At 55.1% G+C, this 57,671-nt stretch carries 52 protein-coding genes and 1 pseudogene (2 of these 53 cut by a window edge); 35 read left to right on the top strand and 18 right to left on the bottom strand.

Translation table 11 applies throughout. The features are described 5' to 3' along the window. The 3 genes in view from glcF to glcD are tightly spaced (at most 51 nt apart) and all read right to left on the bottom strand, a layout consistent with a single transcriptional unit that may run on beyond the window. Positions 1–736, bottom strand: the 5' portion of a protein-coding gene (gene glcF / locus CXF87_RS17230) for a glycolate oxidase subunit GlcF (protein ID WP_101147522.1). Its footprint begins 497 nt before the window's first position; the window shows 736 of its 1,233 coding nt (coding positions 1–736); its start codon is at positions 734–736; the stop codon falls past the left edge of the window. A gap of 14 nt (positions 737–750) precedes the next feature. Further along, the gene (gene glcE / locus CXF87_RS17225) at positions 751–1,851 is read right to left on the bottom strand and encodes a glycolate oxidase subunit GlcE (RefSeq protein ID WP_101147521.1); all 1,101 of its coding nucleotides are present in this window, start codon (positions 1,849–1,851) and stop codon (positions 751–753) included. A 51-nt stretch (positions 1,852–1,902) separates the two neighbouring features. Continuing rightward, on the bottom strand, positions 1,903–3,402 hold the full coding sequence (gene glcD, locus CXF87_RS17220) for a glycolate oxidase subunit GlcD (RefSeq protein ID WP_101147520.1): 1,500 nt from the start codon (positions 3,400–3,402) through the stop codon (positions 1,903–1,905). A 215-nt stretch (positions 3,403–3,617) separates the two neighbouring features. On the opposite strand from glcD, the gene glcC reads away from it, so the two are divergent. Beyond that, positions 3,618–4,397 carry a transcriptional regulator GlcC gene (gene glcC, locus CXF87_RS17215; protein WP_101147519.1) on the top strand — a complete coding sequence of 260 codons (780 nt, stop codon included), beginning with the start codon at positions 3,618–3,620 and terminating at the stop codon, positions 4,395–4,397. 59 nt (positions 4,398–4,456) lie between these two features. Then, entirely contained in the window at positions 4,457–4,981 is a 525-nt protein-coding gene (locus tag CXF87_RS17210; protein ID WP_101147518.1) for a gamma carbonic anhydrase family protein, read from the top strand. A gap of 96 nt (positions 4,982–5,077) precedes the next feature. Here CXF87_RS17210 and CXF87_RS17205 read toward each other — a convergent pair whose 3' ends face one another. After that, positions 5,078–6,769 (bottom strand): L-lactate permease, encoded by a 1,692-nt coding sequence (locus CXF87_RS17205; RefSeq protein ID WP_101147517.1) that lies wholly within the window; start codon positions 6,767–6,769, stop codon positions 5,078–5,080. Between the two features lie 389 nt (positions 6,770–7,158). Here CXF87_RS17205 and CXF87_RS17200 point away from each other — a divergent pair, with 389 nt between their 5' ends. The 3 genes from CXF87_RS17200 (at position 7,159) to CXF87_RS17190 (ending at position 9,193) form a co-directional block, all read left to right on the top strand. Next, complete coding sequence (locus CXF87_RS17200) at positions 7,159–7,851, top strand: glutathione S-transferase family protein (protein WP_101147538.1); 693 nt, start codon at positions 7,159–7,161, stop codon at positions 7,849–7,851. A gap of 114 nt (positions 7,852–7,965) precedes the next feature. Further along, positions 7,966–8,655: a glutathione binding-like protein gene (locus tag CXF87_RS17195; RefSeq protein ID WP_008955992.1), complete on the top strand. Its 690-nt coding sequence runs from the start codon at positions 7,966–7,968 to the stop codon at positions 8,653–8,655. A gap of 181 nt (positions 8,656–8,836) precedes the next feature. Continuing rightward, the gene (locus CXF87_RS17190; protein WP_101147516.1) at positions 8,837–9,193 is read left to right on the top strand and encodes a phasin family protein; all 357 of its coding nucleotides are present in this window, start codon (positions 8,837–8,839) and stop codon (positions 9,191–9,193) included. 88 nt (positions 9,194–9,281) lie between these two features. Here CXF87_RS17190 and CXF87_RS17185 read toward each other — a convergent pair whose 3' ends face one another. Both CXF87_RS17185 and uraD read right to left on the bottom strand, forming a co-directional pair. Next, on the bottom strand, positions 9,282–10,658 hold the full coding sequence (locus CXF87_RS17185) for a uracil-xanthine permease family protein (protein ID WP_101147515.1): 1,377 nt from the start codon (positions 10,656–10,658) through the stop codon (positions 9,282–9,284). Positions 10,659–10,777: 119 nt separating this feature from the next. Further along, a complete protein-coding gene (uraD, locus tag CXF87_RS17180) occupies positions 10,778–11,314 on the bottom strand; it encodes a 2-oxo-4-hydroxy-4-carboxy-5-ureidoimidazoline decarboxylase (protein WP_101147514.1) in 537 nt (178 codons plus the stop codon). Between the two features lie 145 nt (positions 11,315–11,459). Between uraD and uraH the strand changes: the two genes are divergently transcribed. The 3 genes from uraH to CXF87_RS17165 are packed head-to-tail and all read left to right on the top strand — an operon-like array spanning position 11,460 to position 13,826. Continuing rightward, positions 11,460–11,813 carry a hydroxyisourate hydrolase gene (gene uraH / locus CXF87_RS17175; RefSeq protein ID WP_101147513.1) on the top strand — a complete coding sequence of 118 codons (354 nt, stop codon included), beginning with the start codon at positions 11,460–11,462 and terminating at the stop codon, positions 11,811–11,813. Between the two features lie 60 nt (positions 11,814–11,873). Beyond that, positions 11,874–13,076, top strand: coding sequence for a urate hydroxylase PuuD (locus CXF87_RS17170; protein ID WP_101147512.1), 1,203 nt, complete (start codon positions 11,874–11,876; stop codon positions 13,074–13,076). 15 nt (positions 13,077–13,091) lie between these two features. Continuing rightward, on the top strand, positions 13,092–13,826 hold the full coding sequence (locus tag CXF87_RS17165; protein WP_101147511.1) for a GntR family transcriptional regulator: 735 nt from the start codon (positions 13,092–13,094) through the stop codon (positions 13,824–13,826). A gap of 458 nt (positions 13,827–14,284) precedes the next feature. Here CXF87_RS17165 and CXF87_RS22450 read toward each other — a convergent pair. The 5 genes and pseudogenes from CXF87_RS22450 to CXF87_RS17135 form a co-directional block, all read right to left on the bottom strand. Further along, positions 14,285–14,371 (bottom strand): annotated as a pseudogene (locus CXF87_RS22450) (addiction module protein); the annotation flags it as partial. A 223-nt stretch (positions 14,372–14,594) separates the two neighbouring features. After that, on the bottom strand, positions 14,595–15,209 hold the full coding sequence (locus CXF87_RS17150) for a hypothetical protein (protein ID WP_198556127.1): 615 nt from the start codon (positions 15,207–15,209) through the stop codon (positions 14,595–14,597). 445 nt (positions 15,210–15,654) lie between these two features. Next, positions 15,655–17,124 (bottom strand): NCS1 family nucleobase:cation symporter-1, encoded by a 1,470-nt coding sequence (locus CXF87_RS17145; protein WP_101147510.1) that lies wholly within the window; start codon positions 17,122–17,124, stop codon positions 15,655–15,657. 29 nt (positions 17,125–17,153) lie between these two features. After that, positions 17,154–18,512, bottom strand: coding sequence for an NCS1 family transporter (locus CXF87_RS17140; protein WP_101147509.1), 1,359 nt, complete (start codon positions 18,510–18,512; stop codon positions 17,154–17,156). A 179-nt stretch (positions 18,513–18,691) separates the two neighbouring features. After that, entirely contained in the window at positions 18,692–19,447 is a 756-nt protein-coding gene (locus tag CXF87_RS17135) for an aspartate/glutamate racemase family protein (protein WP_101147508.1), read from the bottom strand. A gap of 319 nt (positions 19,448–19,766) precedes the next feature. Between CXF87_RS17135 and puuE the strand changes: the two genes are divergently transcribed. The 6 genes from puuE (at position 19,767) to CXF87_RS17105 (ending at position 24,841) form a co-directional block, all read left to right on the top strand. After that, positions 19,767–20,702 carry an allantoinase PuuE gene (gene puuE / locus CXF87_RS17130; protein ID WP_101147507.1) on the top strand — a complete coding sequence of 312 codons (936 nt, stop codon included), beginning with the start codon at positions 19,767–19,769 and terminating at the stop codon, positions 20,700–20,702. Between the two features lie 22 nt (positions 20,703–20,724). Next, on the top strand, positions 20,725–21,600 hold the full coding sequence (locus tag CXF87_RS17125; protein WP_101147506.1) for a MurR/RpiR family transcriptional regulator: 876 nt from the start codon (positions 20,725–20,727) through the stop codon (positions 21,598–21,600). Positions 21,601–21,938: 338 nt separating this feature from the next. Next, positions 21,939–22,793 (top strand): transporter substrate-binding domain-containing protein, encoded by an 855-nt coding sequence (locus tag CXF87_RS17120; RefSeq protein ID WP_198556126.1) that lies wholly within the window; start codon positions 21,939–21,941, stop codon positions 22,791–22,793. 8 nt (positions 22,794–22,801) lie between these two features. Beyond that, complete coding sequence (locus CXF87_RS17115; RefSeq protein WP_101147505.1) at positions 22,802–23,479, top strand: amino acid ABC transporter permease; 678 nt, start codon at positions 22,802–22,804, stop codon at positions 23,477–23,479. Next, entirely contained in the window at positions 23,476–24,132 is a 657-nt protein-coding gene (locus CXF87_RS17110) for an amino acid ABC transporter permease (protein WP_101147504.1), read from the top strand. Before CXF87_RS17115 ends, CXF87_RS17110 begins: the two co-directional genes overlap by 4 nt. Next, a complete protein-coding gene (locus CXF87_RS17105; protein ID WP_101147503.1) occupies positions 24,113–24,841 on the top strand; it encodes an amino acid ABC transporter ATP-binding protein in 729 nt (242 codons plus the stop codon). The genes CXF87_RS17110 and CXF87_RS17105 overlap by 20 nt, the downstream gene beginning before the upstream one ends. Before the next feature lie 11 nt (positions 24,842–24,852). Here CXF87_RS17105 and CXF87_RS17100 read toward each other — a convergent pair whose 3' ends face one another. Then, entirely contained in the window at positions 24,853–26,295 is a 1,443-nt protein-coding gene (locus CXF87_RS17100) for a YfcC family protein (protein ID WP_101147502.1), read from the bottom strand. A gap of 246 nt (positions 26,296–26,541) precedes the next feature. On the opposite strand from CXF87_RS17100, the gene CXF87_RS17095 reads away from it, so the two are divergent. The 7 genes from CXF87_RS17095 to CXF87_RS17065 all read left to right on the top strand — a co-directional run bounded on the left by CXF87_RS17095 (position 26,542) and on the right by CXF87_RS17065 (position 32,714). Then, positions 26,542–27,372: a bifunctional allantoicase/(S)-ureidoglycine aminohydrolase gene (locus CXF87_RS17095; protein WP_101147501.1), complete on the top strand. Its 831-nt coding sequence runs from the start codon at positions 26,542–26,544 to the stop codon at positions 27,370–27,372. 138 nt (positions 27,373–27,510) lie between these two features. Next, entirely contained in the window at positions 27,511–27,999 is a 489-nt protein-coding gene (locus CXF87_RS17090) for an ureidoglycolate lyase (RefSeq protein WP_101147500.1), read from the top strand. 105 nt (positions 28,000–28,104) lie between these two features. Continuing rightward, positions 28,105–29,589, top strand: coding sequence for a pyruvate kinase (gene pyk / locus CXF87_RS17085; protein ID WP_101147499.1), 1,485 nt, complete (start codon positions 28,105–28,107; stop codon positions 29,587–29,589). Beyond that, complete coding sequence (gene modA / locus CXF87_RS17080; protein ID WP_101147498.1) at positions 29,567–30,358, top strand: molybdate ABC transporter substrate-binding protein; 792 nt, start codon at positions 29,567–29,569, stop codon at positions 30,356–30,358. Before pyk ends, modA begins: the two co-directional genes overlap by 23 nt. A 13-nt stretch (positions 30,359–30,371) precedes the next feature. Then, on the top strand, positions 30,372–31,040 hold the full coding sequence (modB, locus tag CXF87_RS17075) for a molybdate ABC transporter permease subunit (RefSeq protein ID WP_008956011.1): 669 nt from the start codon (positions 30,372–30,374) through the stop codon (positions 31,038–31,040). After that, positions 31,003–32,181 (top strand): ABC transporter ATP-binding protein, encoded by a 1,179-nt coding sequence (locus CXF87_RS17070; RefSeq protein ID WP_101147497.1) that lies wholly within the window; start codon positions 31,003–31,005, stop codon positions 32,179–32,181. Before modB ends, CXF87_RS17070 begins: the two co-directional genes overlap by 38 nt. A gap of 2 nt (positions 32,182–32,183) precedes the next feature. Further along, positions 32,184–32,714, top strand: a complete 531-nt coding sequence (locus CXF87_RS17065; protein ID WP_101147496.1) for a DUF192 domain-containing protein — start codon at positions 32,184–32,186, stop codon at positions 32,712–32,714. Here CXF87_RS17065 and CXF87_RS17060 read toward each other — a convergent pair. Together CXF87_RS17060 and CXF87_RS17055 are read right to left on the bottom strand one after the other, a co-directional pair. Next, positions 32,711–33,571 (bottom strand): DMT family transporter, encoded by an 861-nt coding sequence (locus CXF87_RS17060; RefSeq protein WP_101147495.1) that lies wholly within the window; start codon positions 33,569–33,571, stop codon positions 32,711–32,713. The genes CXF87_RS17065 and CXF87_RS17060 overlap by 4 nt on opposite strands. A gap of 45 nt (positions 33,572–33,616) precedes the next feature. After that, positions 33,617–34,351: a ParA family protein gene (locus CXF87_RS17055; RefSeq protein ID WP_101147494.1), complete on the bottom strand. Its 735-nt coding sequence runs from the start codon at positions 34,349–34,351 to the stop codon at positions 33,617–33,619. 279 nt (positions 34,352–34,630) lie between these two features. On the opposite strand from CXF87_RS17055, the gene CXF87_RS17050 reads away from it, so the two are divergent. The 11 genes from CXF87_RS17050 (at position 34,631) to CXF87_RS17000 (ending at position 48,661) form a co-directional block, all read left to right on the top strand. Beyond that, positions 34,631–35,641 carry a DctP family TRAP transporter solute-binding subunit gene (locus tag CXF87_RS17050; RefSeq protein WP_101147493.1) on the top strand — a complete coding sequence of 337 codons (1,011 nt, stop codon included), beginning with the start codon at positions 34,631–34,633 and terminating at the stop codon, positions 35,639–35,641. A 61-nt stretch (positions 35,642–35,702) separates the two neighbouring features. Further along, a complete protein-coding gene (locus CXF87_RS17045) occupies positions 35,703–36,182 on the top strand; it encodes a TRAP transporter small permease (protein WP_101147492.1) in 480 nt (159 codons plus the stop codon). Then, positions 36,172–37,476 (top strand): TRAP transporter large permease, encoded by a 1,305-nt coding sequence (locus CXF87_RS17040; protein ID WP_101147491.1) that lies wholly within the window; start codon positions 36,172–36,174, stop codon positions 37,474–37,476. The genes CXF87_RS17045 and CXF87_RS17040 overlap by 11 nt, the downstream gene beginning before the upstream one ends. Positions 37,477–37,870: 394 nt before the next feature. Continuing rightward, on the top strand, positions 37,871–38,851 hold the full coding sequence (locus tag CXF87_RS17035) for a TAXI family TRAP transporter solute-binding subunit (RefSeq protein WP_008956019.1): 981 nt from the start codon (positions 37,871–37,873) through the stop codon (positions 38,849–38,851). Positions 38,852–39,028: 177 nt separating this feature from the next. After that, positions 39,029–41,623 (top strand): TRAP transporter permease, encoded by a 2,595-nt coding sequence (locus tag CXF87_RS17030; protein ID WP_101147490.1) that lies wholly within the window; start codon positions 39,029–39,031, stop codon positions 41,621–41,623. Positions 41,624–41,634: 11 nt separating this feature from the next. After that, complete coding sequence (locus tag CXF87_RS17025; RefSeq protein ID WP_101147489.1) at positions 41,635–42,063, top strand: universal stress protein; 429 nt, start codon at positions 41,635–41,637, stop codon at positions 42,061–42,063. Between the two features lie 348 nt (positions 42,064–42,411). After that, on the top strand, positions 42,412–43,230 hold the full coding sequence (locus CXF87_RS17020; RefSeq protein WP_101147488.1) for a DUF2189 domain-containing protein: 819 nt from the start codon (positions 42,412–42,414) through the stop codon (positions 43,228–43,230). Positions 43,231–43,324: 94 nt separating this feature from the next. Continuing rightward, positions 43,325–43,900, top strand: a complete 576-nt coding sequence (locus CXF87_RS17015) for a molybdopterin-dependent oxidoreductase (protein WP_101147487.1) — start codon at positions 43,325–43,327, stop codon at positions 43,898–43,900. After that, the gene (locus CXF87_RS17010; RefSeq protein WP_101147486.1) at positions 43,890–46,154 is read left to right on the top strand and encodes a hybrid sensor histidine kinase/response regulator; all 2,265 of its coding nucleotides are present in this window, start codon (positions 43,890–43,892) and stop codon (positions 46,152–46,154) included. Before CXF87_RS17015 ends, CXF87_RS17010 begins: the two co-directional genes overlap by 11 nt. Next, the gene (gene nosP, locus CXF87_RS17005) at positions 46,135–47,301 is read left to right on the top strand and encodes a nitric oxide-sensing protein NosP (RefSeq protein ID WP_101147485.1); all 1,167 of its coding nucleotides are present in this window, start codon (positions 46,135–46,137) and stop codon (positions 47,299–47,301) included. The genes CXF87_RS17010 and nosP overlap by 20 nt, the downstream gene beginning before the upstream one ends. Then, positions 47,270–48,661, top strand: coding sequence for a hybrid sensor histidine kinase/response regulator (locus CXF87_RS17000; RefSeq protein WP_101147484.1), 1,392 nt, complete (start codon positions 47,270–47,272; stop codon positions 48,659–48,661). The genes nosP and CXF87_RS17000 overlap by 32 nt, the downstream gene beginning before the upstream one ends. On the opposite strand, the gene CXF87_RS16995 is transcribed toward CXF87_RS17000, so the two are convergent. Further along, positions 48,658–49,335 (bottom strand): response regulator, encoded by a 678-nt coding sequence (locus CXF87_RS16995; protein WP_101147483.1) that lies wholly within the window; start codon positions 49,333–49,335, stop codon positions 48,658–48,660. The genes CXF87_RS17000 and CXF87_RS16995 overlap by 4 nt on opposite strands. Before the next feature lie 129 nt (positions 49,336–49,464). Between CXF87_RS16995 and exaC the strand changes: the two genes are divergently transcribed. Together exaC and adhP are read left to right on the top strand one after the other, a co-directional pair. Further along, positions 49,465–50,985, top strand: a complete 1,521-nt coding sequence (exaC, locus tag CXF87_RS16990; protein WP_101147482.1) for an acetaldehyde dehydrogenase ExaC — start codon at positions 49,465–49,467, stop codon at positions 50,983–50,985. 138 nt (positions 50,986–51,123) lie between these two features. Continuing rightward, positions 51,124–52,152, top strand: a complete 1,029-nt coding sequence (adhP, locus tag CXF87_RS16985) for an alcohol dehydrogenase AdhP (protein WP_101147481.1) — start codon at positions 51,124–51,126, stop codon at positions 52,150–52,152. 76 nt (positions 52,153–52,228) lie between these two features. On the opposite strand, the gene dauA is transcribed toward adhP, so the two are convergent. The 3 genes from dauA to CXF87_RS16970 form a co-directional block, all read right to left on the bottom strand. Beyond that, complete coding sequence (gene dauA / locus CXF87_RS16980) at positions 52,229–53,977, bottom strand: C4-dicarboxylic acid transporter DauA (protein WP_101147480.1); 1,749 nt, start codon at positions 53,975–53,977, stop codon at positions 52,229–52,231. Between the two features lie 151 nt (positions 53,978–54,128). Further along, positions 54,129–56,177, bottom strand: coding sequence for a choline BCCT transporter BetT (gene betT, locus CXF87_RS16975; RefSeq protein WP_101147479.1), 2,049 nt, complete (start codon positions 56,175–56,177; stop codon positions 54,129–54,131). Positions 56,178–56,390: 213 nt separating this feature from the next. Continuing rightward, complete coding sequence (locus CXF87_RS16970; RefSeq protein WP_101147478.1) at positions 56,391–56,828, bottom strand: hypothetical protein; 438 nt, start codon at positions 56,826–56,828, stop codon at positions 56,391–56,393. A 149-nt stretch (positions 56,829–56,977) separates the two neighbouring features. On the opposite strand from CXF87_RS16970, the gene CXF87_RS16965 reads away from it, so the two are divergent. Beyond that, positions 56,978–57,671 carry the 5' portion of an alpha/beta hydrolase gene (locus CXF87_RS16965; protein ID WP_101147477.1) on the top strand. The gene runs 257 nt beyond the window's last position, so the window shows 694 of its 951 coding nt (coding positions 1–694); its start codon is at positions 56,978–56,980; the stop codon falls past the right edge of the window.

The following is a 57,671-nucleotide window of genomic DNA, read 5'->3' as shown; positions in this document are numbered from 1 at the left end:
CGCCTTGTTCAATGTAGGGCCACCAAGCGTCGATATTGGCGCGCATACGAGCCCGCCCATCGTCCTGGGCGTTGAGGTGAAAATCAACCGCGCCACAGCAGCCTGCTTCAGCCACCGGCGTTACACTAATGCCGAGCCGATCTAGGATCCGCGCGGTAGCCGCATTGGTATTGGGTGACAGCCCCGGCTGCACGCAGCCTTCCAGAATCAGCACTTGCCGGGTATGACGGTGCGCATCAGGGCGTACGCCTGCATCTATCGGTTCAGCGGGCATTTTATTGCGTAGCTTGCTAGGCACCAGCGGCTTAAAGGTTTGACCCAGCTTTAGCAGCGCCTGAAAGCGTTTAGGTTCGACCATCATCTTACGCAGCGCATAGCGCTGAGCCCGCTCGCCAGCAGGGCGGGGCACCCGGCGCTCAATTTCGGCACGGCCAATGTTGAGCAGCTTGTGGTACTCCACGCCTGAAGGGCAGGTGGTTTCACAGTTAAGGCAGGTCAGGCAGCGGTCAAGGTGCAGGCGAGTCTCTTCGGTGACCTGGTCGTCATCGTCGCGGCTCTCAAGCAGCTCCTTCATTAGATAGATGCGTCCGCGGGGGCCGTCACGCTCATCGCCCAACAGCTGGTAGGTGGGGCAGGTGGCGTTACAGAAACCGCAGTGAACGCAGGTGCGCAAAATGCTATCTGCTTCCTGAATGTGCGGCTTCTGACGGTCGGCATCGGTAAATTGCGTCTGCATGTCAGCTCTCCTGATTAAAACGCCGCATAAAGACGACCGGGATTGAATATGCCATGGGCATCCAGCTCCGCCTTTAAGTTACGATGATATTTTTCCACCACCGCATTCAGCGGTGTGAAAGGCTCAACGGCGCCGCCCTGGGCATGGGGTGTGTAACAGGTGGCATGGCCGCCTACTGCTTTGCAGGCGGCGCGCAGCGTATCAGCGTCCAGCGCTGTTTTTACCCAGCGCTGACTGCCTGCCCAGTCGTAAAAAATATCGGTTTCGGCAATATCCAGGTTCAGCGGCGCGGTATTGGGCGGCAGCGATAGCCGCCACAATGCTTGGCCGTCGTTGAGCTGGAAAAATGGATGGCTATGGTCGCGTAGGGATGTCCAGAAGCTTGGATCAAGCGATTCGCCGCCTAAGCGCTCCTGGGTTGCCTGTACTGAGCTTTTACCCCCCTCTAGGCGCAGAAAGAGCTCACCGTTATGCCAGGCAGCCGCCGTGATCGGTAGCGGCTGACGGCCCAGCTCGGCCAGCTTTTTCAGCGCATCGTTAAGGTTGAGCGATAAACGCAGGCTGTGCGTGGCGTTAGGGATCGGCAGCACCTTAAACGAAATATCGGTCAGTACGCCAAGCGTTCCCTGGGCGCCAGCCATCATGCGCGAAAGATCGTAACCGGCGACATTCTTCATCACTTCGCCACCAAAGCGCAGCAGCTTGCCCTCTTGAGTGATTATCCGTGTGCCGAGCACAAAATCCCGCGCCGCACCCGCCCAGGGGCGGCGTGGGCCGGAAAGGCCGGTCGCAACGGCACCACCAATGGTCGAGGCTTCGCCAAACATGGGCGGCTCAAACCCTAACATTTGGTGTTTTTCTGCCAGCGCAGCTTGAAGGGCGCTTAGCCGCGTGCCAGCGCGCACGGTGACGATCAATTCCACCGGGTCGTAGCTGACAATGCCACTATGTTCGGCCATCTGCAGCGCTTGGCCTTCCACCGGTCGGCCATAAAAAGCGCGGGTATCTCCGCCTACAATACGTAGCGGAGTGCGTGCGTCATATGCACTGCGCACCTGCTCACACAGCGTGTCAGCGATATCGCGGTCGGCGGCATGCATCGCTAGTTCGGTCATGGTCTATTCCAATATTTATTTTGCCTAGTGGTTATCTTGACTAGGTCACTATTAAAAACGGGGCAGATCCGGGTGCGGCAGTTCGTTATTGTGAACATGCATGGCGCCAAACTCTGCGCAGCGCGCCAGGGTTGGAATATTCTTGCCGGGGTTGAGCAGTCGCTTAGGGTCAAATGCCGCTTTCAGGGCATGAAAAACGCTAATCTCATCCGGCTGGAACTGGCTGCACATTTGGTTGATCTTTTCGCGCCCAACACCGTGCTCACCTGTGATCGAGCCGCCTGCCGCGACACAAAGCTCAAGAATCTTGCCGCCCACCTCTTCGGCAAGCGCCAACTGTCCCTCTTTATTGGCATCAAACAGGATCAGCGGGTGCATGTTGCCATCACCTGCGTGGAATACGTTGGCAACTGCCAGGCCGCTTTCCTCGGAAAGCGCGGCAATGCCTTTGAGTACGCGGGGGAGTTCGCGGCGTGGAATCGTGCCGTCCATGCAATAATAATCGGGTGACATACGGCCCACTGCAGGAAAGGCATTCTTACGCCCGGCCCAGAACTTGGCGCGCTCGGCTTCATCGCGGGCCTGCTGGATATTGGTGGCCCCAGCTTTTTCAAGTACCCGCCGTACGGTATCGCAATCGTCGTCCACGTCGGCTTCTACGCCATCCAGCTCGCAGAGCAAAATCGCTTCGGCGTCGAGGGGGTAGCCTGCTTTGACAAAATCTTCGGCGGCTTTGATGGCAAGTTTATCCATCATCTCCAGGCCGCCGGGGATAATGCCAGCGGCAATAATGTCGCCCACGGCGCGTCCCGCTTTTTCGACATCGTCGAAGCTGGCCATCAGTACTTTGGCGGTTTCGGGCTTGGGCAGCAGCTTAACGGTAATTTCGGTGACCACGCCAAGCATGCCTTCTGAGCCATTCATCAACGCCAGCAGATCAAAGCCGGGCGCATCGAAAGACTCGGCGCCCAAGGTCATGTGCTCTCCCTCAATGGTGAGCACGTCGACGCGCATCACGTTATGCACTGTCAGGCCGTATTTGAGGCAGTGTACGCCACCAGCATTTTCGGCCACGTTACCGCCGATCGAGCAGGCAATTTGCGAGGAGGGGTCCGGCGCGTAGTAAAGTCCGTAAGGCGCAGCAGCTTCAGAAATTGCCAGGTTACGCACGCCAGGCTGAACCCGCGCCATGCGGGCATCGGGGTCCACACTCAGTATTTTGCTAAAGCGCGACATGACCAGCAGCACGCCTTGCTCCAGTGGCAGCGCGCCGCCAGAAAGGCCAGTGCCCGCGCCGCGGGTAACGACGGGCACGCCCAGCGCATAGCAGCGCTTCAGCAGCCCTTTTACCTGCTCCAGGGTTTCAGGCAGTGCCACCAGCATCGGTAGCACGCGATAGGCCGCTAGCCCATCGCACTCAAAGGGGCGGAGGTCTTCTTCACGGTGCAGCAGCGTCATATCCGGGACCGCTTGCTGCAGGTCGCTCAAGACCTCGCTTTTATCTCGCTGAACCAATTCGCCGTCCAGACGCTCATCAAAGAGGATATTCATCACGACATCCCATGCTTATTATCATTAAAGGCAAACGTTGAAAATTTAGGCGCATACCGCCAGCTAGCATGGCCTCAATTTGAGCTTTTTTTATCCATCTGTCTAGGTGGTGGTGCATTGGTCTGACCAGTAATTGGTCGACAGTGATGCCTTCTTTGTTTAGTACTGGGTGAAGTGCTGGCAAGCTGGTCATATTGCCCATCAGGAGAGTTACCATGGCAGCAGAAAATCAAGCCTTGTCACCCGGGCAGCGAAGGCCGGATCAAGTGGCCACCCGGCTTGAGCGGCTTATTCTTGATGGCGTTTTTCGCCCCGGCCAGCTGCTTCCTTCGGAACGACGGCTGTGTGACCGGTTGGGCGTCTCCCGCGCATCGCTGCGCGAGGGATTAAGAATTCTGCGCAGCAAAGGAATTATCGATACCCGGCAGGGCCACGGCTCAACGGTAGCTACGCTACTGCCCGTCAGCAATCAAAGCCCTTTAATGCACTTGTTTAAAGACCATCCACGTACGCTGTTTGATCTGCTGGAAGTGCGTGCTTTACTGGAAGGGGAGTCGGCGTGGTTAGCGGCAAACAGAGGCACTTCCGCCGACCGAGTGTTGATCACGCGGCGTTATCGTGAAATGGCCGACTACGTGGAATCAGCCGAGACGATCGATGTCGAGCGTCTTGCCAGGCTCGATCACGCTTTTCATTTAGCGGTTTCCCAAGCCTCGCACAACCCGGTACTGGTACACACGCTGCAAAGCCTGACCGACTTACTGCTTAGCTCGGTTTTCGCTTCGGTCAAACACCTTTATCATTTGCCGGTACCGCGGGCGATGATCAATCAGCAGCATGCCCAATTGCATGATGCCGTTGTCAGCGGCGAGGCGGCGCAGGCAAAACAGGTAGCGCTGGAGCATCTCTCCAGCATTAGCCAGCTGCTGCGTGATTTAGAGGTAGAGCATGATCGGCTGGAGCGCTCCTCCATGCGCCTTGAAGAGTGGCAGTAGAAAAGCCAAGCACCAAGGGCCAAGAGTCCAAAACACCAATAACAACCCAGGAGGTTAATGTGGCACTTTATCAATACGGCGAGCATCGCCCAGAGGTTCACGACGACGTTTACATTGCGGAAACGGCAGATGTTATCGGCCAGGTCACCTTAAAGGCGCGCTCAAGCGTTTGGTATCAAGCCGTGTTGCGCGGTGATACCGACCATCTTGAAGTAGGTGAGGAGAGCAATATCCAGGATGGCGCCGTGCTGCACGCAGACCCAGGCTTTCCGCTCAAGGTAGGTAAAGGCGTAACGGTAGGGCACCAGGCGATGCTGCATGGCTGCACCATCGGTGACGGCTGCCTGATTGGTATCCAGGCGGTCGTGCTTAATGGTGCGGTGATCGGCGAGAACAGCTTGGTGGGTGCCGGTGCCTTTATTAAGGAAGGCGCAGTGTTTCCGCCCAACTCGCTAATCGTCGGCTCGCCGGCCAAGGTAGTGCGGGAGCTTTCCGAAGAAGTCGTGGCGGGACTGAAGAAGAACGCTCAAAGCTATGTTGAACGCGGCAAACTCCATAGCCAGCAGCTAAAACGCATTGATTAACGCGTAAAACTAGATGTGCTAAATAGCAACCCCCCAGGCCTTGGCCTGGGGGGTTGCGTTTCTAGCATCGTTATTACCGCCAGTTCTACTTCATGGTCACATTAACGGATCCGTTACGCCAATCACGTAGAACGCAATGAGAGCGATGATACCGGTAAAGATAAGGTAGTAGATCGTCGGCAGAATCGTCTTACGGATGGTGGCCCCTTCACGGCCGAGCAGGCCCACCGTTGCTGATGCCGCAACCACGTTGTGGATAGCGATCATATTACCCGCCGCCGCACCGACTGCTTGTAGTGCCACCATCATGGAGGTGGAAAGGCCCAGGGTTTCAGCAACACTGAACTGGAATTCTGCCAGCATCAGGTTCGAAACCGTGTTGGAGCCTGCGATGAAGGCGCCCATCGCACCGACCGCCGGGGCAAAGAAGGGGTAGATGCCGCCAACACTGTCGGCCACCGCCTGTGCCATCATCACCGGCATCGAGACCAGGTCCGCACCGTTAACGCCGGAGTTGATCAGGATACGTACCATCGGCACGGTAAAGATCAGCACGAAGCCAGCACCAAAAATGGTTTTAGTGGATTCCGACACCGCTGCGCTCATCTTTTGCGGATTCATGCGATGCAGGAAGTAGGTCACGATAACCACGGCCAGGATGATACCGCCCGGCAGGTAGAGCGGCTGAACACCGCCGCTAACACCCGCTTCACCCAGAATATTGTTCCAGCTAAGGTTAATCGAGGTCAGCGCGACGCGTAGCGGTTCGATGGTGCGCGAAGCGACCAGGAATAGCGCCAGCAATACGTAGGGTACCCAGCCTTTGAAGGTGGACATCGGGGCTCTGCCGACAACGTCATCCAGCTTGATCTGCAGGTTGCCGATCCACTCGTCTGGCCACGAAGTCGATTCAGGGAAGTCCCAGGTATCTTTAGGCATCAGGAAGCCGCGTTTGGCCGCCGGAACCACAATCGCCAAGCCTACCATCGCGCCGATCATCGACGGGAACTCAGGGCCAAGCAGCACGCCTACCAGCATGTAAGGCACCACGAAGCAGATACCGGTGAAGATGGCGAAGGGAGTAATCGACAGCCCCTCTTTCCAGGAGCGGTTAGCGCCGAAGAAACGCACCATGACGGTGACCAGAATCAGCGGCATTAAAATACCCACGATGCCGTGAGTGATCGCCACTTCGCTGGTTACCAGTTGGAAGAAGACATCCCAGCTGGAGCCTACCGAGTCAAGTTCAGTGGTAATGCCCGCCCGATCCAAGCCGCTACCAACACCCACCACAATAGGTGTACCTACTGCGCCAAAGGAGACCGGTGTTGATTGGATCATCATACCCACGACGACTGCCGCAAGAGCCGGGAAGCCGAGCGCGACCATCAGCGGTGCCGCCACGGCGGCTGGTGTACCGAAGCCAGACGCGCCTTCGATAAAGCAGCCGAACAGCCAAGCAACAATCAGCGCCTGTACGCGACGGTCAGGGCTAATACCGGAGAAGCCATTACGGATAGCCGTAATACCGCCGGAGTGCTTAAGCGTGTTAAGCAGCAGGATGGCACCAAAAATAATCCATAAAAGGCCAGCGGTTTGGATCAAGCCTTGAATGGTGGAAGCCGCGACACGGCTAAACGACATATCCCAAACGGTTAAGCCAATGATGGCGGCTGTCAGGAAGACGAGAGGCATCGCTATCTTGGCAGGTATTTTAAACCCAACGAGTAAAATACCGGCCATCAACAGCGGCAAGAAGGCCAGAAGTGCAAGTATCGTTTCATTCATGGAAGGAACTGCCCCTTGTTATTAATTTGGTATGCTCCGCAATAATCGCCCGGCGTTTGTATCGCCAGCCGGGTGTAGTAGAAAGATACGTTTAGGCTAACCAGATGACTACATTGGAAAATTGGTCTTACCAGTGTAACGGTCGTTTTGAACGTAAGCTTGCGCTACTGGTTTTTACCTAATTGGTTGTTTTTAAATTATTTTTAGGTGGATTTTCAAGGCGTGTGCCCAGCTGGCCCATTAGACTAATAGACAGTGCTAAGTAGTCTCTCTTGCACGGTTAGATGGTTGGGCTCATTGTTAACTACGCTAAATGTGTAAAAGAGCTTTCTAAGCCCTTTTTACCCATTGTTTTCACCAATGATCCTCTCAACAAAAAGGCGGTAGTGATGGCACTAAAGCTTTATGACCTGTGTGGCCGAGATGAACGGCTACGCTTTTCACCTTATTGCTGGCGCGTGCGCATGGCGCTCGCCCATAAAGGCTTGGAATTCACCACCGTGGCGTGGCGATTCCTCGACAAAAAAGCGTTGGAGTTTGCTGACTACGACAAAGTGCCGGTGCTCTGCGATGGCGATAAAGTGGTGACTGATAGCTTTGAAATCATGCGCTATCTGGATAAAGCCTATCCCGACGCTCCCATGCTGGGTGAAGGGGCCAGTTATCAGCGGGTTTTACTGTTCAAATACTTTGTTGAACGTAGCGTAACACCAGCACTGTTTCGCATTATTGCCATGGATCTGCTTGCGGCCATTCACCCAGACGATCGCGACTATTTCCGCAAAACTCGTGAAGCGCGGTTTGGTTGCACATTAGAAGAGTTCCATCAGCCAGAGCAGGGCAAACAGCAGCTCAAGCAGGTATTAGCACCTGTGCGCGACTTGCTACGGGACAGCGCCTTTTTAGACGGCGATGCACCTGCCGGTTCCGATTACCTACTGTTCGGCAGCATGATGTGGGCGCACGTCGTATCGACACAGACGCTAGTAGAGGCTGGCGACCCGGTCGATGAATGGTTTAAGCGTATGCTCAGCGTACACGGTGGGGAAGCTAGCAAGGCCCTGACCGTGCGTGATCTATAACGCCAACTGCGCGATATAGCTGACAGGGGCGGTACGCTAACGTACCGCCTGATTAATATGAAAGCTTGGTAAACTCATGGCGAGTGAATCAACGTTTTCAACAAGGAGATGGCAATGATTGACCTGTACTACTGGACAACACCTAACGGCCACAAAATCTCCATCATGCTCGAAGAAGCCAAACTGGCGTATCGAGTGAAGCCAATTAATATCGGCCGCGGTGAGCAGTTTGACCCTGAGTTTCTCACCATCGCCCCTAATAACCGCATTCCCGCCATTGTCGATCACGCGCCAAAGGATGGCGGGCAGCCGCTTTCGATGTTTGAGTCTGGCGCGATTCTGGAATACCTCGCCGATAAGAGCGGTCTTTTCCTGCCTGCTGCGGGCCGCGAACGCTACATCGTGCTGCAGTGGCTACACTGGCAAATGGGCGGTTTAGGCCCGATGGCAGGCCAAAACCACCACTTTTGCCACTACGCCCCGCAGAAAATTGAGTACGCCATCGAGCGTTACGTGCGTGAAACCAATCGCCTTTACAGCGTGTTGGATCAGCGCCTGGCGAATCACACTTATGTGGGCGGCGATGACTATTCGATTGCCGACATGGCGATCTACCCCTGGATTGTGCCCTGGGAAAAACAGCGTCAAACCATTGAAGAGTTTCCCGACCTGGAGCGCTGGTTTGAGATGGTCAAAGCACGCCCAGCCGTACGCCGGGCGTACGCATTGGTTGAAGAAGTAAATCCCCAGGCAGGTGTGGAAATGGACGAGCAAGCGCGTAAGCATTTGTTCGGTAACCGCTAGTCGTCGGGGTGCCGACAGCGTTTTGCACTAACCAGAAGTGAGCAGGCGCAGCATGAGTAAAAAACCATGTTGCGCTGCACAAAAAGCACTGCTAGCTTTAATGGCAGCAGAGGCAACAGCCTGGCTAACAACCGCCTAATGAGACGTGTTTATGTGCTAGCTCACACCTGGAGATATGAAGATGACGAAAGCTACTGATAAGACAACGCAACAGTTTGAATCCGCTTTTGTTTCACCCATGCGTTCTTACACTTTAACCGCCCTTGATTACTACGATCAGCTTTTCAGTGCGCAGATGGACGCTTTCCGTGCCTACTCTGATATGGCAATTTCACAAGCGCGCACTTGGCTTGATGTAAAAGACGCTGATAGTTTCAAGAAAGCGATGGAAAGTCAGCAGAAAACAGCCAGTGAATTCATGGAACGCGTAAAAGGTGACACTGAAAAAGTGACATCAATCGGTAAAAGTTTCGCTCAAGATAGCCAGCAACATGCGGAAGAATCCACGAAGAACGTGGTAGAAAAAGCGAAACAATAAGTTAGCTTTAGACTATCTAAAAGCGCTTTGCCCTATAGGGGCGCGGCGCTTTTTTGTATCTAGCTAACGGCAAAAGGTGTAATGACCGTTAACGCTTAGCTTTAGATTCAGCTTCAGCTTCTGCAGCAGCTAGCTTGGCTTGCCGGTCAGGCTTGCCCGGTAAGATGGCATCCAGCAATAAAGCGGCGAGGGCGGCAGGCACTAAGCCCGACTTAAGCAACAGCCCCAATTGACCAGGCATGGTTTCTGAGATTGCCTCGACGGCAGGCAGACCGATCCCCAGGCTTAGTGACACGGCGATGATCAGCATATTGCGCTGATCCAGCTCGCACTCTTTGATGATTTTAAGCCCCGCCGATGCGATCATACCGAACATCACTACGCCTGCTCCGCCAAGTACCGCAGGCGGCATGGCGGCGACCAGCCCACCCAGCTTGGGAAATAGCCCCATGGCGATTAATAGCAGCCCGCCGATAGTCACCACGTGGCGACTGACTACGCCAGTGAGGGTAATTAGGCCAACATTTTGCGCATAAGCGGTGTTGGGCAGGGTGTTGAAAACGGCGGCAAATGAAGTCGCTACCCCATCGGCCATAACGCCGCCAGAGAGCTCTCGGTCTTTTGCGGGGCGGCCAGCCCCGGTGGTGGTAATCGCGGAGATATTGCCAATCGTTTCTAGCCCCACCACAAACATAATCAGCGTCATGCCGATGATCGCGGTGCCTGAAAACGTCATGCCGTATTCCAGCGGCTTGGGCAGTGCGAACCAGGCAGCGTTACTTAGCGAGGTAAAATCGACCTTGCCAAGAGCGATGGCCACCGCGTAGCCAGCCATTAAGCCAAACAGAATGGAAGAGGCTTTAATAAAGCCCCGTCCATACTGGTGAATGGCAATCGTCACGCTGAGGACAAACAGCGCCAACAGCAAGTTACCAGGCGATGCGAAGTCATCCGCGCCAACGCCACCCGCGGCGTAATTGAGGCCTACCGGCATCAACGTAATACCGATCAGCAGCACCACGATGCCGGTCACTACCGGCGAGAACCAGTGGCGAATCTTCTTTAAAAAAGCGCCGAGAACAATTTGCAGCAGCCCAGCCACAAAGGAAGCACCGAGCACAGCGGGCAGGCCAAATGCTTTAGCCAATGGTAGTGCCACCGGCAAAAAACCAAAGCTGGTGCCCTGCACAATAGGCAGGCGGGCGCCTATTGGTCCAATACCGATGGTTTGTACCAGAGTGGATACCCCCGCCACAAACAGCGCCACCTGGATTAAAAAGATCTGCTCCGCCGGATTGGCGCCAATCACGCCGGCAATAATAATTGGCGGCGTTACGTTACCCGCGAACATGGCCATGATGTGCTGTAGGCCGAGTGGAATCGCTTTTGAGAGCGGCGGCATCGCATCAGGGTTTTGATTGATAGTACGCGAAGGCCGCGTTTGGGCATCGGGCGGAGAAGACATTAGGGAGCCTTTATTCGCAGTGGGTGGCATTGTTTATTTATTGCATCCAGTTACTAATAAAAGTGTATACAAGAAATAAATGCAAGCAGCCATTGGCGAATAGTCTTTAACGCTTCAGCTTATTGTTCGGCACGCGCCCTTAACCGAAAACGTGCAATACGGATAATTTGCTCAATGGCCGTTTGTCGTTCGGTGGCTGCGTCGTTGTGCAGGCGCTTTTCAAAGGCAGCAAGAATGTCATGCCGATCTAGCCCTTTAACGGCAATCACGAAAGGAAAACCGAACTTCTCCTTGTACGCAGCGTTAAGGTCTTCAAAGCGCGCAAACTCCTCAGGGCTGCACTGGTCGAGCCCGGCGCCTGCCTGTTCGCTGGTTGAATCTTGAGTGAGTTCACCTGCCATGGCGGCTTTGCCTGCCAAGTCTGGGTGCGCCTGAATCACTTTAATTTGCTGTTCACTGCTTGCCTGCTGCAACATAAGACCCATCAGCGCGGCCAGTGCGTCGGGCGCATCGTGGGCGTCAGTCAGGCCATGCTGCCAAGCCGCTTCGGCTACCCAGGGGGAGTGCTCATAAACATCCCCATAGTGATGGGTAAGCATTTCCAGGCTGCACTGACTCGGTGCGGGGGAAAGCAGTAACGGGTGAGTTGTAGGCATTGGCACTCTCCAAAACGAATAATATTAAAGCGACGATTGTTCAAATGTGCTGGAATGGAATTACTGTATACAATAAATAGCAGTAACGGTACTCTTTGACCAATAGGTCAAGACAACCAAACAACGTTATAAATAAGGAGTGGCCATGGGGCGTTTAACCACCCACGTACTGGATACCGCCAGAGGTCAGCCCGGTCAGGGCATTATCATTGAGGTGTTTCACCTTACCGGCAGTGATCGCCAGCATCTGAGTACCGTCATCACCAACAGTGACGGGCGTTGCGATGCACCTATTTTAGAAGGTGATGCGCTTACACCAGGGGAGTATGAGCTGGTGTTCCATGCCGGTGATTACCTGCGTGCCCAGGGCGTTGAAGCTAATGAGCCGCGCTTTTTAGACGTAATCCCGCTGCGCTTTGGCGTTGCCGATGCCAGCCAGCACTACCATGTGCCGCTACTCCTCTCGCCCTATGGCTACTCAACTTATCGCGGTAGCTGATTTGTCTGAAACCTGGCTGCTCTCGCTGAGTTTTCAGGCAAACCTAACGGGATTTATTTTATGCAAGCGTACCTAATCGAGTTTGTTAACTTACTGCTGCGCTGGCTGCATGTGATTGCTGCCATCGCCTGGATCGGTGAGTCGATCTATTTTGTCATGCTGGATAATAGCCTGCGCGCACCGAAAGCTGAGGAGGACCGCGAGAAGGGCGTCTTTGGTGAAATGTGGTCGGTGCATGGCGGTGGTTTTTACCACAACCAGAAGTACGCCACCGCGCCCGCCAAGCTACCCAACGATCTGCACTGGTCATTCTGGAAAGCCTATACCACCTGGCTTTCCGGCTTTGCGCTGTTTGTGATTCTCTACATGGTCAATCCGGGCTTCTATCTGGTAAACCCCAATAGCCCCTGGGAGTGGGCCGCCAACATGACCGGCTGGCAGGCCAACGTGCTGGCACTGGCATTTCTACTCGGTGGCTGGGTGGTTTATAACGAGCTGTGTAAGCGCATTAGCCCCAACATGGATCGCGACGGCCTGCTCAGCATTGCGGTTGCCGTGATGATGGTGATAGTTGCCTATCTAAGCACGCAAATGTTTACCGGCCGCGCCGCCTTACTACTCACTGGCGCGGTGATGGCGACGGCGATGTCGGCTAACGTCTTCTTCTGGATTATCCCCGGCCAGCGCCGCATGGTAAAAGCCATGAAGGCAGGTGATGCCCCCAATCCGCTGGATGGCAAACGCGGCAAGCAGCGCTCGGTGCATAACACCTACTTCACGCTGCCGGTCGTGTTGCTGATGGTGAGTAATCACTACTCCTTTATTTACTCCCACGAGCTTGCCTGGGTGGTGATGGTGCTGTTTATCTTTGCCGGTGCCTTGATCCGTCAGTTCTTTGTATTGATGCATGCAGGCAAAACCCAGCCCGCCTATCCCGCCTTTGGGGTAGGGCTTATTCTGTTAGCCTTTTGGGTGGCGGCGCCGAGTGCTTCATCACCGAGCGGTGATGAAGGTGCGCAAGGGCCGGATCAGGCGCAAATCACTGGCTTGATCGAGCAGCACTGTGTTCAGTGCCACGCTCGCAACCCCGAACACGCCGGTTTTTCAGCGCCGCCCGCCGGGTTTGCTTTCGATAGCTGGGATGAGATTCTGAGCCAAAAGGCGCAAATTCAGCAGGTTGTCGCCAGCCAATATATGCCGTTGGGCAATATGACCAACATGAGCGATGAAGAGCGCGATATCATCGCCGCTTGGGAGGAATGATCAGAGAGGCTAGCTATGAGTGATGCGCAGGCGCCGGTAAAGCGGCGCGCTCCTGCTAAAGAAGTTAAAAATAGCAAAGAGGGCGATGAGCGCCACGATGCTATCTATCGCTCCGTCAGCGACGCGATTGTTGAGCAGCGCTTAAAGCCCGGCGCCCGGCTGCGCGAGGATGCCCTGGCGGACGTGTTCGGCATTAGCCGCACCGGTATTCGTAAAATCCTGCAACGTTTGGCATTGGAGCAGTTAGTCACGCTAACACCGCGTCGTGGCGCCAGCGTCACCCGACCCACCGCCGACGAAGCCAAAGACGTATTCGATGCCCGCCAGTTAATCGAATGCGGGCTGATGCCCGATGTAGCCCGGCGCATGAGTGAAAAAGAAGCAGCAGAACTGCGCGAAATGGCCCGCCAAGAGCGCCAAGCGCTGCGCAGCGGCCAGCAGAGCGTGGCCATTCGGCTCTCGGCCGATTTTCACGTGCGCCTTGCGCAGCTCTCAGGTAACGCCACCCTGGCAGAGTTTGTCGAACGGCTCTGCTCGCGCTCATCGCTGATACTCGCCGTCTACGGCCATCGCGGCCACCTGGGCTGCGAATCTCACGATCACGACGACCTGATCGGCTACCTGGAAGCAGGCAACGGCGAGCGCGCCAAAGCCTTTATGAGCCGCCACCTAAAAGCTATCGAAGCCTCGCTATCGATGGTCGAAGAGGAAGAGAACGTGCCGGATTTGCAGCAGATATTTGGGGGTTAGGGGGAGTAGTTTGTAGTGTTAGCGCTTTTAACACGGCTTGAGGCTCTTTAGATACGACTTTTAATAGCACTAGAGCGGGGCCGTGAAGCCCTGTGTGGATCGCCGATCCGATGCCTCGGTGCAGGAGGTGGTGCGGGCTTGAGGCTATAATCCCTCGGCTAACCGATTATGCCCGTTGGAGCCAATAACCCGGCTTGCGGCTTTGATGCATTAGCGCCACTACGTGACAGGTAGAAATTGAAGGCTTATAGACGATAGCGTACGGAAATTTTGTCAGCAAAAATCTGCGTGTTTGCTTACCGAATTTCGGCCACGTTTCTGGCAAAGACTTTATCGATTCGAAAGCAGACTCCAGTTCGCTGATGAATCATCCCCCAAACCAACTGCCTGCTGTTCGTACCATGAATAAGCCTCTTGTAGCTCGCCATAAATCTCTGGATGAAAACTCAGCTCAGCCATTATGTGGGACGCTTAATTTGGCCTTTAATTTCTTCCCATGACACCCCTTGAACTTTGCCAGTCTCAAGCTCATCGAGCCGCTGTTCAGCAAGAGAGAGCTAAGCCGCATCCACCCCCTTCATCGTGCTGAGTTTCAAGGCTAGAAATCAGACAGTGGGCAAGCAAAGCTCGATCATTGGCTGAAAGCCTTTTTGTCTCTTGAATGACTTGTTCGAGTCTCATGATCGTGGAACCTCTTCGCCTTAGCAGATTTACTCTTTAATTCTAGCATGCCGGAGACGGGGGGAGAGAAACGGCATAACGCCGCATTCAGCGGCTCGTTCGCTGCAATGCTTTGTTGGAAGCGCTCATTTCATCCATTTCATCTGGATTACTGAGGTACATCTTAACAAGTTGGTATTTATCCAAACCTCTATTGCTAAGACCAATGTCCTCTCGAATAGCCTTGTACAAATGGTCAACGGCTTTCAGAACGTTACCACCTTCAGAAGATATCTTTTGAAAGTTTAGCTGGGCATTTATTACCTTTGGTGAACCCCACAGAACTACGTTCGTTTTGAATCCCACCATAAAATCGACAAGCTCTTGTTGAGTAGGTGGCTTGAGTGAAACACTTTCGTTGCCTTCAGCCATCATGCGGGCCGCTATGTCCAAAAAATCTTTGTATATTTCAACTTTCCTTGCACGATGCGCCTCTTCAATCTCTCGCTTCTTTATCTGAGATTGAGTGTAGAGGGCTCCGCCAACACCAACCAAAACAGTTGCCATTGCACCAACAATGGCTGCAGATACTGACGGGTTGGCACTTTCTAAGAACGTCAGAAGTCGGGCAGCCACAAGCCAAAGGAGATAGATCGACCCGAAAATCAGTGCAAATCCGAACAGGATGCTGACAAACTGCCAAACTTTAGAAGTTTTGCTCATAGCTATCCTTTAGCTTCTAAACGTTTATTCATACGTATGCGCGTTTTCCTGGGAAGCCAAAAACTACCAATAAGCAACAAGTGACTGATATAAAATGAAAATACTCACCTTATCCTGATAAAGGCCAGCAGAAAATTACGTATGCGCTTAAACATATATAATCTTTTTATAACTCATCGTTTTTAATTATTCTAATGTAGTGAAGTACTTTCAGAAAAATGAGCACACATTCCCTAGAGCCTACCAGAAAAAAGCGCACTACAGATCGAAAATAGCTCATTCCGCTGAGTTTTGATACCACGAGATATGTTGCTTGGTAGCGCCAGGGGGAGAATATCGAAAGGTTCCCAACTGGCCGCGGTAGCCCGCGACCCAAAAAAAGCGCCATCGGCAAAACCGATGACGCTTGCATGAGCTTCTAATCAGCTAGTTACGACCCGCTTGTCTACTGCTCAGCATACGCAGGCGCAGCCTTAAACTGCCGCATCAACCCATAGTAGAACAGCCCTCCTAGACCTGCACCAATCAGCCAGCCATAGCCGCCCAAGCTGGATAGCGCAGGCACTAACACGGTAGAGAGCGAGAACAGGGCCGCAACGCCAAAGGCGATAAGCGCGCGGGTGTTCCAGCCGTTTACATAGTAGTAGGCGCTGCCCGGTGCTGATGAGAACAGCTCCTGCATGTTTAGGTGCTGACGCTTAATCAGGTAGTAGTCGACCACGATAATGCCGTAGAAAGGCGCGACGATGGCCCCTAGCGCATTTACAAAGCCGGGCACGCCAATCTGGCTGATAACCGAGAGCCATAGTGCGCCGACAAAGAACGCGATTACTGCGGTAATCAGACCGCCCATCTTGAAGCTGATCTTGCTGGGGAACAGGTTGGCCAGATCGTAAGCGGGTGGAATGAAGTTGGCGACTAGGTTGATGCCGACTGTAGCGGCAAAGAAGGTTAGCGCGGCGATAATGGTTAGCGGCAGTGAATCGACCCGTTCAACGATATCGGCGGGGTTGGTCAGCGCCTCGCCAAACAGCACCAGGGTACCGGCGGTAATAATCAGTGCGATAAACGAGAAGAACGCGACATTGAGCGGCAAGCCTAGCAGGTTGCCCAGCTTCATCTGGCGTTCGGTTTTCACAAAGCGGGTGAAGTCGCCGAAGTTGATCACCACCGCCGCGAAATAGGCCACCATGGTGCCCACAATCGCCATAAAGGCCGCGATCGAACTGCCGCTGGTTTCACTGCCACCGCTAAAAATGGTGCCAATGGCAGGGATCAGTTCACTTCCTGCCTGGTACCAAACAATGATCATCAGCACCAACATCACTACGTAGACCAGCGGGCCAGCCCAGTTCAAGAAGTGTTTAATGCGTTCAATGCCTTGCCAGAAAATTGCGATCTGAAACAGCCATACAATCACAAACGACACCCAGGCCACGCCGGAAAGCCCCAGGAAGGTGCTGCCGCTGCCTGCGCCCACAAAGGCGGTAATGAGTAGGGTGACAGCGGTGGAGGCGAAGTAGGTCTGCACGCCGTACCAAAATATCCCCACGATGGCGCGCAGCATCGCGGGCAGGTTCGCACCGCGTACGCCCATGCTGGCACGCACCATGACGGGGAAAGGAATGCCGTATTTAACGCTGGGCTTACCGGTGAGGTTGACCAGAAACATCACGATCACGCCCGCCAGAATAATCGCCGCCATTACCGCCCAGCCGTTCAGGCCGTAGGTTAAAAACAGTGAGGCAGCGAGTGTGTAACCAAACAGGCTCTGGATATCGTTAGACCAAACGTTAAATATCTCAAAGGCGCCCCAGTTACGATCCTGGGGTTTAAGCGGCGCCAGATCCTCGTTATAGAGCGTGGGATCGATGTGTTTAATATCCAGGTCACTAACGTCGTTACTCTCTTTCATCTTATTAGCTCTTCGGTTGGCAAATGGAGTTACTGACTAAAGCGCTGGCAGGGAGCCCAGTACTTCATCAACAAATAGTAGGTAACACCGGCGGGGATCAGGCTGGCGTACCACGAGATCGCCGAGAAAGAGAGCGCCGCCACAATACCCACCGCTGTGGCGATGAAAGCGGCCAAGTTAATACCCTGATAAGGTCCGTTACCGTCATACAGTTTGTCGATATCCAGCGTGCGACGACGAATCACATAATAATCGACCACCAGAATGGCGAAGATAGGGCCTAGGAAAGCAGAGTAAGTTTGTACAAACAGCTGGAGGCCTGCCGCAGAACCCGGCTGAACCAGTTTCCAGGGGAAAGTGGCGAAGGCCAGCAAGCCAACGATCACCGTGGCGACCGAGAACTTAATCTTGAAGACGTCCATCAACACATAGGTCGGCGGTACCACGTTGTTAAGCACGTTGGTGGTGACCTGGGCAAAGGCGATGAACAGCAGGGTGGTCATTAACAGCGGGGTGTTGTCGACGGCGTTGGCAAACACCTGAATAGGATCGGCGGTGCCAGTAGCCTGGGAGACCATATAGCCGATCAAGCCCATAAACAGCGTGCAGGGCAGAATCGACATGGCGTAGATGGTGGTCAGCAGGCTCTGGGCCGTGCCCTTTTTATGCTCGCGAGAGTAGTCGCTGACGTTGAGCATCATGGTGCTGTAGATGCCCAGGAACAGCATGGTCGCGCCCCAGAACGGCATGCCCCAGGAGCCTTCCATGGTTAGTAGACTGGCGGAAAGCTCATCGCCATAGCGTTGCACCGTGGCGTAAAACATATACACCAGCGAGGCGAGGATAAAGGCACTGCCGATATTCTCTAACCACTTGATGCCCTGAAAGCCCATCACCGACAGGCCGATTTGCAGAAACTGGAAGGTAATGAAGTAGAAGATAAGGTTGTCGAAACCGAACAGGGTAGCCGACACCATATTGAGCGCCCCGGCACCAATCCAGCTTTGAAAGCCGTACCACACAACCGCCGGTACCGCGCGTACCAAGCCCGGTAAGCGCGTGCCCGTAAAACCAAATGCGCTGCGCGCCTGCACCATAAACGGAATGCCGTACTTGTAGCCTGCGGCCCCGTTAATGGCCAGGGCAATCCCGATCACAAAGCAGCCGATGGCAATGGCCAGCGTGGCTTGTAACAGGTTCAGAGTGCCGACCACGTTGGAGCCCATGGCAAAGGTGCCGATGGAAACGCAGCCGCCGAACCATGCCAGAAAGTAGGAGCCGCGCCCCATAATCCGAGTGTGTTGAGGGGCCAGGCTTTCCGCCCCGAGTGCTTTTGATCCAGCATCGGATCGTTCTTCTGACGCAAGAGCCGAGGGTGAAGCGCTCATGATGTCGTCCTCGCAAGATTATCGGTTTTATTGGCAGCTTGGGTACGTTGAGTACCCAAGCAACGCTTGCGGCGTGGCGTGCTAATGGACGTACTGGTTTTTAAAATATAGTTTTCGAAATTCTGTTTAATCTATTGTTATTAAATGCTTTGTAGTCATTTTTATGCTTTTTTCAGCTGTTATGACTTATGCGGTAAATCCAGATTGGAAAGTTCAGAAAACTTACCGGTGAAGGTCTTTGGCCGTGGGTAGGCAAGATCACCATGCTTACTGGTGTAAAGCCCTAAACTGATCAGCGATTCCGCCAGTTTCAGCGCGGCGGTAACACCTTCTACTACCGGCAGGCCCACTTCGTGACTAATCTGTTGGGTCAAGTTGGCCATGCCGCCGCAGCCTAAAACGATGGCGCCAATGCCATCTTCATCCCTCGCGCGGCAGCACTCTTCAACAATGCGCGTAAACGCCGCGTCAGGGTGATGCTCAAGATCCAACACGGGGATTTCAGCGGCGCGTATACGACGGCAGTGGTGACTAAAGCCGTACTGTTGAAGTAGATGCTCGGCGATAATGCCGGTGCGGCCCAGGGTCGTGACGATGGAAAAGCGGGTGCTTACCAGAGTGGCCAGATGAAATGCTGCTTCGGCAATCCCAATTACCGGCGCACGGGTCAGTTCTCGTGCGGCAAGCAAGCCAGGGTCGCCAAAGCAGGCCACTACATAAGCATCGATACCGCCTTCGCGCTCGCCTTTTAGCACTTCCTCGGCCACGCCCACCGCACTGACCACTTCGTCAAAATGGCTCTCGATGGAAACCGGCCCCGCGTCAGGCTGGGAAGCGCTTACGGTAGTGCCAGCGCATGCCTGTTGCTGTGCTGCCTGATGAATAGCAGCGGTCATCGAGGCCGTGGTGTTAGGGTTAATAATTCGTATATGCACGTTAAATAATCCGCATGTAAACAATATAACTTTTCTTGTATACAAAAATAGGGCGGTTTCTAGCCAGACGCAAGGGTCTAGCCGCGAATACACGACGAAAGTGATAGGCTAAAAGTTTGACCAATTGTTCAAGATTCAATGGCTTAACGGTTTTGATAGCGAGAAAGGCTATTGGTGTCAGATGATTAGCGTCCAGCTGCGTTGCGGTACGCTATTAATGTCGCTATTTTGTATACAAATAATTAGTTGCCGCACTGGCATTGCTCATCGAATAGAAGCTAATCAGTGCTGGTCAGAAATATGACTGAAGGAGCTAACCATGTCGTCCTCATCCAAGGTGCATTACCCACGCGATTTGATCGGTTACGGACGCAATCCGCCTCACGCCAATTGGCCCAATAAAGCCAAAATTGCCGTCCAGTTCGTGCTTAATTACGAAGAAGGCGGCGAAAATAGCGTGCTGCATGGCGATACCGGCTCGGAGCAGTTTCTGTCGGAAATCATCGGTGCACCGGCTTATCCAGATCGCCACTTGAGTATGGAGTCGATCTACGAATATGGCTCCCGCGCCGGGGTGTGGCGCATTCTGCGCGAGTTTGAGAAACGCGACCTACCGCTCACCGTGTTTGGCGTTGCCATGGCGCTGGAGCGCAACCCGGATGTGGCTCTGGCCTTTAAAGAGCTGGGCCACGAGATTGCCTGCCACGGCTACCGCTGGATTCACTATCAGGAAGTGCCCGAGCATGTTGAGCGGGAGCATCTACAGCAGGCCATGGAAATTTTTCAGCGTCTTTACGGTGAAAAGCCCGAAGGTTGGTACACCGGCCGCGATAGCCCCAATACCCGGCGGCTAGTACTGGACGAAGGCGGTTTCCTTTACGATAGCGACTACTACGGCGACGACTTGCCTTTTTGGACGCAGGTGACCGATAGTCAGGGCAGTGACCACAACCATCTGATTGTGCCCTACACGTTGGACAGTAACGATATGCGCTTCGCCGCGCCGCAAGGTTTCAACACCGCGGATCACTTCTTTACCTACCTGCGCGATGCCTTTGATGTACTTTACGCAGAAGGGGAGGAGGCGCCCAAAATGCTCTCGGTGGGCATGCACTGTCGTTTGTTGGGGCGCCCGGGGCGTTTTCGCGCGCTGCAGCGCTTTTTGGATTATATCGAAACCCACGACCGCGTTTGGGTGGCCCGCCGGGTCGATATCGCCCGTCACTGGGCGGAACATCACCCGGCAACTCGTTAATAAAGCAGCTTAATAGGATGCCATGACGCCGCATATCGGACAGCGAATTACTGCCCAGTTTGACGCGCTAACTGCTCAAGAGCAGCGGGTGGCGAGCTTTATTCTTGATCATTTTGATGATCTAGCGGTATACAGTGCCGCTGATTTGGCGCGCTTGACCGGGGTATCCAAATCGACGGTCAGCCGCTTGTTCAAGCGCTTGGGGTTCGAGAGCTACCGCACCGTTAAAGACCACGCCCGGCAGCTACGTAACCTGGGCGTGCCTTTGGTGATCGACGCTAACGCCATGCAGGAAGAGGCCGGCGCGCCGTTCCAGCGTCATTTGCAGCGGGAGCAGGATAATCTGCAGCGCTGCTTGAACGGCATTGCGGCGGATCAATTTGCTGCGCTGGTAGAGCGGTTGGATAGCGCGCGTCATGTGGTCGTAATCGGTTTTCGTAACAGCTACCCGCTAGCGCTGCATTTTCGCCAGCAGTTGATTCAGGCGCGCACCCAGGTGCGGGTGGTTCCTCACCCAAACCAATCGTTAGCGGAAGAGATCGTCGATCTGACCGAGCAGGATGTGGTGGTGCTGTTTGGTTTTCGCCGCCGTCCAGCGGCCTTTGCTTCGCTAATCGATGCACTTGAGCGCTCACCTGCCAAGGTAGCCTTACTGGCTGACCCCACCGCGGTCAATTTCGCCTCACAGGTAACGTGGTTTTTTGAAACGCCGCTGGAAAGCCTCTCCGCCTTCGATAGCTACGCCGCTGCCAATAGCCTGATCTGCCTGATTGCCAACGGCGTTCTGCATCGTCGTCTTGCAGAAGGTCGAGAGCGCATCAGCGCCATCAGCGATGTTTACGCTGAGCTTAGTGAGTTGGAAGCGCCCACCATGAGCGTGGATTGGAGCGCTCAGTAGCTGGAGTCTCTTCATGGTGCACCTCAGCGTATTGGCCGCTGAAAACTGCACCAACTCGTTGCATCACTCTCCTTTTATCCCTTCTTTTCAATGCGTCAGTCACTGCATTTTGGTTCTTGATGCTCTCTAAGCTGCTGTTCTGAAAAACGTTAGCCACTTCTGGTATCGCTGTTGCTATTAGCTGGTCAAGTGAAACGAAAGTTTCTTTGTTAGAAATAATGCAACAAAGCTTTCATTCGCTTTGCTTCCATCGCCAAGACCACCACTGCTAATTATTCAGCGATGCGTCTCTAGCAAAACCCAGATTTTGCAGAGCATGCGCCTGCCAGGAGATCTTTATGAAATCGCTATCCCACCGCTTCAATCACTCTTTTTCGAGCCGCTTTAAGCGCTTGCAGTCCGGCATTTTAGCTACAGGGTTGAGTGCCGCTGTTGTCCTCGGCGCTATTACTACTAGCCCAAATGTTCAGGCGGATGCGCTAGAAGATATCGAATCACGCGGCACTATCCGGGTGGCTGTCCCGCAAGACTTCCCGCCGTTTGGCTCGGTAGGCACCGACCTGCAGCCTCGGGGCTACGATATTGATATGGCCCAATACCTCGCTGACGAAATGGGCGTGGAGCTGGAAATTATCCCCGTCACCAGCGCTAACCGTATTCCCTATTTGCAGACCGGCCAGGCGGATCTGGTGATCTCCAGCCTGGGTAAAAATCCTGAGCGCGAAGCGGCGATTGATTTTTCTGATGCCTACGCACCGTTCTTCCTAGGCGTGTTCAGCGCTGATGAAGATGAAAGCGTGGAAGGCCCAGAAGGCTTGGCCGATAAAACCGTCGGGGTAACCCGCGGCGCCGTGGAAGATATGGAGCTTTCCAATATTGCCCCGGACTCCACGACGGTGCAGCGCTTTGAAGATAACGCCACTACCATTTCTGCGTTTCTTTCCGGCCAGGTCGATTACGTCGCCACCGGTAACGTCGTCGCCGCTGAGATTGCCGAGCGAAACAGTGACCGTGCGCCCTCGCTGATTTATCAGCTCAAAGATTCACCCTGCTATGTAGGAATGAATAAAAATGAGCCTGCGTTGATGGAAGAAGTGAATCGCCTGATCGCCCAGGGCCTGGAAGATGGCACCTTGAATGAGCTGTCCCAGCGTTGGTTCAGTGCCGACCTACCTGAAAACTTCGGTAGCTGAGGGGCGACATGGGGCCAACACTCGATTTTCTTACCCTGTTGCCCTACGTCAGTGAGCTTCTCAAAGGATTTACCACCACGGTCATTTTGACCGTGGTGACGACCTTAACGGGATTGTCGCTGGCAGTGGCGGTAGCATATTTACGCGTGAATGCGCAGCCATGGGTGCGCTGGGGGCTAGGCGGCTACGTCGAAGTCACCCGCAACACACCCTTCATTGTGCAACTGTTCTTTATCTTCTTCGGGCTACCGGGGCTCGGCATCAAAATTGATGCCATTACTGCAGCGTTTATTGCCATGACGCTCAACCTGGCCGCTTACAGCGCCGAGATTCTACGTGCCGGTATCAGCGCCACGGCGAAAGGGCAGTTGGAAGCCGGGCGGGCATTGGGTATGACCACGCTGCAAAGTTATCGCCATGTGGTGTTAGTGCCTGCTTTTGCGCGCGTTTACCCCGCGCTCATTAGTCAGTCGATCATCGTGATGCTGGGGTCGGCGGTGGTGTCGCAGATTTCGGTTTTCGATCTGACCTATGCCGCCAACTTTATCCAGTCACGCAACTTCCGCAGCTTTGAAGTCTACCTGCTGATTACGCTGGTCTATTTGCTCCTCGCCTTCGGTATGCGGCGCAGCTTTATGCTGGTGGGTAAGCGCGTATTCGCCTATCAGCAAGGAGAGCAACGATGATTGAGTTCACCTTATGGGACATTTTACGCAACCTGCTGCTGGCAACCCGCTGGACGATTGTGCTGTCGCTGATTGCCTTTGTGGGCGGTGCGACGGTGGGGTTGCTGTTGACCTTTATGCGTCTCTCCAGCAACCGCTGGCTGCAGCGCTTAACGTCTCTTTATGTCGACCTGTTCCAAGGCACGCCGCTATTGATGCAGCTGTTCTTGATCTTCTTCGGCGCCGCCGCCATGGGGCGCCCTATCTCTGCCTGGCTGGCGGCTTCCATCGCACTAACGCTGTTCACCAGTGCTTTCCTATGTGACATCTGGCGCGGCTGTTTAGAGGCGGTGGCCAAAGGGCAGTGGCACGCATCGCGGGTGTTAGGGATGAACTACTTCCAGACCATGCGCCATGTGATTTTGCCTCAGGCGCTGCGGCTTTCGATTCCGCCCACGGTGGGGTTCTCGGTGCAGGTCATCAAAGGCACGGCTCTGGCCTCTATCATTGGCTTTGTCGAGCTGACCAAGGCGGGCACCATGCTTAATAACGCCACCTTCGAACCCTTCACCATCTTCGCCCTTGTGGCTCTGCTTTACTTCGCGCTGTGCTACCCACTTTCCTGCTACGCGCGCTATCTGGAGAAAAAGCTCTATGACGCTGGTTTACGTTGATAACGTTCATAAAGCCTTTGGCGACCTGGAAGTGCTTAAAGGTATTAACCTTTCGGTTGCGCAAGGCGAAGTGGTGGCGATTATTGGTCGCAGCGGCTCGGGTAAAAGCACCCTGCTGCGTTGTCTGAATCAGCTGGAAAAACATGACAGCGGCCAGATTACCATTGCCGATAAGCAGCTGGATGCGGCGTCAATGTCGCCCAAAGAGCTGAGTGAAAACGTCGGCATGGTCTTCCAAAGCTTTAACCTGTTTCCCCATAAAACCGTGGGTGAAAACGTCTGCTTGGCGCCGCTGGTAGTGCGTGGTGAAGAGAAGGCTGACGTCGATAAAATTGCCCGCGAAGTGCTTGAGAAAGTCGGCCTCTCAGACAAATACGATGCTTACCCGGCGCAGCTCTCTGGTGGGCAGCAGCAGCGGGTCGCCATCGCTCGGGCGCTGGCCATGCGCCCTAAAGTGATGCTGTGCGATGAGGTGACTTCAGCGCTCGACCCAGAACTGGTCGGAGAAGTGCTGCGCGTACTGGAAGCGCTGGCGGCCGAGGGCATGACGCTCATTCTGGTCACCCACGAGATGAGCTTTGCCCGTGATGTGGCCGACCGCGTGGTGTTTATGCACCAGGGGCGCATCCACGAAGAGGGCGCCCCCAGCGAACTGTTCAGCAACCCACAAACGCCTGAGTTGAAGCAGTTTATTTCAGCAGTGCTCTAGTCGATCCACTTCTAGCCGGTCCACTGCGTTGCCTGGGCGAAAATAAGAAAGCCCAGGGCAATCACGATCCAGACGCAAAAAAGTGGGAAGAAGAATTTGACCCACTTTTGCCACGGCACGCCCGCCAGCGCCAGGGTCGCCATGAAGTAGCCCGAGGTTGGGTAGAAGATATTGCCGATGCCATCACCCAGCTGGAAAGCCAGCACCGACGTTTGACGAGTAACGCCGATAATGTCGGAAAGCGGGGCCATCAGCGGCATCGTCACCAGGGCCTGGCCACTGCCGGAAGGGACGATGAAGTTAAAACCTAGCTGAGCGAAGAACATGCCAATTGCCGAAAGCAGGGTGGGTAAGCCACCGACGAGGTTGCCGAGCCCGAACACCAGCGTGTCCATGATCTGGCCATCTTCCAGCATCACGGCAACGCCCCTTGCGACGCCGGCGATCATGGCCCCGACCAATACGTCGCGGAAGCCCTGGTTGAAGCCTGAACATATTTCGTCGGTATCGAGGCCCGCAATAAGGCCCACTACGATGCCCATGATGATAAACAGGCCCGCCATTTCCATCATGAACCAGCCTTGCTGCAGTACGCCATAAACGAGTACCGCGAAGAAAGCGAAGGTGGCGATGGCCGCCAGCTTCTGGCGAGCAGTGGCGATTAAGGCTGAGCTATTGTCAGCATGCTGATAAAGCGAGCGCTTTTCAGACTCGGTGGCGTCGCTGCTCATCAGGCTAAGAGCCGGTGTCTGGCGCACACTGCGGGCGTAGCGCATAACGAAGAAAATGGCCGCGGCCAGCATTACTACAAACGCCATGATGCGCAGGCCATAACCGGAATAGAGAGGCAGATCTGAGAGTTGCTGGCCTAGCCCCGTATTGATGGGGTTGAGCACGCCCGTTGTGAATCCAACCGTGGTGGCGCAGAGGGCCACCGCCGCGGCGGTGACGGAATCAAAGCGCAAGGCAATCATCAACGGCAAGATGACCGGCACATAGACCAGGGCTAACTCTTGGGTGCCGATAACGGTTGCGATGAGGGCAAACACCGTCATCAGCACGGGGATAGTGAGCAGGCTCTTTTGCGCAAAGCGGCGCGTTAACTTATCCACACCTATTTCAATAATGCCGGTGCGCCTTAGCACCATGAACATACCGCCGATCATAAAGGTAAAAAAGACGACTTCCCCGGCACTCATCAAGCCATTCGGGATCGCCAGCATGAAATCGACGAGACCAACCGGGGAAGAAGCGATCTGCTCATAAGTGGTGGGGTCAATAGTGATTCGTCCGTTCGGGCCCGGAACACGCTCGAACTGCCCGGCAGGTACAAAATGCGTTGCTATCGCGGCCAGGCCGATAAATATGAACAGCACCACGTAAATATCCGGGATTCTGCACCAGCTTTTTTTCGGCGCTCGGCTATCCGGCGAAGAGGGAGTTTGTTGGGTCATGCTATGCCTCGCGTTTGTTATAAGTAGCCGACCTGAGCAACGGTGAGCGGACGTCATGCCGCGTTGAGGTTGCTGTTTTGGACATGCTCGTATGATCTTGGAATTATGAAACGAAAGTTTCTAAAGAAATTACTATTGGGAGGAGTGTTTCACAAGGTCTTTGCTAAAGATTGCTTTATTGTGCTTCGCTAATCTTGTATACAAGACATATATCGCCTGTTTTTACTACGTTATATAGGTTAAAAAATGCCAGCTAACTACTACGCCCCTACCGGCGGGCACCCGCCGCAAACCCAAATAACCGCTGACCGTGCGGTATTCACTGAAGCATACGCGCTGATTCCTAAAGGGGTGATGCGCGATATCGTCACCAGCAACCTACCGTTTTGGGAAAGCACCCGGTTGTGGGTGCTGGCGCGGCCGCTGTCGGGGTTTGCCGAGACGTTCTCCCAGTACATTATGGAAGTCCAGCCCCAGGGTGGTAGTGATAAGCCCGAGCCAGACCCCCAGGCGGAAGGCGTGCTGTTTATTGTGGAAGGTGAGTTAACGCTTACTTTGTCAGGCGAGCACCACGTTATGCAGCCCGGCGGCTATGCGTTTATTCCCCCTGGTAGTAACTGGCAGGTGCGAAACGAATCTAACGCGCCGGTGCGTTTCCACTGGGTACGCAAGGCGTACGAGTTTGTGGAAGGGCTTGAGGTGCCAAAGGCGTTTGTCACCAATGAGCAGGATATTGCGCCGATCGAGATGCCGGGCACCGAAGGGCGCTGGGCTACCACGCGTTTTGTCGACCCGGCGGACGTTCGCCACGATATGCACGTCAATATCGTGACCTTTCAGCCCGGCGGCGTGATCCCCTTTGATGAAACCCATGTCATGGAGCACGGCCTGTACGTGCTTGAAGGCAAGGCCGTTTATCACCTGAATCAAAATTGGGTCGAGGTGGAAGCGGGGGACTTTATGTGGCTACGCGCCTTCTGCCCCCAGGCTTGCTACGCCGCTGGCCCAGGGCCGTTCCGTTATTTGTTGTATAAAGATGTTAATCGTCATGCTTCTCTTCGCCTAAATGCACGATAAAAAGGCGAGGGCAGGCCGAAGAGGAGGTCCTACGCCAAGGATGGCGTCGGTAGCGCCCACGGATGGGTTCACAGCGCCTCCTCGTAGGCCTACCCTCGACTGAGATATATCTCAAGGGCAGCTTTCAAGGATAACTCTATGCTAGAACTAAAAGCCGAGCCGCTAACGGCTGAAGCCTTCTCTCCTTTTGGCGATGTGATGGATGCGCGTACTTCCGCGTCGTTTCCTATTAACGCCGGGCGCACCCAGCGTCACCATGATCTGGCTAAGGTAGAAACCTTGGGCGATAACGCCCGCACGCTGATTAATATCTTCGTGAGCCAGCCGATTACACTACCGCTGGAGCTAACGTTTCTAGAGCGTCACCCCCAGGGCAGCCAAGCGTTTATGCCGCTGCATCAGGAACGTTTTATCGTTGTAGTGGCGCCGCCCGGGGAACATATCAATCCTGACGAAGTGCGTGCTTTTGTGACCGATGGCCGCCAAGGCGTGAATTACTGTGCAGGCACTTGGCACGCCATCCAGTCAGTGCTAGAACGTGAGGGCGAGTTCTTGGTGGTGGATCGGGGCGGCGATGGCAATAACTGCGATGAGTTTCCCCTGGCAATGACCGTTATGTTGGAATAATACGTACATTTCGTGTTGCAGGGCTGTCATATAGAACGCGTTAAACTGATAAGCTAGTGTTATTAAACAAAGTCACTACACGCTCATTAGCATGGTTGGAATATTATGAACGCACTGCACTTCTCTACGATCCGTCGTACCAAAATTGTCGCCACCCTTGGGCCTGCCAGCGACCGTGAAGGCGTATTGGAGGCCATGCTCAAGGCGGGTGTTGATGTGGTGCGTCTTAATTTCTCTCACGGTACCGCCGATGATCACCGCCGCCGGTTAACCGAGGTGCGTGAAATTGCCGCCAAACTGGGCCGCAGCGTAGCGGCTCTAGGCGACCTCCAAGGCCCCAAGATCCGCATTGCACGGTTTAGAGATGGCTCCGTAGTGCTTAAAGAAGGCCAGCCGTTCATTCTCGATATGGAACTCGACGGCGATGCCGGTGATATCCACCAAGTGGGTTGTGACTATAAAACCTTGTCACAAGATGTGGTCGCCGGTGACCGCCTGCTGCTAGATGACGGACGTTTGGTGCTGGATGTGGCTCGCGTTGAAGGACAACAGGTTCATACCACCGTGGTTGTGGGCGGCAAGCTCTCCAACCATAAAGGCATCAACAAGCAGGGCGGCGGCCTCTCCGCCCCGGCGTTGACCGAGAAAGACAAGGAAGACCTCAAAACCGCTGTTGATATTGGCGTCGACTATCTAGCCATTTCCTTCCCTCGTCATGCCGAAGACATGCTGGAAGCACGCCGTTTACTGGGCGAAGCGGGTAAGGAAATTGGCCTAGTCGCCAAGGTCGAGCGCGCTGAAGCGGTCGCTGATGACGCCACCCTGGACGGCATTATCGAAGCGTCTGAAGCAGTCATGGTGGCGCGCGGCGATCTAGGTGTGGAAATTGGCGATGCTAAGCTGGTGGGCGTTCAGAAACGCATGATCAAGCGCGCCCGCTCGCTCAACCGTGCTGTCATTACTGCCACACAGATGATGGAAAGCATGATTTCAGCGCCGCTACCTACGCGTGCCGAAGTCTTTGACGTCGCTAACGCGGTATTGGATGGCAGCGATGCGGTCATGCTCTCAGCGGAAACCGCCGCGGGTGACTATCCCTTGGAAACCGTCGAAGCGATGTCGCGTGTTTGCCTGGGCGCTGAGCGGGAGAAATCTGCCCAGGAATCCGGCCACCGCATTCATGAAGGCTTTACCCGCCCAGACGAAACCATTGCGCTTTCCGCTATGTACGCGGCCAACCACATGACCGGCGTCACAGCCATTGCCTGCATGACCTCATCTGGCTATACGCCATTGATCGCGTCGCGCATTCGTTCCGGCCTGCCGATTGTTGGCTTGGCGCATAACCCCATCGCTCAGCGCCGCATGGCACTCTACCGTGGGGTCGTTTCGCTGCCGTTCGATACCTCTGATATGACACCCACCGAGCTAAACGACCGTGCGCTGGAACTGCTGGTGAAGACCGGTATCTCCAAGGCAGGGGATCACGTGATCCTTACCCGCGGCGACCATATGAACGCTCATGGCGGTACCAATACCATGAAGGTGATGGAGATTACCGATCAGCATGCTGAGCCTAGCAACAGCTAATGTAGCTCGCGGGCTGCTGCTGGTCTGCTTGCTATTAACAGGTTCCCCCGCAGCAGCGGGGGGACCTCCTATTGTGGCGGCGGCCTCTGATCTGCAGTTTGCGCTGACGGAGGCCGCGGAGCAGTTTCAACAAGAAACAGGCCACGCGCTGCGGCTAAACTTTGGTTCGTCGGGCAACTTCCGTCGCCAAATCGCCCAAGGCGCACCTTTCGAACTGTATCTTTCTGCTGATGAGCGTTATGTTCAGGCGCTTTATAAAGAGGGCCACACCCAAGACGAGGGCGTTATTTACGCCATTGGTCGGTTAGTGTGGCTGCAGCGCGCCGGGCGCGGTGATTTGCCCAGTGCTGATGCGCCGCTTACTGGGGTAGAGGCCGCGCTGGAAGCACAAGGAACTACGGAACGTATCGCCCTGGCGAATCCTGAGCACGCGCCTTATGGCGTGGCGGCGCAGCAGGCGCTTGAGCACGCTGGGCTTTGGCAGCAAACCGAGCCGCTGCGAGTGCTGGGCGAAAATGTCTCACAAGCGGCGCAGTTTGCGCTTTCCGACGATGCGCGCGGTGGTCTGGTGGCTTATTCCTTGGCCTTAGCGCCTGCGCTTAGTGAGCGAAGTGAGTACGCACTCATCCCTGAGGGCTGGCATAGCTCGCTTCGACAACGCATGGTGTTGACTAATCAGGCGGGAGAAGTGGCCAGTAATTTTTATCACTGGTTACAGCAAGACGAAGGGCAATCCATCTTGCGCCGCTACGGTTTTAGCGTTGAATAATGGATGGCTCTTAATGGATTGGTCGGCACTCTCAGTCTCGCTACGCCTTGCAGGCTTTACCTGCTTACTACTTATCCCCATCGCTATTTGGCTAGGCCGCGCCCTGGCCTACGCGCGTTTCCGGGGCAAAGGTCTATGCGAAGCGCTGATTGCCCTCCCGCTGGTACTGCCGCCTACCGTACTGGGCTTTTATCTGCTGTTGAGCTTTGGCCGCGATGCGCCGGTGGGTTCGTTTTGGGCAGAAATGACCGGCAGCGGGCTGAATTTTACCTTCACAGGCATATTACTGGCCTCACTGATCGCCAATCTGCCGTTTGCCGTGCAGCCCATTCAGCGCGCCTTTGAACATGTGCCCCACAACCTACGAGAAGCGGCCTGGTGCAGCGGCTTGAGCCCCTGGCAAACGCTGCTGCGTATCGAACTGCCCTTGGTATGGCCAGGCATTATGTCCGCGGCAGCGCTAACGTTTGCCCATACGCTGGGCGAATTCGGCGTCATCTTGATGGTGGGGGGCGCTATTGATGGCGAAACCCGCACCCTTGCCATTGCCATCTATGATCGCGTTCAAGCCTTTGACGAACAGGGCGCGGCACAGATGTCGGCGCTGTTGCTGTTGGTGTCGTTTATTACCTTGGGGCTTGTCTATGGACTGGCCGGGCGCAGGCGGTGGGTACGTGGCTAATTCGCGCATCACCGGGCCGATCGAAGGACTAGGCGTGGCGGTCCACCAAACGGGGCCGATTCCGCTGGCCGCCGAGTTTATCTGCCAACCCGGCGAACTGCTGGCGCTGGTAGGGCCGTCGGGCAGCGGGAAAACCACTCTGCTGCGGACTATTGCCGGGCTTTATCGCCCTCAAAATGGGCGTGTGGAATGCGCTGGCGACGTTTGGTTTGATGCTGAACGTAAGCATTCACTTCCGCCCCAGCGTCGGCAAGTCGGCATGGTGTTTCAGGACTATGCGCTGTTTCCCCACTTAACCGCGTTAGAAAATATTCAACTGCCGCTGCGTCATCTGCCTCAACCTCAGCGCCGAGAACAAGCGGAACAGTGGCTGGCCAAGGTGCGTTTAGACGGGCTGGGCAAGCGCTACCCCAACGCGCTTTCCGGTGGGCAACGCCAGCGTGTCGCGCTAGCCCGCGCCTTGGCCCGCGATCCGAAAGTGCTGTTGCTCGATGAACCGTTTTCAGCGGTGGATCAAGTGACCCGTCGGCGTTTGCAGCGCGAACTGGCACTGCTCCGCCAGCAAATCGAGATTCCCATCGTGCTGGTAACGCATGACCTGGAAGAAGCCACGGCACTGGCGGATCAAATCTGCGTGTTGCATAACGGCGTAAGCCTTCAGCAGGGTTCGCCCGAGGTGCTGTTCAGTCGCCCAGCCACGCCGCTAGTAGCACGCTTGCTGGACCGCCATAATCTCTTTGAAGGCACCGTCGTAGAGTTAGAAGGCCAGCGTCGCCTGCAGTGGGGGAAAACTTACCTGGAAGTCGCTGAAGGACTTACCAACCTGCCACTGGGAGAGACCGTGGCCTGGTATTTGCCGCCTTCCGATATTGTGCTTCACCGTCGTGATCGGCCTTCGCAAGGCGAGCGGGAAAACCCGCTGGCTGCCACGGTCAGTGAGGTAGTGGTGTTGGGTGGCATTACGTCAGTTTCCTTAAGCGTTGACCACGGTGATATGTTACGTTTCGACATTGCCACCCATGCTGCACGTCGCAATCAGTTAACCCGCGGGGCAGTGGTGAATGTTTCACTGCTGGCGGCAGGAATACACCTGTTGCCAGGCCACCGAGTTCGCGCAGATGCGCATGACAAAAGGAAGTAAGCATGGATCACACGCGTCGCACGCTGCTTAAAGCATCGTTACTGTTACCGCTGGCGGCGCTGTTGCCGATGTCGTTACTCAGCTCGTTTGCCTGGGGGCAGGCAACGAAAGAGATGCAGACGCTGGCGCTGGCTATTCATAGCGAGGGCGGGCCGCACCGTTTAGAGGTCGAGGTGGCAGAAACATCCTCTCAGCGACAGCGCGGATTGATGGGGCGTGAGAGCCTGCCGAAAGCGCAGGGCATGCTATTTCGTTTTGAGAATGAGCAATCGGCCAACAATGCCTTTTGGATGTATAACACGTTGATTCCTCTCGACATTGCTTTTATCGATGCGAATGGCCATATCGTGGCGATCAACACCATGCAGCCCTGCGAATCTACTTCGCCGAGTGAGTGCCCCTCTTATCCAGCGGGTGCGACGTATCATTCAGCGCTAGAGGTTAATGGCGGCTACTTTGCCGAGCGCGGCATCAAAGTAGGTGACTGTGTGTCTATCCCTGAAGAAGCCGGTTTCTGCCAACCTGCGAATTAAGCGGGGCGAGGGTTGCGGCGAAACTTCAGCACAATCAGAGCGATACCCGCGACTACTAAGCCACCGCCCACCAGTTTATGAAAGCCTAGGCTGTCGCCCATCAATAGCGCGCCTAGGCCGACCGCCAATACCGGTACGAGCAGCGTCATGGGTACTACGCGATTAACCGGATGGCGGCGCAACAGCGCGTACCAAATCCCGTAAGCCACAATCGATGACATGACCGCGGTGTACACCATCGCCCCCCAGCCTACCCAGCTTGCCTGCCGCATCGCCTGCCACTGACCGCTTTCAAACAGCCACGAGCCCAGCGCTACCTGGGGCACTGCAAATAGCGCCACCCAACCTGCAAGCGCTAAGGGGGCGATGGGTGGGCCGCGTTTAATCAATAGCTGCGATACCGCCCAACCGAGAGCGCTCATCAATAAAATACTGAGCGGCAGAGGCGAAGGCAGTGTGGGCCCTCCGGCGAGCACGATCACTCCGGCAAACGAGAGTAGCAGCCCCGCGATACGTTTGGGTCCCAGCTTCTCTTTAAGAAATACCACGGCTAGCAGCGTCGCAAAAGGCGTACCCATTTGTACCAACAGCGCCCCAGTGCCTGCTTCGGCCTGCCCCAAGCCAATAAATAGCAGGGCAAAGTGGAGACTGCCGAAGGTGATGGATAACAGCAGCAAAAACGGCAGCTGTGCCCGCGCTACCGGGTAGAAGGGCACCAGCAGCACCGCGACCAGCATAAAGCGCAGCGTGGTCATCAACAGCGGCGGCAACTCCACCACACCGACCTTGATCACAATGATATTCAGCGCCCAAATGACGATAACAAATAGGCCAAGCAGCAGGTCGCGTAGGGGCACATTGATGTCCGTTCATTGATGTTTTTTGCTAGATGAAAACGAGCGTCATTGCATACGCTGCGCGATCTCTCGCCACAGTGCAGCGTAGGCGCGACCGCCTGGACTGCTGCGGGCGAAATGCCCGACCGGCGCGCGTTCGACACCCATGCGCTCGACCGCACTAGCGTTTGGCACGGTCGTGGACAAGCGCCTCGGCCAGCGCTCGCTGAGACTCTCCATCACCTCGCGGTGGAGGGTTTTGCGGCGGTCGGCGAGGGTTACGAACGGCCAGATTGGGCAAGCCTGCTCGACCGCGTCCAGGTGAGTGTCCAGTTGCTCGAGGGTGCGCAAAGACAGGGTCGTCGGCACCACCGGCACCAGTAGGGCATCGACGCTGGAGAATATCTGGTCGGCGAGCGCCGACAAGCTCGGCGGGCAGTCGAGTATCACCAGGTCGTAACTGGTCATTACTGGCTTGAGGATCTTGCGCAGTCGACTAGGCTTGCGGGTTTCCATCGACGCTTCCAGGTCGCGTGAGCCCAGCGCCGCAGGCAGCAGGTCGAGCCCTTCAATGTCGGTCTCGCGGATCGCCCGATCAAGGTCGGCCTTGCCCTTGACCAGTTTGTCGACACCACCGCGCACTTTGGGTTTGCTGCGCAGGTAGAAGGTGGTGGCTGCCTGGGGGTCAATATCCCACAGCAACACTCGCTTGCCGTCGCGTGCCGCTTCAGCGGCGAGATTGACGGCGGAGGCGGTCTTGCCCACGCCGCCCTTGATACTGTAAAGCGCCAGCATCTGCATGGGAAACTCCTTGATTGGTAACTGTTTTAGTCTAACCGATTGGCCCACACGGATACGTGACGTTTCTATGACGGCGGCGGTGGTAGTAGCGTCACACCGCTGTGATACACGCCGAAAGTCGGTCATTAATAGCCGATAGAATGGCTTTCCTTCCCCTCAAGAATACCTACAATGGAGTGCTTATCGCCAACATGCACGCAATGCGCACCGTTATTTAGGCGATACAGTGATAGACCTCCTAATAAAGTCACCATAAAAATCGATAAAAAAGGATCTACTATGACGCTTACACGCTCAATGGCTCGTTTCACTGCCGGCTTGGCCGGTGCGGCACTGCTTTCCGCTTCTCTATCAGCACAAGCTCGTGAACTCTCGGTTTCTACCGTTTTGTCTGACGCTTTCCCCTGGGGTCAGGCGGCGGAGAAGTGGGCAGAATTGGTCGAGGAACGCAGCGGTGGTGAACTCACGCTGCGCGTTTACCCCAACTCTCAACTGGTTTCCGGCGACCAAACCCGCGAATTTTCCGCTATGCGTTCTGGTCTAATCGACGCTGCTGTGGGCTCGACGATTAACTGGTCGCCCCAGGTGCCGGAACTCAATTTGTTCTCCTTACCGTTTTTCATTCCCGATGAAGCCGCCGTGGATGCGGTCACCGGTGGTGAAGCGGGGGGGCTAGTGTTTGAAGCAATCGAATCACGTGGGGTTATCCCGTTAGCCTGGGGTGAAAACGGTTTCCGCCAGGTTTCCAATTCGCGCGGGCCAATCAGCCAGCCGGATGACTTGGATGGTCTGAAGATTCGTGTGGTGGGTTCGCCGTTGTTCCAGGATACGTTCTCAGCACTGGGCGCCGATCCCACCCAAATGAGCTGGACCGATGCTCAGCCAGCGTTAACGACTGGTGCGGTAGATGGCCAGGAAAACCCGCTTTCGGTGTTTGACGTGGCGCGTATTGATCAAGTGGGCCAAGAGCATTTAACACTCTGGAACTACATGAATGATCCGCTGATTTTTGCCGTTAACCAGCAGGTTTGGCAGTCGCTCGATGAAGAGCAGCAAACCATGCTGCGTGAAACCGCCAAGGAAGCTGGTGAGTGGGAAATCGCCATGACCCGTGAAGAGGAGAGCGAACGCTTAGCGGCGATTCAAGAGCGCGGTGTGACGGTGACCGAGCTTTCTGATGAGCAGTACCAGGCGTTTGTCGATGCGACACAGTCCGTTTATGAGAAATGGGCGCCGCGCATTGGTGAAGAAGTGGTCAACGCCGCACAAACGGCTATCGACGCACGTTAATTACCTATGTTGTTCTAACTCCCGGCCCTCAAGGCTGGGAGTTTTTTGCTGTGAGGCTGCCATGAAAGGCTTTCCTGATGCACGCCCCGAGCGCTGGCTGGGCGCGCTGGCGTTAATCATTATCTCATTGATCAGCCTGGGTAATGTCATTACCCGCTATCTGACCGGTGGCTCTTTTTCATTTACGGAGGAGTTTTCGGTGTTTTTGTTGGTAGTGCTGACGTTTGCCGGGGCCTCGGTGGCGTTGCGGCGCAATCGCCATATCCGTATTGGCTTTCTGGAGCGTGCGTTGCCGCCTAAATACCGCCGTGCCTTAATCCTTTTTCAAACGCTGTGCGTTGCCATTGTGCTGGGTTTGATCACTTGGTATGGCGGCAAGTTGGCTTGGCAGGAGTACCAGTGGGAGTCGCTTTCGCCGGGGCTGGGGTTACCTCAGTGGTGGTATTTAGTCTGGTTGCCAGTGCTTTCCGCGGCCATGTTATGGCGCTTGTTCCAGCAAACCGCTGACCGTTTGACGGGGAGGCTCACCGATGAGCCCTGATGTTTGGATGATTCTGGCCTTTGCAGGCTTGCTGATTGCGGGTGTGCCGGTGGCGTTTTCATTAGCGCTTTCCGGGGCTGTCGGTATCGTGCTTGGCTTGTCTCCGGATATGCTGGCGACCCTGGGCACTAATACCTATAACAGCATCGCCAAGTACCCCTTGATTGCGATTCCGTTATTCATTTTAACCGGGCTTATCTTTGAGCGTTCCGGTGTGGCGCTTCGCTTGGTGCGTTTTGCCCAGGCGCTGATTGGCCCTCGCCACGGCGGCTTGGCGCTGGTCGCAGTATTGGTATGTATGATTATGGGCGGCATGAGCGGCTCTGGCCCTGCCGATGCGGCGGCCGTGGCGATGGTGATGCTGCCCAGCATGACCAAAGCGGGCTACCCCAAGCCGTTTTCGGCCACGCTGATTGCGGCCTCAGCCTCGACGGCGATTCTTATACCGCCTTCAGTGGCACTGATTCTTTACTCGATTGTGGTGCCCGGTGTTGATTTGCGGGCGCTGTTTGCGGCGGGGCTGTTTCCTGGCATGTTGGCGGGGATAGCACTGCTGGTGCCTGCCATGATCGTTTCCAAACGCTATGGTTGGGAGGGCGGCACGCCGGTAGAGGGTGCTGAACAGCTCAGTGTGCGCACCACTTTTAAACAGGCGATACCGGCGCTGTTTGCGCCGGTGCTGATTTTAGGCGGCTTGCGTTCAGGCTTGTTTACACCCACTGAAGCCGCCGTGGTGGCGGTGGCCTATGGCGCGATTGTCGGGCTTTTTCTTACTCGCGAACTGTCGCTACGCGATTTGTGGGAACTGTTAGGCGAGGCGGCGATTATCTCGGGGGTGGTGATGCTGATTATCGCGCTGGCCGGAATTTTTGCCTGGGCGGGCACCATGCTGGGCACCTTCCGCCACTTGGCGGAGTGGATCATTAGCCTGACCGATAACGGCGTGCTGCTGCTTATTCTGGTGATGTTGGCGGTGCTGGTCGCCGGGATGCTGCTGGATGCGATCTCGATTTATCTGATTATGATGCCGATCTTGATACCCGTGATGCAGCACTTTGAATGGAACCCGGTGTGGTTCGGCATTCTATTGGCAATGAACATTGCTATTGGCCAGTTTACCCCGCCGGTGGCGGTGAATTTGATGGTGACGACCGAGGTGGCCAAAATTCGTTTGGAGCAAACGCTCGGCTGGGCGCTGCTGTTTGTGGTGGCAATGGGGTGTGCGCTGGCGCTGGTGGCTATTTTCCCCGCTATCGCGCTGTGGCTGCCTACCGTGTTGGGCTATAACGTTTGATGTGGGCTCAGAAATTAGTGACCATAAGGCATTGCTCATGTCTAACAAGCAGTGCATATCCTTATCCCCTATGCCAAAACGGTATAGGGATTAACGCTTACTAAACGTTACCAACCACTAAACTACTATCTACCAAGCTGAAATGCGTTTTAAATAGCGATAGGTACTGCGGCATGTCGTTAAGCACGCTTTTTTCGCTAAAGGCTTAGTTTTTCGCTAAAGTAGTATTAGCAGGCATCCAACGGGTGCTTGTAACAGATTGTCTTAAAAACAGTTTGCCTTGAAAATAGAATGTCTTGAAAAACGTTTTGGAGCAGAATCACCTATGGGAACAATTCACTAGGTGAGCCCAAAGCGTGTAGTGCTCATAACATCAATATAAAGAGGTGTGTTCATGAAACGCCATACGTTTTCTACCGCTGCTTTCTCCGGTGCGCTACTGGCCGCCGCTGCTTTCGCCTCTCCGGCGATGGCACAGGACGACGAACAATTCATCACCATCGGCACCGGTGGCCAAACCGGCGTTTACTACGTCGTAGGGCAGTCGATCTGTCGTTTGGTTAATCGTCTTGAAGACGCTGATATTAAGTGTAACGCACCTTCCACCGGTGGTTCTGTCGCCAATATCAATGGCATCAAGTCCGGCGAATTGGACATGGGTGTCGCTCAATCGGATGTCCAGTACCAAGCCTACAATGGTACCGGGAATTTCGAAGGCGAGCCCTATGAGGACCTGCGGGCTGTGTTCCGTGTCCACGGCGAGCCATTGACCCTGCTTGCACGTGCTGATTCAGGCATCGAGACACTCGATGATTTGGAAGGCAAACGCGTCAATATCGGTAACCCAGGCTCAGGCCAGCGCAACACCATGGAAGTGGTGATGGACGCCAAGGGCTGGACCGAAGATACGTTCTCTTTGGCATCTCAGCTTGATGCGGCCGAGCAAGCAGCGGCACTCTCCGACAATAACGTCGATGCCATGGTGTATGTCGTTGGTCACCCCAATGGTTCCATCCAAGAAGCGACCACCACTGTTGATGCTCGTTTGATTCCGCTGAATGACGAAGACATTCAGGGCATCATCGATGAATACCCGTACTACTCCGCATCGGTTATTCCGGGTGGTCTGTATCGCGGCAATGACGAAGATGTCGAAACTTTCGGTGTAGCAGCGACATTTGTCACCACTGCTGAAGCTGACGAAGAAGTTATCTACCAGACTGTAAAAGCGGTTTTTGATAACTTTGATCGTTTCAAGCAGCTGCATCCGGCTTTCGAGAACCTAGTTCCAGAAGAGATGGTAACTCAGGGCCTTTCCGCACCGTTGCATGATGGGGCGGCGCGTTACTACCGTGAGCAAGGCTGGATTGAGTAATCCTTCAGCCTGAGGTGTTGCTACCTTAGTAAGAAATGCGCGGTTACCCCAGGGTGCCGCGCATTTTGGTTTAGAATGTTGATAGGGCACTTAGAATGTTGATAAGGCACTTAGAATGTTGATAGGGCATTTCGATATGGCAATGATGCGTCAATCGACTCGGAGAAGGGCAGTCATATGACAGAAGATAAGAACAGGCCTTCGGGAGTCGGAGGAGACTTGGAGGATATGGTCGCCTCCAGCGACACGGGAGCCCGCAAACCGGCCGGTATGCCCGGCAAGCTCTTGGTAAGCATTGCGGCAGCGTGGTCCCTTTTTCAATTGTGGATTGCATCCCCAGTGCCCTTCGTTCTGGGCTTTGGCGTGTTTAGTGCCACGGAAGCCCGCTCTATTCATTTAGCCTTTGCGTTGTTCCTGGCGTATATGGCCTATCCGGCACTCAAGCGCTCGCCGCGAGACCGTGTGCCGATCCAGGATTGGGTACTGGCGGCGGCGGCGGCCTTTTGTGGCGCTTACATGTTCATGTTTTATGAGCAGTTATCGCAACGCCCCGGCGCACCGATACTGCAGGACGTTATTATTGGCATCGCCGGGATACTGCTGTTGCTCGAGGCGACACGTCGAGCGCTTGGCCCGCCGTTAATGATTGTGGCGTCTGTTTTTCTTCTCTATAGCCTGGCTGGCCCTTGGATGCCGGGGATTCTTTCCCATGGTGGGGTGAGTCTCTTTGGTTTGATTAATCATCAGTGGTTAACAACTCAAGGGGTCTTCGGTATTGCGCTGGGTGTCTCAACCAGCTTCGTATTCCTGTTTGTTTTGTTCGGTGCTCTGCTCGATAAGGCGGGCGCTGGCAATTACTTTATCAAAGTGGCGTTTTCGCTGCTTGGTCACTATCGCGGTGGGCCAGCGAAAGCCGCCGTGGTGGCGTCGGCCATGACCGGTCTGATTTCCGGGTCCTCTATTGCTAACGTGGTAACCACCGGTACCTTTACGGTGCCGATGATGAAGCGTGTTGGGTTTTCCGCTGAAAAGGCGGGGGCTGTCGAAGTGGCGTCATCGGTCAATGGACAGATTATGCCGCCGGTGATGGGGGCGGCCGCTTTTTTGATGGTCGAGTATGTGGGCATTTCGTATGTCGAGGTGATTAAGCATGCCTTCCTGCCTGCGCTGATCTCCTATATAGCGCTGGTCTATATCGTTCACCTTGAGGCCCTCAAAGCCAATATGAAGGGGCTGCAAAGCAGCAACCCACCTAAGCCGCTGGTCAATAAAGTGATCGGTTTTCTTGGTGGCCTGCTGCTGATGATGGTCACCGCGTTGGCAGTCTATTATGGTCTTGGCTGGCTCAAGCCGGTGTTGGGTGAGGCGACGCCCTGGGTGGTGGCTGTTGGGCTTACGGTTATTTATATCGCTCTGCTCAAGCTGGCGGCCGGCTACCCCGAGCTTGAGCTCGATGATCCTAACGAACCGATTTATTCGCTGCCGCAAACCAAGCCCACGGTGCTGGTTGGCTTGCAGTACATCCTGCCGGTGATTGTGCTGGTCTGGTGTCTGATGGTGGAGCGCTTATCGCCAGGGTTGTCGGCGTTCTGGGCCACTGTGTTCATGATTTTTATCATTCTTACTCAGCGCCCGATCACGTCGATTTTTCGCGGACGCAGCGATATGCGTGCGGATCTGCGTGAAGGTGCGATGGATCTGTGGAATGGCCTGGTCACCGGTGCCCGCAACATGATCGGCATCGGCATTGCGACGGCTACCGCCGGTATTATCGTCGGTGCCGTCTCGCAAACCGGGGTGGGCCTGGTGCTAGCCGAGGTGGTGGAAACGCTGGCCATGGGCAACTTGATGCTGATCTTGCTGCTTACCGCAGTGCTTAGTTTGATTCTCGGCATGGGGCTACCTACAACGGCTAACTACATCGTCGTCTCGGCACTACTGGCGCCGGTCATCGTTAACTTGGGCGCTGAAAATGGCTTGCTGGTGCCGTTGATTGCGGTACACCTGTTTGTGTTCTATTTCGGCATCATGGCCGACGTTACCCCGCCGGTGGGGCTTGCGTCCTTTGCGGCGGCGGCAGTATCCGGTGGTGACCCTATTCGAACCGGCTTTCAGGCGTTCTATTACAGCCTTCGTACCGCAGCGCTGCCTTTCCTGTTCATCTTTAATACCGACCTGCTGCTCATCGATGTGACCTTCCTTCAGGGGGTGCTGATCTTTGTAGTGTCGACCATCGCGATGCTGATCTTCGCCGCGGCGACCCAGGGCTTCATGATTACGCGCAACCGTTGGTATGAGTCTATTGTACTGCTGCTGATTGCGTTCACGCTGTTCCGCCCCGGCTTCTGGATGGACATGATTCATGATCCCTACGAATCCATCCCGCCCGCGCAATTTGTCGAAGCATTGGGTAGTGTCGATGAAGACTCCACGCTGCGCTTGCAGATTGCCGGTCTTGATGATTATGGCGATCCCATGACCACTTACATGACCCTGCCGGTGCCTGAAGGTGAAACAGGCCAAGAGCGGCTTGATAACTTGGGTATGGAGCTCTTTATCGAGGATGGCACGGCGACCGTTGACATGGTGACCTACGGCAGCCAAGCGGCAGAGCTTGGTTTCGACTTCGATCAAGAAATTATCGAGGTTCTGGCCCCCGTTGATCGCTGGACGAAAGAGCTAATGTGGATTCCTGCCTTCTTGCTCTTTGGGTTGATTGTATTGATGCAGCGTCGGCGTCGTGATAACACGCAAGCTGCTGCCACCGCATGAAGGAGAGTGCCATGTACAGTAAGATCATGTTGCCGGTGGATTTGAACGAGGAGTCTTCCTGGTCGAAGGCGCTGCCCACGGCATTGACGCTATGTCGCACTTTCGGCGCCTCGCTTCATGTGGTGACGGTACTGCCGGACTATCGCATGCCCATGGTGGGTTCCTACTTCCCCAAGGACTTCGCTAAAAAAGCGCATGTCGCGATCACCGATGCGCTTCACGCGTTCATCAAGACGAATGTGCCCGATGACATTCAGGTGCAAAGTGTCATTGTGGATGGTTCGCCTTGGGAGGCCATTATCAAAGCCGGTAAGAAACTGGACGTGGATCTGATCGTCATGGCCTCTCACAATAAGCGTAAGTTTGTCGATTATGTGCTTGGTCCTAATGCAGAGCACGTTGTGCACCATGCCAAAATGTCGGTAATGATTGTGCGCTAGACATTCAAAGCGTCACGTAGCAACAACCAAAAACTCCGGGCAGCTAGCCCGGAGTTTTTTTATGGCTGGTACCTAACGTTGGCTACATACGCTTTTGCTAACGCAGCAATTAAATTGGCGTTTTAAGGCCATCTCATGGATTTTTTGTACGCATAGCCTTTCAGTCAACGCCTCGGGTCTTCAGGTCAGCTACATTAAGAGAGCATTAAGAAAGCACTGAGAAAAAGCACTGAAAGATAGTGTTAAGCCATTAAGTTGGCATTAATGCCAGCAGCGCTAACAAGCGTTGATGCTTTGAGGTAAACCCTGAGTTCAGGACCTAGTATCAGGTACAACAGGAGTGATGCCATGAATGCGGCTACAACAAAAACAAACCACCATTCAGATCAGCCCAGCGTTAAAATTACTATTAATAAGGTCGGATTGGATCGGCCTAGAGCGTGGTTGGCTGCGGGGGTAGAAGATTTTCGCCGCGCAACGGTGGTCAGTCTTTCGTATGGCATGTTTTGGGTGGGCTTGAGTATCGCGATCACCCTTGGCGCATTTACGCTGGGGTACTGGTATTGGCTGCTGCCCATGATTGCTGGCTTTATGTTTATCGGGCCCTTGGTCGCGGTCGGTTCGTATGGCATCAGCCGAGCCTTAGAACGGGGGCAAGTGCCTAACCTGGGAGATGCATTCGGAAGCTGGAGACCCCATGCCGGTCAATTGGCGATGATGGGGGTCATGATGATGATCTTCTTCCTGGCCTGGATTCGTTTAGCCACTCTGCTATTTGCCCTGTTTTTTGGATTTGAAGTTCCTAGTCCCGCGACCCTCTATACATCGCTACTGACCACCTCAGAAGGCTTAGGCATGCTTGCCGTTGGCACAGTGGCAGGTGGCATTTTAGCATTCGGCGCGTTTGCTATTAGCGTCGTGGCGATACCCACACTGATGGATCAAGACTTAACCTTCATGGAAGGGATTGAAGCCAGCGTACGCTGTGTTGCCCGTAACTTTCGCGTGATGTTGTTGTGGGCGGTGATTTTAACGCTGTGTGTGTTGGTAGGTGTGATGACATTCTATATTGGCTTGGCGCTCATCTTGCCGGTATTAGGTCACGCCAGTTGGCATGCCTACGAAGAATTAGTGCGTTTTGAGCCGCTTGAGAAAATTAGCTCGTAACTCAGCTGTGAGCGAATAACGCTTCCATTACGATAAAAACATTACGAAAAAACAGTATTGAGCCTGACCTATTTAAGGAGATAGCGTAATCTTTATGCTGTCTCCTTTTATTTCTGGGCGTTTAAACCAACGGGTCTTTTGGCGTGAGGTGTTTACTGTGAAAGCGTTATTAATGGGGTGGGCTGTGCTGATATTCAGCATTCCCCTAGCGGGACTCGCTGAAACAGCCGATGGCTTAGAGGAACCCAGCGGGCCGGTTATTTTGACCGTTAGCGGTAATGTTGGCCTTACGAACGTGGGTGGTGAAGCGCAGTTTGACCGCGCCATGTTAGAGGCGTTACCACAGCACGAGTTCGATACTACCACACCCTGGACAGAAGCTAGTAACCACTATCGTGGGCCTTTAATGCGCGACTTGCTGGCGCGTTTAAACGCGGAAAGCGATACGGTACATGTCGCCGCCCTGAACGGCTACGAAGCGGAAATACCGGTGAGCGATTTTGAAGAGTATGACGTTATCTTAGCCCTTGAAAAGGATGAAAAAGCGATCCCCATTCGTGAGTACGGTCCGTTATGGGTGCTTTATCCCTTTGATGAGGATGAAGCGCTGTTAAGCGAAAAAATACGCTTCAGGGCGGTATGGCAGGTTATGCATATTGATGTTCGCTAGCGCTTCAACCGCACAGGCTTCCAGCCTGCTGCGTTATCCTCGCCGTTTTAAGCTCGTTGCCATCGTTGCGGTTTTGCTATTTGCCGCGGCGTTGGTCGTCGCTACCCTGGCTGCCTGGCGGCAGGAAAATCTCACTCAGAGTCTGCGTGAAGATACCGCCTGGGTGGTTTATAAGCTGGACCGCGATGCGGTACAGCTCTTGAACCATCTATTGGCTGTGACGCGTGAGTCGCTTACGTCCGAGACGCATGATGAGCTAAACCTACGCTTTGAACTGTTATATAGCCGCATTACGTTGCTCAATGAGGGTGAGGTCAGCACGTTATTGCAACAGATCGGTACGGCTCGGGAATTATTGGGCCAAATCCAGCAACAGCTGGATGTGCTGGATAGTATGTTTTATCCCTATGGTGGGCCTGAAGCCGAGGGGGGAATTGATCAATTACCGTTGACGGTGCTGGAAGAGGAATTGCAGGCGCTAACGCAGTTAACAGAGCGCCTGGTTATTGCGATTAATGGCTATTTGGCCGAGTCGGCGACCGAAGAGCGCGCCCAGCTCAGCCTGCTCTACAAGCTCCTCATGTCACTAATCGTCGGAATGAGCTTAGCGGCTTTTCTGGTGATTGCTTTCCTGGTGCGCGAAATGCGCGAAAGTGCGGCGGTCAGGCGCGAGCAGGAGCAATTAGGCCAGCAATTGGAGGTTACTGCCAAACAGGCGCAGGCGGCGAATCAAGCTAAGTCAGACTTCCTCGCCATGGTCAGTCACGAAATTCGTACCCCGCTGAACGGTGTGATTGGTATGAGTGAGTTATTACGGGAATCGGCGAGTCCCGCTCAGGTAGAGGATTACGCTCACACGATTTACGATAGTGCCAATCAACTGCTGGCAATGATTAATGAAATCCTCGATTTTTCTAAAATCGAAGCCGGTCACTTAACCCTGGAAACATCGCCTACTGCGCTAAAACCACTTATCGATAGTGTGGTGGTGCTGCTTGCACCCAGGGCAAAAGTTAAAGGATTGACGCTTACGGTTAACGTCGACCCCCTGGTGCCTGCGTGGGTGTTGGTCGATGCTGCCCGCCTGCGGCAGATACTGCTAAACCTGATCGCCAATGCGATCAAGTTCACTGACCATGGCGAGGTAAGCGTCAAGGTCTCCTCTACGGTAGAACAGCTATTATTTGAGGTGATCGATACCGGTTGTGGCTTGAGCGAGCAGCAGCAAGAGCGGCTTTTTGAGCCTTTTCAGCAGGCGGATGAGTCAGTGGCCCGCCGCTTTGGTGGAACGGGGCTGGGGCTGGCGATCTGCAAGCGGTTAAGCGAAGCCATGCAAGGGCGGTTAGGGGTCAAGAGCCAATTAGGCCAGGGAAGTATCTTCTGGTGCCAGTTGCCCTTGGTAGAAGTCGATCCTGTTTCAGCGTCACTGCCCGTGATACCTAAACGCGATTTTTCCGGCACAACGCTGCTGCTAGTGGAGGACAATGCGGTCAACCGCAAAGTCGCTATTGGCTTGTTATCGCGCCTAGGCTGCGATGTGATCTGGGCCGAGAATGGTCATGACGCCTTGGCAATGGCCCAGTCACAGCAGGTACAACTCATCTTTATGGATATCCAGTTGCCCGATATAGATGGCTTGTTGGTCACTCAGCGCTTACGCGAACAGGGTGGCTGGCTGGCGAGTGTTCCTATCGTCGCCATGACGGCAGGCGGCGCTGAAGATGATCGTCAACGCTGCCTAGCTGCGGGCATGAATGATTACATTACCAAGCCACTGTCGCTTTCGGCGTTAAGTAATGTGCTGGCGTTACAGCTTTTTGCCGCTCCCGACACGGCTCCTGTACCAGCATTAGCGGGAACACAAACGCCAACCGAGGAGCCGCCGTTACTGAATGTCGACACTCTCACTATGCTGAAAACGTCACTGGAAGAGTCGAGCCTGAGCCAACTGGCGATGCTTTACCATCAGCAAGTCAGCGATTACACCGAGCAACTGGCTGCTTGTCTGGTGGCAACACCACTGACACCAGAGCAGCACCATCAAGTCATGCGTTTGGCGCACCAGCTGCGCGGCGAGTCAGTGAGCATGGGCGCTGACCAGCTAGCCGAATTGGCGAAGCAGTTGGAGATATTGGCCAAGACAGAGCAAGCCACCACAAGCCAGCTCAATGATGCTTTCAGCACGTTAAAGCTTGCCGCTGTGCGCACCCATGCCGCTCTGGAGAGGTGGTGTCGTGACCATTTATCCCGTTGAAAAGGGCATTATTACGGCGGCTAGTCAGCAGGCAGACGCTTGGAACGCAGCGTCGGAATTAGCCGACGCTCTCTATCACGCACACTTGGGCTTCGTGCTGTTCTTCTGCAGTGCGGAGTATGATTTAGCGGAGCTGGCGGCCGCATTAGAGCGAAGCTTTCCCTCCACGCCGCTTAGCGGCTGCACTACCGCTGGGGAAATAACGCCGCTTGGTTATGATCGCGGTTCGATCGTCGCGATGGGCTTTGATCGTCGTTGGTTCGCCATCGAAACAGCGCTGATCGATGACCTGGATCATTTTGAGTTGACCAACGCTCAGCCGCTAGTCGATACACTCTTGGAGCGTTGCCGTCGACAGGCCGTCGCGCCTATTAATGAGCACAGCTTTGCGCTCACCTTATTGGATGGCTTATCGAGTCGCGAAGAGCAAGTGCTTGCCACCTTGGATGCCGCGCTGGGGCGTATACCCAGCTTTGGCGGCTCTGCCGGCGATGATAATCATCTCAGCCATACCCACGTGTACACCGCCGGGCGCTTTTATACCCGGGCTGCGGTGGTGGTGATGATTAATACCCAGTTGCCCTTTGACGTCTTTTCGACTCACCATTTGACCCCAATGGCCCACAAACTCGTGGTAACGGAGGCGAATCGTGAGCAACGGCGGGTAATAGAATTGAATGGTTTGCCCGCCGCGAAGGTGTATGCCGATTTGGTTGGGGTTGCGCCTGAACAGCTCAATGCAGCGATTTTTGCTCGTCACCCTTTAGCGGTGCGTATCGGTGGGCAGCACTATGTGCGCTCCATCCAGAGCGTTAACCGCGACAGCAGCCTGAGTTTTTACTGTGCAGTGGAAAATGGCATCGTGCTCACGGCCATGCAACCAACACCGCTGCTCGATGATCTCAATGTCATGCTTGAAGGCGTGAGTGCCCGGCTAGGCGCGCCTAGCGTCATCATTGCCTGCGACTGTTTTTTACGCCGTATGGAGCTTGAAGCACTGGATCATTTAGACCAGGCGTCGCAACTGCTGCGCCAGGCTGGGGTAGTGGGGTTCAATACCTACGGTGAGCAGCACCACGGCATGCATGTGAATCAAACGTTTACGGGGGTGGCGTTTGGATCTCTTCCAGCTAACGACAACCACTGAAGCCACCAATAGCCAGGATGAAGCCGAGGTCGCCGCGCTGCGAGAAGAGAACCGTCGCCTGCGCAAAGTCTGCCAAGCGTTAATGGAGCGGGTCGAAGGTGATGGTAGTGCCGAGGGCGCCCCTTACGCCGCCTTTGAGCGTTCAGTGCTGCTTGCCGAGCAGGTGCGAGAACGCACCGATACCTTGCACCGAACCTTGGATGAACTGGGGCAGGTCAACACACGATTACTGGCGGCCAAAGCCGAGGCTGAAGCGGCCAACCTTTCTAAAACAAAATTCCTTGCGGCGGTCAGCCATGACCTGTTGCAACCGCTCAACGCGGCCCGCCTGTTTGCCAGCGCTTTAGAAACCCACTCACTGCCTGAAAACTCGCAAAAACTAGTGGGCCATATCGGCCGCTCGCTGAAAGATGTGGAAGGCCTGATCGGCACGCTGGTGGATATCTCGCGCTTGGATGCGGGGGTGCTGCGCGCCGATAAATCACCGTTCGCGGTGAGTACACTGCTCGATACGCTGGCGGAAGAGTACCGCCAAGTGGCGGGCGTGCGTGGCTTAGCGTTGCACTATGTGCCCTCCAGTATGATGATTGAATCAGACTTGGCGCTGCTGGCGCGGGTCATACGCAACTTCCTCAGTAATGCGGTGCGCTATACCGAACATGGCCGCGTGCTGCTGGGCTGCCGACGACGCCCTCATGGATTGGAAATTATGGTGGGCGATACCGGCCCCGGCATTCCAGAGCAGCAGCGCGAAGCGATCTTTCTGGAGTTCCGGCGGGTTAACCAGCCCCATAGTGCTAATAGCCGTGGCTTAGGGCTGGGGCTAGCCATCGTTGACCGGATCAGCAGTATGCTGGAGCAACCGGTATCCCTCACTTCACGCCCCGGCATAGGAGCTCTTTTTTCTATCACCGTGCCTTACGCGGCGGTCCCGTCATCGGCTCTGCCCGCACGCTACATCTCTCCATTGGCGGAAATAGATGATCCGCTGCAGGGCTGTATCGTCTGGGTGATCGATGATGACTTGGCCATTATTGAGGGCATGCAGGCACTGCTAAGCAGTTGGGGCTGTCGGGTACGCGCGGCAGCCACGGTGAGTGCCCTTGAGGCCGCCAGCGATGGTGAACGCCCTGCGGTACTCCTGGTTGATTATCACTTAGGGGAACATCGTGAAACCGGTATCGATCTGGCCGCGCGCTTGCAGCGGCGCTATCCTGGACTGGCCGCCGTGGTCATAACGGCGAATCACGAGGCAGAGATTAAGCGGGCCACCCGTGAGGCGGGTATGCACTGTTTGCTAAAACCGCTCAAACCGCTGCGGCTGCGCATGCTGCTTGCCTCACTGTTGCATAAGCATTAGTGAGCCCGGTTGGCGCGATAAAAACTTAAATCCTCCTCTCCGGCAATGACGATCGCATGCACCCGACTGGTCGCATTTAATTTACGCAAAATCGCCGAGACATGGGTTTTAACGGTGGTTTCGGCAATCAACAATTCTCGCGCAATATGCTTATTGGACATGCCTTTGGCCATACAGCCCAAGACCATCAGCTGCTTTTCGGTCAGGCGCGCCAACCGCTCGCTGGGCGTTGTGGCGGTGACGGTCGTGGGGGGCAAAGACGCGCGGGGCGCAGGCCGTCGCATGATGTCGGGCGGCAGGTAGAGCTGACCTTCAAGAATCTGCGTTAAGGCTGCCAGCATTGCTTCCCGGGGCGTAGATTTGGGGATATAGCCCACCGCGCCCAGGGTAATAGCATCCAGCACCAGTTGGCGCTCTTGATGCGCAGAGACAATCGCTACCGGCAGCCATGGAAACACCTCGCGCAGGCGGGTCAGCCCCTCTAGCCCCTCGGCATCAGGCAGGCTTAAATCCAGTAGCAGCAAATCCAACTCCGCATGCTGTTCCACCAACGTCATCGCATCAGCGAGACTCTCCGCTTCCGCCAGTTGGCTGCCTGCCAAGCCCCCGCTAATCACGGTTTGCAGCGCATCACGGAACAGCGGGTGGTCATCGGCCACTAACAGGGAATACATGGCGTCTCCTACCAAGGGATGAGGGCTAATCCTGCCATCGGGCTATATCGCCATTTGCTTTAGTGAACAACACTGTTTAGGCACCTTAAAAAAGCACCTTTAATAATCATAATACTCAGGAGCATGACAATGATCTACGCCAACCCTGGTGACACCGGTTCTGTGGTGTCATTTGAAAAACGTTACGGCAACTATATCGGCGGCGAATTCGTTGCCCCGGTGAAAGGCCAATACTTCGATAATATTAGTCCCGTGAATGGTCACGTCTTCTGTGAAATCCCTCGCTCAACGGCAGAAGATATCGATAAAGCACTAGATGCGGCCCACAAAGCGGCACCTGCCTGGGGGAAAACCTCCGTTCAAGAGCGTAGCAATATTCTGCTGAAAATCGCCGACCGCATTGAGCAAAACCTGGAAATGCTCGCCGTCGCCGAAACCTGGGATAACGGCAAAGCGGTACGCGAAACCATCAATGCCGATCTTCCATTGGCTGTCGATCACTTCCGCTATTTTGCAGGCTGCCTGCGCTCGCAGGAGGGCACCGCAGCGGATATCGATGCCAACACGGTTTCCTATCACTTCCACGAACCGCTAGGCGTGGTGGGCCAGATCATCCCCTGGAACTTCCCGATCCTGATGGCCGCCTGGAAACTGGCGCCTGCGCTGGCAGCGGGTAACTGTGTGGTCTTGAAGCCCGCAGAACAAACCCCCGCGTCGATTCTGAAAGTGATGGAAGTGATTGGCGATTTGCTGCCGCCTGGCGTTCTCAATATCGTCAATGGCTTTGGTGCCGAAGCGGGTCAGGCACTGGCTAGCAGCAAGCGTATCGCCAAGATCGCTTTTACCGGCTCCACGCCTGTCGGTTCGCATATTTTGAAATGCGCGGCAGAAAACATTATTCCCTCTACCGTGGAGCTAGGCGGCAAATCCCCCAACATCTACTTTGCCGACATTATGAACGCCGAGCCGACGTTTATTGATAAAGCGGTAGAAGGCCTGGTGCTGGCGTTCTTTAACCAGGGCGAAGTGTGTACCTGTCCTTCTCGCGCGCTCATTCAAGAGAGTATGTACGACGAGTTCATGGCCAAGGTTATTGAGCGCACCCAAACCATCAAGCGTGGCAACCCGCTGGATACCGATGTGCAGGTAGGTGCTCAGGCATCCCAAGAGCAGTTCGACAAGATCATGTCGTACATGGACATTGCCCGCGACGAAGGCGCCGAGTTCCTCACCGGTGGCAATAAAGAAACCCTGGACGACAGCCTTAACAGTGGCTATTACATCCAGCCAACGTTGCTCAAGGGCAACAACAAGATGCGTGTTTTCCAGGAAGAGATCTTTGGCCCAGTCGTGGCGGTGACCACCTTCAAGGATGAGGAAGAAGCGCTGGCGATTGCCAACGACACCGAGTTCGGTCTGGGCGCTGGCCTGTGGAGCCGCGATATCAACGTCGCTTTCCGTATGGGCCGGGGCATTCAAGCCGGGCGAGTGTGGACCAACTGCTACCATCAATATCCCGCCCACGCGGCATTCGGTGGCTACAAGAAATCCGGCGTCGGCCGCGAAACCCACAAGGTGGCGCTTGAGCACTACCAGCAAACCAAAAACCTGCTGGTCAGCTACGACATCAATCCGCTGGGCTTCTTCTAACCCGCCACGTTTTTCTATGTATAGCTAACCCACACCGTCCGGCATCAGCCGGGCGGTAATTGTCAGTCCCCTGACGCTGACTCTACTGATAAGAGCAGTGCTTAAACTGCCGTATCGAAAACTATTAGGAGTTGTATCATGGATAGCACAATGCGCGCGGCGGTCGTTCGTGAGTTTGGCCAGCCGTTGGTCATAGAAGAAGTTGATGTACCTCGCCCCAAGCAGGGCGAAGTGTTGATGAAAGTGGCGGCCTCTGGTGTCTGCCATACCGATTTACACGCTGCTCACGGCGATTGGCCGGTAAAACCCTCGCCACCGTTTATTCCAGGGCACGAAGGCGTTGGGCATATCGTGGCGGTGGGTGAAGGCGTTACCCATGTCAAAGAGGGTGATCGTATTGGTGTACCCTGGCTCTACTCGGCCTGTGGTTACTGCGAGCACTGTTTAGGCGGTTGGGAGACGCTGTGCGAGTCCCAGCAGAATACCGGCTACAGCGTTAACGGCGGGTTCGCGGACTACACCTTAGCGGATGCAGGCTATGTAGGGCGCTTGCCGGATGCCGTTGATTTTATCGAAATAGCCCCGGTGCTGTGTGCCGGTGTAACGGTTTATAAAGGCTTGAAAATGACCGATACCCACCCCGGTCAGTGGGTGGTGATTTCGGGTATTGGTGGCCTGGGCCATATGGCGGTGCAGTACGCTAAAGCGATGGGGCTGAACGTGGCGGCTGTCGATATCGATGACGGTAAGCTAGCCCTGGCTGAGCGTTTAGGCGCCACGGTAACTGTTAACGCCATGAAAACCGACCCAGCGGCCTACCTGAAGAAAACCATTGGTGGCGCTCACGGTGCCTTGGTGACAGCGGTGTCGCCGAAGGCGTTTGATCAAGCGCAGAATATGCTACGCCGCGGCGGCACACTGGTGCTCAATGGCCTACCACCCGGCGACTTCCCGCTGCCAATTTTTAGCACAGTGCTCAATGGCATTACCATACGTGGCTCTATCGTTGGCACGCGCAGCGACCTGCAGGAAGCGCTGGATTTCGCTGCCGAAGGCAAGGTTAAGGCCACGGTCGCAACCGATACGCTGGACAATATCAACGATGTCTTCCAGCGCATGATCGACGGCAAAATCGAGGGTCGTATCGTGTTGGATATGGCGAGCTGACATCGTTCTAGTGTCGTATCTCAGGGGGAGGCAACTCCCCTTTTTAATTTCGGCAGTGTCACTGCTCAGGCACGATTTAATCCCCGCCGTTCCCCTGTTGGCCCAACCAACGGCGCGCCATTCGCTCTGCGTGGGCAAGGTTACTGACAACCGCTAACTGACCTGCTTCGCGCTTAATGCCCGCGCGTTTGAGTTTCAGCGCCATGCGCGGTGACAACCCTACAAATATTACCCCCACCCCATGCTCGCCCAGCTCGCGTCGCAGCGTATCCAGCGCCACCATGGCGGTGGTATCCAGGCTGGGTACATCGCGCATATCCAGAACGACGATTTTTACGCTGTGGTCAATCACTCTGAGTGTGGCAATGGCCTTTTCTGCTGCGCCAAAAAACAGCGGTCCGCTTATCTTATAAAGGGCTACTTCCGGCGGGAAGTGTTCGCTGGTGTTGGGTGCCGCCAAGCGTTGGGTATGAGTCAGCTGTGCCATTCGGCGAATAAACAGCGCGGCGGCTAGGCCAATACCCACGGCCACGGCAACCACCATGTCGAAAATAACCGTCAGTGCGAAACAGATTACCAATACCCATACATCGCTGGCAGGTGCGCTTTTTAGCGTGTGCATAAAATGCCGCGCTTCACTCATGTTCCAGGCAATAATAAACAGAAGCGCGGCCAACGCAGCCATCGGTACATACCCCAACACGCCCGCCAGTGCGACGACGGCCAGCAGCACCACTAACGAGTGCACCAGCGCAGCGACAGGTGAAAACGCGCCACTTTTGATATTGGTCGCGGTGCGTGCCAGTGCGGCCGTGGCGGTAATACCGCCAAAGAAGGGTACCACCAGATTGCCGAGCCCTTGGCCAATCAGTTCTGCATTGGGGTCATGGCGGGTGCGGGTTAAGCCATCTGCGACAACGGCGCACAGCAACGATTCAATCGCAGCGAGTAAAGCGATCGCCAGTGCCGGGCCCAGCAGCGCTTGAATCAACGCAAAGTCGATTTCAAGCGGTGAGCCGTCGGCACCAGGGAAATGCCACGGTGCGATAAAGCCAGGCGCGAAGGGAGGAATGCCACTGCCGCTTTCGCCCTGATACTCCCAGCTAAAGCGCGAGGCGATAGTATCGACCTCGACACCACCCACCAGCAGCAGGGCGGCAACCAGGGTACCCACCGCCAAGCCAACCAGCGGGGCAGGAACTGGCGTATTCAGACGGGGCCAGATTAACAGCGTTGCCAAGGTCACAAGCCCGACGCTGATTTCAGCCAGTGACAGAGTGGGCAGTGCTCGACCAATCAGCATGAGGTTACGCAGAGTACTATCGCCGAGCTCGACCCCGGCCAAACCGAGAAAATCGGGCAGTTGCAGCAGCGCAATGACGACGCCAATGCCCGCTGTGAAGCCAAGAATGACCGGGTAGGGGACGTACTGAATCAGGCTTCCCAACCGCGACAGCCCCAGCGCGACCAAAATGGCGCCTGCCATAAAGGTAGCAATCAGCAGCCCGCCCAAACCATGATTGGCCACAATGGGGAATAGGATCACCACAAAGGCGGCGGTAGGGCCAGAGATATTAAACCGCGAACCGCCGGTCAAGGCGATCACCGCGCCTGCCACGATGGCAGTGTATAGCCCGTGCTGAGGTGGCACGCCAGTAGCGATGGCCAGCGCCATGGAGAGCGGTACCGCCACCACACCAATCGTCAGACCCGCCATTACATCCCGCTTGAATTTGGCCAGCGTATACCCTTCACGCCAGGCGTTTACTAACGCGCGGCCAGGCATCGGGAAAACGTATCCCGAAGATTGATGGACACGGGACATAGAGTCAGCCTCCTAAAAATAGGGAAAACAAGCCATTACGCTACGCCTGCGGTGAAATTTGCACAACAAGTCGTTAGTCGCGGAGTCGTTCGCGCACAAAAAATCCCAGCCGCTTGGCTGGGATTTTTTTAGGCTAAGCGCAGATGCTTACTTATATCTGCGAGTCTTCAGGCGGTTCGCCGATGGTGCCAGGCATTGCCTGAACATGACCCATCTGCTCACCGGCCAAGGTGAGGAAGTGTAAGTGGCGCTCATACTCAGCCACCAAATCACCAATCACCTGACCACGGGTATAACCGTTAAGGTCTTTATCTTGTCCACCTTCCGCCAGGTACACATCCAAGCGTACATAAAAGTCGTCATCGGCAGGGATGAAGCTGGGCGTGCGCATGCGGTGCGGGCAAACCTGATAGACAAAGCTGGTGGCTTCGCCGAAGTCGACCTGGAGGGTCAGGTTCGGCAGCGCCTCGCCCTCAACGCGCTCTTCCGTCACATTGGCGGTTTGGCCCCGGCTCTCAAGCTCTTGAGCGAACTGGGTCATCGCCGGGCGAATCGCATGCTCGATCGTAGCGGCCGCACCGGCGCGATTAGAAGTATCCAGAGCGCGGTCCAAACGCTCTTTCCAATCGCCACCGGGGGCACTACCGGCAATCATGCGGCGTGCATCGGCCTTGCTGCCTTCCAGTTTCAGGGCTTTATACATACCCACCATGACCGCGAAAATAACCAGCGAGAACGGCAGTGCGGTAATGACCACGGCGCTTTGCAATGCATTCAAGCCACCCGCCATCAGCAGGGCGATAGTGATCAAACCGATCGTCGCCGACCAGAAAATACGCAGTTTCACCGGCGCATCGTGGTTCACATCGCTCAAAATAGAAGTGAAGTTGGCCAGTACCAGCGCACCGGAATCGGCTGAAGTAATAAAGAACACGATACCCAGTACGGTCACGACCGCCGCGGTAAGGCCCACGTAGGGGTAGTATTCAAGCAGTGTGTAAAGCGTGGTTTGCGGCGTATTGAGCGCCTGCTCACCAAGCTCGGCAACGCCTTGGTTGGCCACCAGCTCGATGCCGCTGTTACCAAATACCGACATCCACACCATCATAAAGGCCAGCGGAATAAACAGTGCACCAGCGACGAATTCACGAATGGTACGGCCACGGGAGATACGTGCCAGGAATAGTCCCACGAAAGGCGTCCAGGCAATCCACCAGCCCCAGAAGAAGATCGTCCACCACATCTTCCACTCTTGTGCGCCCTCATCGGCAAAGGCATAAGTGTCGAAGCTAGCGCCTACAAAGCCCGATAGATAATCACCGGCGTTGTTGACCACTTTATCCAGTAACACCAGCGTGTCGCCGGAAAAGAGTACAAACAGCATCAGCGCCAACGCCAGTAGCATGTTGAACTCTGATAAGCGGCGAATGCCTTTCTCAACCCCGGTCACCACGGAAATCGTTGCTAACACGACCACCAGCACAATCAGAATCACCTGCACGGTGAGGGTTTCCGGCACACCGAACATATAGGTGAGGCCGTAGTTAAGCTGCATTACCCCGATGCCAAGGCTGGTAGCAATGCCGAATACGGTGGAGATCACTGCGGTTATGTCCACCGCGTTACCAATCGGGCCGTGGATACGTTTACCGAGGATCGGGTAAAGCGCGCTGCGAATCGCCAGTGGCAAACGGTGACGGTAGCTGAAGTAAGCCAGCGCCATACCCATCAACACGTACAGCCCCCAGCCGGAGAGCCCCCAGTGCAGATAGGTTTGAACGACGGCGTTACGCATCGCTTCCTGGCTTTCCGGGGTTAAATCCGGCGGCGTCAGATAGTGAGCCACCGGCTCGGCAACGCTGAAGAACAGCAGGTCGATGCCGATACCCGCGGCAAACAGCATGGCCGACCAGGAGAGTAGCGAGAACTCAGGCCGAGAGTGATCAGGCCCCAGACGAATACTGCCAAAGCGCGACATACCAATGGCGATGACGAAAACCAGGTAAGCCACAATGGCGAGCATGTAGTACCAGCCAAAGGTTTTGCTCACCCAGGCAAGCCCGGCATCGAAAAAGGCCCCAGCTTGCTCGGTAAACAGCATAGTGAGCACTAAAAAGATAAGTATGCCCGCCACACTGCCGTGGAAAACCACGGGGTTGAGGCGGTCGCGGGAGGGAAGGACGGGATTGTCTTTCGCCATCGAGGTGGACTCCTTTTCGTTGAAGGGTGGATGTAATATTTTATTTTGAATGAACGTTCAAATAAAATACGCGATTAAACCTTCCCCTTCAAGTTAACCTCCCTTTTGTGGGGTGAATAAGCGCGGAGTGAGCGGTGAGAAAAACGCAAAGGCAGACGCAAAAACGCCCGGCAAGCCGGGCGTTAACGCTAACGTTTAAAAAGCGATCAACGCTTATTCACTATCGGCGCTGTCGGCGCTGTCGGCGCTGTCGTCGTTATCGCCGTGGTGGCCGCGCTTGCCGTGCTTATCACGATACTCTTCATGAGCTTCGTGCATGGCACTGCGCAGTGCTTCCTGCTCTTCTTCGGAGAGAATTTCCGCAACGCGCTCTTTATGCTCGTCCCGCAGCGCGTGCATCGCTTCACGATGTTCAGCGTGAGCTTCGTTGAGCTCAGCCTGCTTCTCTTCAGAGATTTCGGCGCGCTGATATATCTCTTGGCGGCGCTCCTCCATGCGTTCTTCCATACGCTCCCGATCAGGGCCTTTACCTTCATGGTCACCGTGGCTATCCGCTTGAGCGGTAAGCGCTAGCGGGGCAATAGCAATAGCCAGCAGGGCCGGGGCAAACAGTTGGCGAATTGACAGTTTCTTAGCATTTGTAAGTTTCATAAGTTCTCTCCTGGTGAGTTGACGATGCCAGTATCGCTAGGAGACGTGCAAACCGTTTGCAGATAGTGTGCAACAATCATGATCTTATTAGCTCGTGGCAGGTCGTAGTCGGTAGGTGAGGGGTCACCTAATCATCAAGGAGCAACTTAATGTCGCGAATCGAATACTTTCGCGTGTTTCAGCCGCGTTATGCGTTTACCACCCTACGCCGTGTTACTGGCCTGGGGGCGCTTGCCTTGCTATTGAATGGCTGTAGCGCTTCCCAACATATTAGCCAGGGCGAGTCTGCTGTTGAGAGTAACCCTTTGCATGACCCCCAGCCTTTTGAGCGCTTAGCCCCAGTTACTTACACACCCGAGGCATGGCCACAGGCGTTAAAGGCGACTGTTTATCTGCCCAATGGATCAACAGATACGCGGCGACCCGCGGCACTAGTGGTGCATGGCGGCGGCTGGCGCAATCGCACACCGCAAGATATGCAGGGCATTGCCGAACAGCTAGCCGGGCAAGGTTATGTGGCGGTGAATATTGAGTATCGTTTTGCACCGGAATACCGCTTTCCCAACCAGCTACACGATTTGCAGCAGGCCATGAGCTGGATTCACGCTAACGCCGATGAGTGGCAGGTGGATACCGATCGCATTGTGGGCGTTGGCTTTTCATCCGGTGCCCACCTAGTAAGTTTGCTGGCGCTAGCGGGCGTAGAAGGGCCGTTGGCTGAGCCTTACGGCGGTGAGCAGAGCCGTCTGGCCGCGGTGCTGGCGGGTGGTCTTCCCAGTGATTTGCTCAAGTTTAAGGATGGGCCGCTGGTGGTTGATTTTATTGGCGGCACCCGCGCAGAAG

Source organism: Halomonas sp. MES3-P3E (assembly GCF_002836035.1).
In the GTDB taxonomy this organism is placed as follows: Bacteria; Pseudomonadota; Gammaproteobacteria; order Pseudomonadales; family Halomonadaceae; genus Vreelandella; species Vreelandella arctica.
Note: the sequence above shows the minus strand (reverse complement) of the source record. Positions and strands in the feature narration are given on the sequence as shown.

Excerpts from the sequence above, each read along its gene's own strand:
- exaC (WP_101147482.1), top strand. The coding sequence starts at position 49,465 with ATGATCTACGCCAACCCTGGTGACACCGGTTCTGTGGTGTCATTTGAA.
- pyk (WP_101147499.1), top strand. The coding sequence starts at position 28,105 with ATGAACGCACTGCACTTCTCTACGATCCGTCGTACCAAAATTGTCGCC.
- CXF87_RS17105 (WP_101147503.1), top strand. The coding sequence starts at position 24,113 with ATGACGCTGGTTTACGTTGATAACGTTCATAAAGCCTTTGGCGACCTG.
- modB (WP_008956011.1), top strand. The coding sequence starts at position 30,372 with ATGGATTGGTCGGCACTCTCAGTCTCGCTACGCCTTGCAGGCTTTACC.
- CXF87_RS17095 (WP_101147501.1), top strand. The coding sequence starts at position 26,542 with ATGCCAGCTAACTACTACGCCCCTACCGGCGGGCACCCGCCGCAAACC.
- CXF87_RS17165 (WP_101147511.1), top strand. The coding sequence starts at position 13,092 with ATGAGTGATGCGCAGGCGCCGGTAAAGCGGCGCGCTCCTGCTAAAGAA.
- uraD (WP_101147514.1), bottom strand. The coding sequence starts at position 11,314 with ATGCCTACAACTCACCCGTTACTGCTTTCCCCCGCACCGAGTCAGTGC.
- glcD (WP_101147520.1), bottom strand. The coding sequence starts at position 3,402 with ATGAATATCCTCTTTGATGAGCGTCTGGACGGCGAATTGGTTCAGCGA.
- CXF87_RS17050 (WP_101147493.1), top strand. The coding sequence starts at position 34,631 with ATGACGCTTACACGCTCAATGGCTCGTTTCACTGCCGGCTTGGCCGGT.
- CXF87_RS17145 (WP_101147510.1), bottom strand. The coding sequence starts at position 17,124 with ATGAAAGAGAGTAACGACGTTAGTGACCTGGATATTAAACACATCGAT.
- CXF87_RS17200 (WP_101147538.1), top strand. The coding sequence starts at position 7,159 with ATGGCACTAAAGCTTTATGACCTGTGTGGCCGAGATGAACGGCTACGC.
- CXF87_RS17020 (WP_101147488.1), top strand. The coding sequence starts at position 42,412 with ATGAATGCGGCTACAACAAAAACAAACCACCATTCAGATCAGCCCAGC.
- CXF87_RS17070 (WP_101147497.1), top strand. The coding sequence starts at position 31,003 with ATGGACTGGCCGGGCGCAGGCGGTGGGTACGTGGCTAATTCGCGCATC.
- CXF87_RS17045 (WP_101147492.1), top strand. The coding sequence starts at position 35,703 with ATGAAAGGCTTTCCTGATGCACGCCCCGAGCGCTGGCTGGGCGCGCTG.
- betT (WP_101147479.1), bottom strand. The coding sequence starts at position 56,177 with ATGGCGAAAGACAATCCCGTCCTTCCCTCCCGCGACCGCCTCAACCCC.
- CXF87_RS17015 (WP_101147487.1), top strand. The coding sequence starts at position 43,325 with ATGCTGTCTCCTTTTATTTCTGGGCGTTTAAACCAACGGGTCTTTTGG.
- CXF87_RS17125 (WP_101147506.1), top strand. The coding sequence starts at position 20,725 with ATGACGCCGCATATCGGACAGCGAATTACTGCCCAGTTTGACGCGCTA.
- CXF87_RS17195 (WP_008955992.1), top strand. The coding sequence starts at position 7,966 with ATGATTGACCTGTACTACTGGACAACACCTAACGGCCACAAAATCTCC.
- CXF87_RS17205 (WP_101147517.1), bottom strand. The coding sequence starts at position 6,769 with ATGAATGAAACGATACTTGCACTTCTGGCCTTCTTGCCGCTGTTGATG.
- CXF87_RS17030 (WP_101147490.1), top strand. The coding sequence starts at position 39,029 with ATGACAGAAGATAAGAACAGGCCTTCGGGAGTCGGAGGAGACTTGGAG.
- CXF87_RS17040 (WP_101147491.1), top strand. The coding sequence starts at position 36,172 with ATGAGCCCTGATGTTTGGATGATTCTGGCCTTTGCAGGCTTGCTGATT.
- CXF87_RS17190 (WP_101147516.1), top strand. The coding sequence starts at position 8,837 with ATGACGAAAGCTACTGATAAGACAACGCAACAGTTTGAATCCGCTTTT.
- CXF87_RS17100 (WP_101147502.1), bottom strand. The coding sequence starts at position 26,295 with ATGACCCAACAAACTCCCTCTTCGCCGGATAGCCGAGCGCCGAAAAAA.
- puuE (WP_101147507.1), top strand. The coding sequence starts at position 19,767 with ATGTCGTCCTCATCCAAGGTGCATTACCCACGCGATTTGATCGGTTAC.
- CXF87_RS17115 (WP_101147505.1), top strand. The coding sequence starts at position 22,802 with ATGGGGCCAACACTCGATTTTCTTACCCTGTTGCCCTACGTCAGTGAG.
- adhP (WP_101147481.1), top strand. The coding sequence starts at position 51,124 with ATGGATAGCACAATGCGCGCGGCGGTCGTTCGTGAGTTTGGCCAGCCG.
- CXF87_RS17090 (WP_101147500.1), top strand. The coding sequence starts at position 27,511 with ATGCTAGAACTAAAAGCCGAGCCGCTAACGGCTGAAGCCTTCTCTCCT.
- CXF87_RS16970 (WP_101147478.1), bottom strand. The coding sequence starts at position 56,828 with ATGAAACTTACAAATGCTAAGAAACTGTCAATTCGCCAACTGTTTGCC.
- CXF87_RS17065 (WP_101147496.1), top strand. The coding sequence starts at position 32,184 with ATGGATCACACGCGTCGCACGCTGCTTAAAGCATCGTTACTGTTACCG.
- CXF87_RS17140 (WP_101147509.1), bottom strand. The coding sequence starts at position 18,512 with ATGAGCGCTTCACCCTCGGCTCTTGCGTCAGAAGAACGATCCGATGCT.
- uraH (WP_101147513.1), top strand. The coding sequence starts at position 11,460 with ATGGGGCGTTTAACCACCCACGTACTGGATACCGCCAGAGGTCAGCCC.
- CXF87_RS17035 (WP_008956019.1), top strand. The coding sequence starts at position 37,871 with ATGAAACGCCATACGTTTTCTACCGCTGCTTTCTCCGGTGCGCTACTG.
- CXF87_RS17010 (WP_101147486.1), top strand. The coding sequence starts at position 43,890 with ATGTTCGCTAGCGCTTCAACCGCACAGGCTTCCAGCCTGCTGCGTTAT.
- dauA (WP_101147480.1), bottom strand. The coding sequence starts at position 53,977 with ATGTCCCGTGTCCATCAATCTTCGGGATACGTTTTCCCGATGCCTGGC.
- CXF87_RS17185 (WP_101147515.1), bottom strand. The coding sequence starts at position 10,658 with ATGTCTTCTCCGCCCGATGCCCAAACGCGGCCTTCGCGTACTATCAAT.
- CXF87_RS17025 (WP_101147489.1), top strand. The coding sequence starts at position 41,635 with ATGTACAGTAAGATCATGTTGCCGGTGGATTTGAACGAGGAGTCTTCC.
- CXF87_RS17120 (WP_198556126.1), top strand. The coding sequence starts at position 21,939 with ATGAAATCGCTATCCCACCGCTTCAATCACTCTTTTTCGAGCCGCTTT.
- CXF87_RS16995 (WP_101147483.1), bottom strand. The coding sequence starts at position 49,335 with ATGTATTCCCTGTTAGTGGCCGATGACCACCCGCTGTTCCGTGATGCG.
- CXF87_RS17170 (WP_101147512.1), top strand. The coding sequence starts at position 11,874 with ATGCAAGCGTACCTAATCGAGTTTGTTAACTTACTGCTGCGCTGGCTG.
- CXF87_RS17110 (WP_101147504.1), top strand. The coding sequence starts at position 23,476 with ATGATTGAGTTCACCTTATGGGACATTTTACGCAACCTGCTGCTGGCA.
- modA (WP_101147498.1), top strand. The coding sequence starts at position 29,567 with ATGCTGAGCCTAGCAACAGCTAATGTAGCTCGCGGGCTGCTGCTGGTC.
- CXF87_RS17055 (WP_101147494.1), bottom strand. The coding sequence starts at position 34,351 with ATGCAGATGCTGGCGCTTTACAGTATCAAGGGCGGCGTGGGCAAGACC.
- CXF87_RS17150 (WP_198556127.1), bottom strand. The coding sequence starts at position 15,209 with ATGAGCAAAACTTCTAAAGTTTGGCAGTTTGTCAGCATCCTGTTCGGA.
- glcE (WP_101147521.1), bottom strand. The coding sequence starts at position 1,851 with ATGACCGAACTAGCGATGCATGCCGCCGACCGCGATATCGCTGACACG.
- glcC (WP_101147519.1), top strand. The coding sequence starts at position 3,618 with ATGGCAGCAGAAAATCAAGCCTTGTCACCCGGGCAGCGAAGGCCGGAT.